The organism is Pseudomonas sp. UBA6315 (assembly GCF_002438125.1).
Classification (GTDB): domain Bacteria; phylum Pseudomonadota; class Gammaproteobacteria; order Pseudomonadales; family Pseudomonadaceae; genus Aquipseudomonas; species Aquipseudomonas faucium.
Genome location: NZ_DJTF01000020.1, coordinates 1 through 41,487, shown reverse-complemented (window position 1 = coordinate 41,487; position 41,487 = coordinate 1). Strand labels below are relative to the sequence as shown.

Below are 41,487 nucleotides of genomic sequence, written 5' to 3'. Positions count from 1 at the left end.
CGCCCATCTCGCTCCACAGCTGTTTCTCGAACGCGTGCGGGTTGTTGGCGATCAATACGTTGGCGCAGCGCAGGATGCGGCTGGTGGAGCGGTAGTTCTGCTCGAGCATGACGATCTTCAGGGAGGGGTAGTCCTCCTTGAGCAGCATGAGGTTTTCCGGGCGGGCGCCACGCCAGGCGTAGATCGACTGGTCGTCGTCGCCCACCACGGTGAACTGGTTGCGCATGCCGATCAGCATCTTCACCAGCAGGTACTGGCTGGCGTTGGTGTCCTGGTATTCGTCCACCAGCAGGTAGCGCACGCGGTTCTGCCAGCGCTCGAGCACCTCGGGGTGCTCCTGGAACAGCTTGACCGGCTGCAGGATCAGGTCGTCGAAGTCCACCGCGTTGAACGCCTTGAGCGTGCGCTGGTAGTGGGTGTAGACGATGGCGGCGGTCTGCTCGCGCGGGTTGCGGGCTTTTTCCAGGGCTTCGGCGGGGAGGATCAGGTCGTTCTTCCAGGCACCGATCATGTTCTTGATCTCGTCGATGCCGTCGTCGCCGGAATATTCCTTCTGCATGATGTCCGACAGCAGCGCCTTGATGTCGGACTCGTCGAAGATCGAGAAGCCCGGCTTGTAGCCCAGCTTGTCGTGCTCCTTGCGGATGATGTTCAGGCCCAGGTTGTGGAAGGTGCACACCGTGAGGCCCCGGCCTTCCCCTGGGCGCAGCAGGGTGCCGACCCGCTCCTTCATCTCGCGCGCGGCCTTGTTGGTGAAGGTCATCGCCACGATGTACTGGGCACGGATGCCGCAGTTCTGGATGAGGTGGGCAATCTTGCGCGTGATCACGCTGGTCTTGCCGGAGCCTGCACCGGCGAGCACCAAAAGAGGGCCGCCGACGTAGTCACGGGCTTCCTGTTGCCTGGGATTGAGTCGGGACATGCTAGAAACCGGGGGTCGCCAGAAAATAGCCGCGCATTCTAACAGGCATGGGGCGGTTGTGGCGCGACCGTCTGACGTCTGAGTCAACGTTTTATCGACGCATAGCATTAGCCAGACTAATGCTATTCATGGAAAAAATCGGATTTGCCGGTTTCGCGACTTTCGCGCAGGATGCACGTCAAAATGCGTCGGTACGCTGTGGGCAGGGATATGTCTAAAAGTGAAAATCATTTTCATTTATGCAGTAGCATAGCCGACCTCCCCCGTGTCACCGTTCAAGCCCTAAGGAGCCCGCTTGTCCACGCCTGTCGAACCTCTGCGTTTGCTGTTGTTGGCTGATGAGCCGGAATGGGCTGCCTTGCTGCGCGAGTGCCTGTTGCCGCTGGGCGACACGGCGGTATTGCTGACCGCACCGAACTGGGCCGCGGTCGATAGCCTGTTCAGCCACGACCGCCAGGCGGTGATCCTGGCGACCCCGGCCCTGCAGCCGGCGCCGGGGCGTTGCGACTTGCCGACCATCCTTTTGCTCGACCATGAGCCAGCGCTGCCGCCGACCGGCGTCAGCGACTGGCTGGTGCTTGGCCAGCTCAACGCCGACGCCCTGCGCCGCTGCCTGCGCCACGTGCGCGAGCGCGGCGTGCTGGTGGCCACCTTGCAGCGCCTGGCCGAGCAGGACCCCCTCACCGGTATCGCCAACCGCCAGGGCTTCCAGGCCTTGCTCACCGCGCGCCTGGCCGAGAACGAAGGCCGTGGCGTTGCCCTTGGCCACCTGGACCTGGACAACTTCCGCCACGTCAATGACGCCCTCGGCCACCAGGGCGGCGACCGCCTGATCCTGCAGGTGGTGTCGCGGCTCAAGCTGCAACTGGAAGCGGGCGACCAGCTGGCGCGCCTGGGCAGTGACGAGTTCGCCTTGCTGATCGATACCCGCCGCGATGCCAACCGCGCCGAGTGGATCGCCGAACGCATCGTCGAGGCCCTGGCCGAGCCGTACTGGATCGATGGCGAAAGCCTGTTGCTCGGCTGCAGCCTGGGCATCGCCCATGCCCGCGCCCAGGGCGGCGCCGACCCGCTGATGTGGCACGCGCACATCGCCATGCGCCAGGCCAAGAGCAGCCAGGGCTGCAACTTCCATGTGTTCAACGAGCGGATCAACCGCAACGCCCGCAGCCTGGCAGACTTGGAAAGCGAACTGCGCCGGGCCTTGCGCCGCGACGAGCTGGAGCTGCACTACCAGCCGCGGCTGAACCTCGCCGATGGGCGCATCGTCGGCCTGGAGGCGCTGGTGCGCTGGCGCCATGCCGAGCGCGGGCTGCTGCCGCCGAGCGAATTCGTGCCGCTGGCCGAACAGAGCGGGCTGATCGTGCCGCTGGGCTACTGGGTCATCTCGCGCGCCCTGCGCGACATGCAGGCCCTGCGCGAAAGCGGGCTGGAGCCCCTGCACATGGCGGTGAACCTGAGCTTCCGCCAGTTCCAGGACAGCCAGCTGCTGGCCACCTTGAGCCGGCTGATCATCGAGCACGGCGTCGATGCCCGCTGGCTGGAGTTCGAGCTGACCGAAACCGCGGTGATGCGCCGCAACGAGCTGGTGCGTCAGACCATGGACGCCTTGGGGCGCCTGGGCGTGCGCTTCTCGCTGGATGACTTTGGCACCGGCTTCTCTTCGTTCGTGCACCTGAACAGCCTGCCGATCACCCTGCTCAAGGTGGACCGCAGCTTCGTCGCCGAAATGGAAATGCGCGAAGAAAACCGCAAGCTGGTACACGCCATGATCAACCTGGCGCACAACCTCAACCTCGAGGTGGTGGCCGAAGGTGTCGAGAGTGAGGAACAGATGGCCTTGCTGCGCGGCTTTGGCTGCGATCAGGTGCAGGGCTTTCTGGTCAGCAAGCCGCTGCCGGTCGGGGAGTTGGTGGAATACCTGCAGCAGGTGGCAGGGCCCAAGCTCGCAAGCGTCCTTTAGGGCCTCTGCTCCCACAGAAAAGGACAACACTGTCCCTGTCTGTGGGAGCGGGCTTGCCCCGCGAAGAGGCCGCCAAGTCAGGCCGAAACAGCCGCCTCATCCGTCACCTTGGCCTTGCCCAGCATCCGCTTCATCCGCCATTCAAAGCCCAGGGTCAGCGCCACCGAAGCACACGCCAGCCCCAGTGCCAGCCCCCACCAGACCCCCACAGCACCGCCGCCCAGGGTAAAGGTGAACAGCCAGGCACTCGGCGCCCCGACCAACCAATAGCAGCACAGGCCGATCAGGAAGGTGGTCTTGGCATCCTTCAGCCCACGGATCGAGCCCATGGCAATGGTCTGCACGCCATCGAACAGCTCGAACCACGCCGCCACCATCAGCAGCTGCACCGCCAGCTGGAAGATCGCCGCGAACGCCGGGTCGTGGCGGTCGATGAACAGCCCCACCAGCGCCTCCGGCAGCAGCCAGAACAGCGCAGCAAAGCCGAACATGATGCTCGCGCCAAAGCCGATCCCGACCCGCCCGGCACTGCGCGCCGCCAGCAAGTTGCCGGCACCGAAGTACAGGCCCACGCGCATGGTCACCGCATACGAAAGGCCGGTCGGCACCATGAACGCGGTGGAGACGATCTGCAGGGCGATTTGGTGGGCGCCCAGTTCGGTGCTGCCGAGCACCCCCATGCACAGGGCGGCGAAGGCGAACAGGCCGACTTCCACCATGTAGGTGCCGCCAATCGGCAGGCCCAGGCGCCACAGCTCGCGCAACGCCGGCAGGGAAGGGCGCGACAGGCCCTTGCGCAGCGGGTAGGCGTCGTAGGCCGGGTGCCAGCGGATGTACAGCGCCAGGGCGATGGCCATGCCCATCGACACCACCGCAGTGACCATGCCGATGCCCATCAGCCCGAGCTTGGGCAGGCCGAACATGCCCTCGATCAGCGCGTGGTTGAACAGGTAGTTGAGCACCGTGCCGACCAGGCTGATGACCATCACCGGGGTCGAGCGGCCCAGGGCGCTGGTGAAGCCGCGCAGGGCCATGAACGTCAGGTAGCCGGGCAGCGCCAGCGGCAGCAACGTGAGGAACTGGGCAGCGGATTCGACGTTTTCCGGCTGCTGGCCGAACAGCAGCAACAGCGGTTTGAGGTTCCACAGCACCAGCGCGGCCAGCACCGCCAGGCCCCAGGCCAGCCACAGGCCGTTCTGTGCCAGGCGGGTGGCGCCCTCGATGTCGTTGGCGCCCTTGCGGATGGCCACCAGCGTGCCGACCGCGGCGATCACCCCGAGGCAGAAGATCGACACGAACGAATAGCCCGCCGCGCCCAGGCCGCCGCCGGCCAGGGCCTGCGGGCTGATGCGGGCCATCATCAGGGTGTCGGTGAGCACCATCAGCATGTGCGCCAACTGCGAGGCGATCAGCGGCCCGGCCAGGCGCAGCAAAGCCTTGAGTTCTGTGGTGGGCGCGACGTGCATGGGGGTGTCCTTGTGACTGACTCGGTGAGCGAGGGTGGATTCTGAAGCTTTGGTCAGCTTTGTACAAAAGGATAATAGCGATGGTTGGCATGAGTTGGACTCATGCATATATGATTCCGGCTTTTCCCATCTTGCCCCCGAATACCAGGTACCCCATGTCCCGTCAGCTCCCTCCGCTGTATGCGCTGCGCGCATTCGAAGCGGCCGCCCGGCTGAGCTCGTTCACCCGTGCCGGTGAAGCGTTGTCGATTACCCAGAGCGCGGTCAGCCGGCACATCCGCACCCTCGAGGACCACTTCGCCTGCCGCCTGTTCGTGCGCAGCGGCCGCAGCCTGCAGCTGACCGAGGCCGCCCGGGTGCTGCTGCCCGGTGTGCGCGAAGGCTTCGCAGCGCTGGAGCGCGCCTGCGATACCTTGCGCGGTGAAGATGACATCCTGCGCATGAAGGCCCCCTCGACCTTGACCATGCGCTGGCTGCTGGCGCGGTTGAGCCATTTCCGCCACTTGCAGCCGGGCAACGAGGTGCAACTGACCAGCGCCTGGATGGACGTCGACCACGTCGACTTCAACCAGGAGCCGTTCGACTGTGCGGTGCTGCTCAGCGATGGCGTATTTCCGCCGGAGTGGGAGGTGCGCCCGCTGTTTGCCGAGCTGCTGATCCCGGTGGGCGCCCCGGACCTGCTCGAGGACGGCCCGCTGGACGTGCGCCGGCTGGCCGGCATCGAGCTGCTGCACCCCACGCCCGACAAGCGCGACTGGCGGGAATGGCTGGAGCGCATGGGCCTGGCCGACAAGGTGTCGCTCAAGGGCGGGCAGGTGTTCGACACCCTGGAGCTGGGCATGATCGCTGCGGCCCGTGGCTACGGGATCTCCATGGGCGACCTGCTGATGGTGGCCGAGGATGTGGCGCAAGGGCGCCTGAGCCTGCCTTGGCCGACCGCGGTGCCCAGCGGCATGGACTATTACCTGGTGTGGCCGCGCACAAGGCCGGGGGGCGAGCGCTTGCGGCGCTTGAGTGCGTTCTTGCAGGAAGAGGCGGCGGCGATGAACCTGCCGGATGTGCAGATCCTGCCGGCCCTTTGATTGCCTGAACGGGCCCTATCGCCGGCAAGCCGGCTCCCACAGGTGCGGCGAAAAAATCAAGAACTGTGGTGACCCTGTGGGAGCGGGCTTGCCCGCGAATGGGGCGCAAAGCGCCCCCCGCGATCCTGAGCCTTACACCAACTGCAGGTTCAACGCCTGGGCACAAGCCTGCAGCGACCGCTGCTCGCTCTGCGCATACAGCGCCAGCTCATCCTGCACCTGCAGCCCCAATGCCGCCTCGAACGCCTCGCGGTTGGCATTGCTGCCGTATTCGGCCTGGGCCTCGTCACCCAGGTTGGACTGGAAGATGCCCGCCGCACTCACCGGCAGGAAGTCTTCATACACCAGCGCCTCGAAGTGCACATGGCCTGCCTCGATCAAGCCCGCCAGGGTGGTCGGGCGGCCTTGCTGGTCACGCGCCGCCAGGCCCTTTTCAGTGGCGAAGTAGCGGAAGTAGGCCAGGCCCTGCTCGCGCATCTGCGCCAGGTCATCCGGGAATGGCGCAAAGTGCTGCTGCAGCAGCGCCATGTAGCGCTCGGCATTGGCCTCGGCAGGTACGCCACCCAAGGCTGCGCGGGTGGCATCGAGCAGGCGGTCATACAGCTGGCGCCCTTTGGGCGTGAGTGCCGCGCCACGCTGCTCGATCTCGCCGAAGCGCGCGGTGTGGCTGCCTTCGCTGCCTTGCTGGTCGATGAACGCGACCTTTTCCTGCAGCGCCTTGAAGCTGGTCTGGCGCAACAGGATCGGGTGCCGGCGGGTGGGCGGGCCTTCGACCACGGCCTTGGGCGGGATGCCCTTGGCCGGCATGCCGCGCTGGATCGCATCGATGTCCAGGGTGCGCGGGGTCAGGTGGTTGATGTGCGGGCCTTTGAACGCCACCACGTCGGCAATCAGGCGGTGCTGATCGTGCAGTTGCTGGTACTGCTCGGCAGTGACGGTGGCGTCCTGGTGCCAGCGGAAGGTGTGCAGCGCCTCTTGTACGAAAGCCGCGGCATCCGTGGCGTTCAAGCCGCCGTCACGCTCGTGCTGGGCAATCAGGTCGAGGGCGCGCGGGGTGAAGATCTTGCGCTTGGCCAGGATGCTCTGCGCCAGTTCGCGCAGTTGCGGGTTGTCGATCAGTTCCAGGCGCAGCAGCGAGGTGAACACGCGGAACGGGCTGACATGCAGCGACTGCTCATGCACCGCGCGAAAAGCGGTGGAATGCACCGGTACGCCGGCGGAGCTCAAGTCGTAATAGCCGACCGGCTGCATGCCCATGACCGCGAACAGCCGGGCGATGGTGGCCAGCTCTGCGGCGGTGCCGACGCGGATGGCGCCGTGGCGCTCCTGGTCCAGGCGCTCGATTTCGCCGGTCCAGCGCAGGGCCTCGGCCACGGCGGGCTGCTGGGCCATGACCTGCTGGTTGATTTCGCTCACCAGCTCCAGCAGCGTGCCGTACAGCGGCACTTCCTGTTTGTACATGAGCGACATGGCGGCAGAGAACTGCGCGCGGATGCTGTCGGGGCTGACGAAATCGTGGGCGGGCATCGCTAGCTTCCTGGTTGGGTTCGGACGTTTACATGAAAGCTGGGAATGCACTATGGCCACAAGCGAAAAAAAGTGGCTGTGTCATTCCTTTTTTGATCGACCTTCAGGGCCTCTTCGCGGGACAAGCCCGCTCCCACAGTTAAAGCAGAGGAGCACTTGTGGGAGCGGGCTGGCCCCGCGAAGAGGCCATCACGCCTGAAGCTGTTCCCGAATCCACCCCACCAGCGCCCGCACCTTGGGCACTTCAGCCGCATGCTCGGCATACGCCAGGTAATGCGCCCCGGCACTGTTCATCGCATGGTTCCAGGGAACGACCAGGCTCCCCTCGCTCAACTCCTTGGCCACCAGGTACCGCGGCACCAGCGCTACCCCGCATCCTGCCTGCGCCGCACTCAGCGCCATGTAGAACGTATCGAAGCGCGGCCCGTGGTAGGCGCTGACACTGTGCAACCCCAGCTCCAGGAACCACTCGTGCCAGGCCTCGGGCCGCGATGTGCTCTGCAGCAGCACCAGCTCGGCGAGCTCCCCGGCATCCTGCAGTTCACGCCCGCCCAGCAACTCCGGCGCGCACACCGGCACCACTTGCTCGCGGAACAGCTCGATGCAGGTAGCCCCCGGCCAGGTGCCCTGCCCATAGAAGAACACCACGTCCGCCGAGCCTTGCAGCAAGGCGAACGGCTCCATCTCGTTGCGGATGTCCAGGTGGATGTTCGAGTGGCGCTTGCCAAAACCCTTGAGGTGCGGGATCAGCCAGCGCACGCCAAAACTCGGTTGAGTGGCTACCTTCAATATCTCGGTCTGCTCGCCGTAGGTCAGTACGTAGCGGCTGGACATGTCCACCTGGGTGAGGATCTTGTTGACCTCGGCCAGGTACAGGCTGCCCGCCGGGGTCAGCTGCAGGCGCCGGCGGATACGCAGGAACAGGTGGTGGCGCAGCATGTCTTCGAGCTGCGCCACCTGCTTGCTGACGGCGCTCTGGGTCAGGTGCAGCTCTTCGGCGGCACGGGTAAAACTCAGGTGACGGGCCGCAGCTTCGAAGCACTGCAGGGCGGTCATGGAGGGCACCAGGCGTTTGGACATAGCGGTCTCAGTGGCTCAAATCATTACCTGACGGAATGATATGCGGAATAAAGGTCGTTTGTTGCACCGGTGCGATCGGATTAATACTGATCCACATCATTTTTCCACCCCATCACCCGATGTAGGAGAAGCACAAATGGTTGCTGGATTGCTCGAGCGCCTTGGCGTTGCCGCCGCGGAATACACCCAGGGCGACTACCCTGTTCACACGCCGATCGACGGCAGCCAGATCGCCTCGGTGAAACTGCTCGGCAAAGCCGAGACCACCGCCCGCATCGATCAGGCCCACAGCGCCTTCGAAGCCTGGCGCAGCGTGCCGGCCCCGCGCCGTGGCGAGCTGGTGCGCCTGTTCGGCGAAGTGCTGCGCGCACACAAGGCCGAGCTCGGCGAGCTGGTGTCGATCGAAGCCGGCAAGATCACCCAGGAAGGCCTGGGCGAAGTGCAGGAAATGATCGACATCTGCGACTTCGCCGTCGGCCTGTCGCGCCAGCTGTACGGTCTGACCATCGCCTCCGAGCGCCCTGGCCACCACATGCGTGAAAGCTGGCACCCGCTGGGCGTGGTCGGCGTGATCAGCGCCTTCAACTTCCCGGTGGCAGTGTGGGCCTGGAACACCACCCTGGCGCTGGTGGCCGGTAACGCCGTGGTCTGGAAACCGTCGGAAAAGACCCCGCTGACCGCCCTGGCCTGCCAGGCGCTGTTCGAAAAAGCCCTGAAAGCCTTCGGCGACGCCCCGGCTGGCCTGGCGCAACTGGTGATCGGCGGGCGTGAAGCCGGCGAAGCCCTGGTCGACGACCCGCGTGTGCCGCTGGTCAGCGCCACCGGCAGCACCCGCATGGGCCGTGAAGTCGGCCCACGCGTGGCCGCCCGCTTCGGCCGCAGCATCCTCGAACTGGGCGGCAACAACGCCATGATCCTGGCCCCGAGCGCCGACCTGGACCTGGCCGTGCGCGGCATCCTGTTCTCCGCCGTGGGCACCGCAGGCCAGCGTTGCACCACCCTGCGCCGGCTGATCGTGCACCGTTCGATCAAGGACGAAGTGGTTGCCCGGGTCAAAGCCGCCTACGCCAAGGTGCGCATCGGTGACCCACGCAAGGACAACCTGGTCGGCCCGCTGATCGACAAGCAGTCGTTCGACGCCATGCAAGGTGCCCTGGCCAAGGCCCGCGACGAGGGCGGCCAGGTATTCGGTGGCGAGCGCCAGCTGGCCGACCAGTACCCCAATGCCTACTACGTGTCGCCGGCGATTGCCGAGATGCCGGGGCAAAGCGACGTGGTGCGCCATGAAACCTTCGCACCGATCCTCTACGTGCTGGCCTACGACGACTTCGAAGAAGCGCTGCGCCTGAACAACGAAGTGCCGCAAGGCCTGTCGTCGTGCATCTTCACCACCGACCTGCGTGAGGCGGAGCGCTTCCAGAGCGCCTCGGGCAGCGACTGCGGCATTGCCAACGTCAACATCGGCACCAGCGGTGCCGAGATCGGCGGGGCGTTTGGTGGCGAGAAGGAAACCGGCGGTGGTCGCGAGTCGGGTTCCGATGCCTGGAAGGGCTACATGCGTCGCCAGACCAACACCGTGAACTACTCGCGCGAGCTGCCGCTGGCGCAGGGTATCGTGTTCGACTGATGCTGCATGGCCGGGGGCGCTGCCCCCGGTTCGCCGGCAAGCCGGCTCCCACAGTGATCGCGCCGAGCATGCGATCCTTGTGGGAGCCGGCTTGCCGGCGATGGGCTGCACGCCAGCCCCAACAAGAACAATATGCTGGAGCCGGCCATGTCCGAATTGCGTCAACAATGCTTGTGGGAACACGTCAGCCAACCGACCGTCGCCGCCCAGGCCCTGGCCGGTGAGCACAAGGCCGATGTGTGCGTGATCGGTGGCGGCATCACCGGCCTGTCGGCGGCCATCCACCTGCTCGAACAGGGCAAGTCGGTGATCCTGCTGGAGGCCTGGAAGATCGGCCACGGCGGCTCCGGACGCAACGTCGGCCTGGTCAATGCCGGCACCTGGATCCGCCCCGACGACGTCGAGGCGACCCTGGGCCAGAAGCAGGGCAGCCGCCTGAACAAGGTGCTGGGCGACGCCCCGGGCGAGGTGTTCGCCATGATCGAGCGCCTGGGCATCGACTGCCAGGCCCAGCACAAAGGCACCCTGCACATGGCGCACAACGCCACCGGCATCGCCGACCTCGAAGCCCGCCACGAACAATGGCGCCGCCGTGGGGCTGATGTGGAGCTGCTGACCGGCGCCCAGTGCCAGGAATACTGCGGCACCGACAAGATTTCTGCCGCGCTGCTCGACCGCCGCGCCGGCACCATCAACCCCATGGGCTACACCCAGGGCCTGGCGGCGGCCGTGGCGCGCCTGGGCGGCAAGCTGTTCCAGCAGTCGTCGGTCGAAGGCCTGGAGCGTGAGGGCGACGCCTGGCGGGTGAAGACCGCACGCGGCTCGGTACGCGCTGACAAGGTGGTGATCTCCACCGGCGCCTACACCGAAGGCGACTGGAGCAACCTGCAGAAGCAGTTCTTCCGTGGCTACTACTACCAGGTGGCGTCCAAGCCCCTGCACGGCGCAGCCGCCGACAAGGTGCTGCCGCACGGCCAGGGCTCGTGGGACACCCGCACGGTGCTCAGCAGCATCCGTCGCGATGACCAGGGCCGCCTGCTGCTCGGCAGCCTCGGCCGGGTCGACAACAAGCCGGCGTGGTTCGTGCGCAGCTGGGCCGATCGCATCCAGAGCCATTACTACCCGCAGCTGGGCAAGGTCGAGTGGGAGATGCACTGGACCGGTTGCATCGATTTCACCCCCGACCACCTGATGCGCCTGTTCGAACCGGCGCCGGGGCTGGTGGCGGTGACCGGCTACAACGGCCGCGGCAATACCACCGGCACGGTGATTGGCCGGGCCTTTGCCGAGTTCCTGCTCAAGGGGGAGGCGGGCAGCCTGCCGATTCCGTTCTCGCCGATGACCGGGGTCAGTGCGCCTTCGTTGCGCACGGCGTTCTATGAGTCCGGGTTCTCGCTGTATCACGCCGGGCAATGCTTGAGAGTTGTGTTGTAGGCGCAGGCCCCATCGCCGGCAAGCCGGCTGCCACAGGGATGGGTGGTGAACCATTGTGGGAGCCGGCTTGCCGGCGATGGGGCCAGTGCTATTTGTGCAACCAGCTCAGGAAGCCACCTTTCTTGATGACCGCCGGCTTCTGCTCCAGCAGTGACTGGCTCGATTGCTGCCGGGTTCGCTGCAGCCTGGTCAACGCCGTCTTCACCTCCTGGCGCTCCTCCAGGCAACTGCGCACCTGCTCCTTGTCGATGCGAAACAGCAGGCAACTGGTCAGGCTGCGAAACTCGGCATTGGACTGCTCAGCATCGAGCAAACCCTCGACGCCCAGCACCTCGCCGGGGCCCATGCGCCCGGCCTCGATCAGTTTGTCGCCGTCGCGGATGGCCGCCGAAACCACGCCGGTGCCGATCACCAGCAGGTAGTCCGACGTGTCGCCCACGCCCAGGATCACCTGGTCTGCCAGGTACTCCACCGAGGTCATGCGCTGGCTCAGGCTGTCCTTCTCGTCGCTGCTCAACGCTCGGAAGATCCGCACATCCTCGAGCAGCGCGCGTTGCCGGTTCCAGGCGCGTGCCGGCTGGGTGTCGGCATTCCAGATCACGCCGCTGGCCTCCAGGTGGCGGTGGGCGAGGTCGAACATGTGGTTACGCACTTCGAGCTTCTGGCCCATGCTGGCCACGAAACCGCTGGCCTCGTACTCCACCGACTCAAGGCTGGCGCTTTTGATCGCCACCTTGGGCGGCGGGTTGCTCAACAGCGCGCGGGTGCCCTGCAGGGTCTTTTCCAGGGCATCGATGACGCGCCGTGGCCGCACGCTGGCGGGCACCACCATGCTGATCGATACCCCGTGCACATCATTGGGCTGGCTGAAATTGAGCAGCTTGGCCTTGGCCGCCACCGAGTTGGGGATCACCGCCAGGCTGCCATTGCCGGTGAGCAGGCGGGTCGCGCGCCAGTCGATGTCGATGACCTTGCCCTCGGTGCCATCGATGCTGATCGAGTCGCCGATCTGATAGGGGCGGGTGGTGTTCAGCACGATGCCCGAGAATACATCGCTGAGGGTGCTCTGCAATGCCAGGCCAATGACGATCGCCATCACCCCGGAGGTGGCCAGCAGGCCTTTGACCGGCAGGTTGAGCACGTAGGCGGCGGCCGCCACGATGGCGACCAGGAAGGTCACCGCCCCCAACACATCCTGCAGCAGCCGGCCGGTGTGGCTGCTGCGGGCCACCAGCAGCACGCCGGTGACCACCGTCACCACGCGCGCGGCGAACAGCCACCAGGCGATGCCCAGCACCGTGGCCAGCAGGTTGCGCGCCACATCCTCTGCCCAGGGCGCCGGTTGCAATGGGCTGACGCCGGCACTGATCAGCACCCCGGTGAACAGCAGGAACAGGCCCACCCGCAGGCCGATGCGCAGCGCCCGCCGGCCAGCCGCGATCAGGTGCCAGAGCAGCATGTCGAGCGCGATCAGCACGAAGCCGATCAGCAAGGGGTAGTGCTGGATGAGTGCGAGCATGCGGGTCTCGTCGCAGAGGGCTGTTGCTAGTAAAGAGCAGGTTGGCTGCAATTACTACTGGCCAGGCGCGCGACGCGCAGCGGTTGCACGGGGAGGGTGCGGCTCGCTGCACGCGCAGGAGCCGCAGGGGCATCAGAACATGAAGTAGACGCTGGCGCTGGTCTGGTCCAGGTCGATGTCGCCGACCTTCAGCACTTCCTGTTCCAGGCGCACGCCCAGGTTGCGCAGCACGTCCACCTCGACACCCAGGCCGTAGGTCATGTCCAGGTCGTTGCTGTCGCCGGCGATGTCGTGGTCGGCGTCCCAGGCATGCACGCCGAGGCTGCCGAACAGGCGCACCCGCTGCCCGATCGGCATGCCCAGGTGAGCAGTGGCCTGCACCGAGTGGCCATCGAAGTTGCCGTGGTCGCCATCGAAATGCCCCAGGTCGACCCAGGCACCTTCGAACGCCAGGTAAGGGTTCACGCGGTAGCCGACGAAGGCCTTGTAGGCGGTGTCGTCGTCGCTGATCTGGTGCTCGTCGATTTCAACGCGGGTCAGGCCACCGCCGACATAAAGGCCGCGGTCATCGGCCAAGGCGTTGAAGGTGCTGAGCATGAACAGGGCAGCAGCAAGCGGTTTTGCGAATTTCATCAGTCATCCAAGGGCTTGAGTAGGGAGGAGGATGGCCAGGTCAGGCCGGTTTGCTCGGCTGGAACTCCCGGTCCAGGCGTTCCCGAATCTGCTGGGCGGCGCTATCCAGGGCGGGATAGAAGTCCTCGACCACCGGGGTCTTGGACTGGCCGATGTTCTTGCCGCTCACGCGGTCCAGGGCGCGGGCGAGCATTTCGCCGGTCTGGCTGTCGCTGACTTCACTTTTCAGGAACAGGTACAGGGTTTCATCGCGGACCCCGGTGGCATGCAGGGAAAGGCCGACCAGCATGCCGATGGGGATGTATTCGGTGACATTGGGGTCACGCGGGGCACGTTCGATATCGGCAATCGAAACGTTGAGCGACAGGGACTTTGCCGTGGGCTTGTCGACCAGGCGGTAGCCTGCGTCGGTCAGCTGTTTTTCCAGCTGGCCTCGGAAGCGCTGGCGCAGCTTTTCGGCGTCGCCGTCGAACTTGGCAACGCGCGGGTCGCGGCTGTCGAGCGAGAAGGTTTTTGGCAGGTTGATGAACACGACCTTCTCATGCTGGGCAGAGAGCGGCGCAGCAGAGCGCTTCCAGGCCAGTGTCTTGTCATCGTGCTCGATGACCTGCAGATCCGTGTTGGCTTGTTCCTTGGGCGTGACTTCGGTGTCGATGCTGGGCGCCATCGAACAACCGAACAAGGTGAGCGTGCATAGAAAAATCGAAAGTTGCTTGAGCGGCATAGTGACTCCTGTTGACCTCACATCGAGGCGGCAAACCTCGGCGCAATCTGCGCGTTGGCTGAGGAAAACAGGAATCAAAAATCGTCATTTGTACCCACCGCTTGCCACAGGTCATCAGTCGTTCATGCAGCGCAGCCGGTCCAGTTCGAGGATGTAGTAGCACAGCGCGTTGCCGCGGCTGGGCAGCACTGCCAGGTTGAGCATCGAGCCCAGGCGGAAGTACTGGCGGGAGAACAGCAGTTCGGAATGGCGGCTGACGTTGAACAACTGCTGCTCGCTGCTGGCCTGGATGTCTTCGACCTTGAGCTTGATTCGCCAGCGCGAGGTTTGCACCACGGACGCGCCCACGGCGATATGCCGTTCCTTGTCCCCCAGGCGCTCGAGCAGGCTGATCACCGCACTGGGTTCGCTGATGGTCAGGCGCTCCTTGAAGTCCAGTGTGTCGTCGCCCATGAAGTGATGGCCTTCAGAGCGATAGGGCTGGCTGTTTTCGTAGGGCACGGACCAGGCGAAGCACAGCGCAGCCAGGCAGGCCGCGAAAACCGCCGCGATGATCAGTGCATGCCGCCATGGCGCAGCGTCGTTATTCATCTTTAACCCCCAGGCACTGGTTGATCATGCTGATGAGCCGCTCCTCGCGATAGGAAAATTCCAGGTTGTAGGCGTCCCCGGATTTTTGAATGCAGGAAAGATTGGTGCGCGAGCCGGTACGGCTGATAAACAGTTCGCCTAATAGCGGCTGGGTAGTAATACCCGAACTCAAGATATCGGCCTTGAGTGCGTCGACATCCTGTTTGCTTTTGCCGACGGCGGTGATTGAGAGTTCACCTTCGGTCAGAATGGTTATCACATGCAGATCATGGGTGGGCTTGTAACCGCTATACAGTTGCCACAGGGTAAACAGCGCAAACAGTGCCACTGCCAGATAACCCAGGCGCAGCGGCTTGCTCAGGCGCTGCCTTCGAGCCGGTGGGGGTGTGCTCGCAGGGCCCTGGGCAGGCGCTGGCTCGCAGGCCGGCTCGGCGGCAGCGTCGTCTGGGCACAGCAGATGATCGCTGTTGAAGCGATAGCCACGGCGCGGCACGGTGACCAGCAGGTCGTGGTCCTTGCTGTCGCCAAGGATGTTGCGCAGGGTGAAGATGGACTGGTTGAGGCTGCCGGCCGAGACCACCCGATCATCCCAGGCGAAGGCCATGATGGCCTCGCGCGAGCAGATTTCCCCGGGCTCGAGCAGCAGCAGTTCGAGTATTCGAGCGTCTGCGCGGGCCAGGGTTATTTCTTCTGGCGGGGTGTGTAGAGGTTTTATCGATAGCGTGTATTGATCAGGATCAAACTCCACAAGGGCGCTATTTTTTAATCGAAAATAGTGGCTCATGTATCACATCGCGCGTTGTGAAAATTGCCGGCCATTATAGGGGCGATAATTAACGGTGCAAGTCGACAGGGTGCACTTGTGACGGAAGGTTTAGGTGAATAAGCTATAGATGGTTAATTATTTCAATGTGGAAACAAAGTTGCGGAAGTTAAATATTTAACTTCCCTTGATGGTGTTGGGGCCCAGGCGGCTGTCTTTGAAAAGGGGTGCGAGGCATCGTTCACAAAATAGAACGCTAAGGCCAATTTTCGCAGTCTACCGCTGCAAAGGTGATGATTTTAATGTGTGTCCATCAACGCGAAACACCCAACACACACACTGAATCACCACCTCAAGGAGCACCGCCATGACCTCGTTCAAATACAACCGCCTGAACAAAGATGACGCCGCCGTGCTGCTGGTCGACCACCAGGCCGGCCTGCTGTCGCTGGTTCGCGACATCGAGCCGGACGCGTTCAAGAACAACGTGCTGGCCCTGGCCGACCTGGCCAAATTCTTCAACCTGCCGACCATCCTTACCACCAGCTTCGAGCAAGGCCCCAACGGCCCGCTGATGCCCGAGCTCAAAGCGCTGTTCCCGGATGCCCCGTACATCGCTCGCCCAGGCCAGATCAATGCCTGGGACAACGAAGACTTCGTCAAGGCCGTGAAGGCCACCGGCAAGAAGCAGCTGATCATCGCCGGTGTCGTGACCGAGGTGTGCGTGGCGTTCCCGGCGCTGGCCGCGCTGGAAGAAGCGTTCGAAGTGTTCGTGGTCGCCGATGCCTCCGGCACCTTCAACGCCATGACCCGCGATGCGGCCCACAACCGCATGACCCAGGCCGGTGCGCAGATGATGACCTGGTTCGGCGTCGCCTGTGAGCTGCACCGCGACTGGCGCAACGACATCGAAGGCCTGGCCGCGCTGTGCTCCAACCACATCCCGGACTACCGCAACCTGATCACCAGCTACAACGCCTTCAACGCCGGCAAGTAAGCGGCCCTGCCGGGCACCCGCAACGGTGCCCGGCACGCGCGGTAGATCCCGCCAACCCCTCGCTCATCCCAAGGAACGCCGATGAACACTTCAGGCCAAGACAACCGCAACGTGGTGACGCTGGTGATCCAGCACAAAGTCCGCGCCCCGGCGCTGGCGAGCTATGAAGCCTGGCTCAAGCGCACCGTCAGCACCGCGCGGCAACAGCCGGGGCACCTGGACGTCAACGTGATCCGCCCGGATGGCGATGGGCTGCACTTCACCACCGTGGTGCGCTTCGCCGATGCCAGCCTGCTGCAGGCCTGGCTCAACTCGGCCGAGCGCCAGGCGCTGGTCAGCGAAGTGCTGCCGCTGCTCGAAGGCGGCGACAACCCCCAGGTGCATGAAGACCCGGAGTTCTGGTTCACCCCGCCGAGCACCCGGGCCCCGCAGCCACCGCGCTGGAAGCAGGCGCTGCTGACCTACCTGGTGATCTGCCCGATGACCCTGATCGTGCCGCAACTGCTGGCGCCGCTGTTCGCGCGCTTCCCGCAGCTGGGCTGGGGGATCCTCGGCAACCTGATCGTCAACCTGTTCATCATTCTGCCCGTGGTGTTCTACATCATGCCCTGGGTCACCCGCCGCTGCGCCAACTGGCTGCGCGGCTGAGCCAGCCAGCACCAGCGCTGGCGGTTGCTAGGCTTGAACAACCCCAACCATCCTGCATCGCTCCAAGGAGGTTCCATGATTGCCGACCTGATCCTGTTCAATGGCAAACTGCACACGGTGGACCGTGAGCAGCCCACCGCCAGCGCTGTCGCCATCAAGGATGGCCGCTTCATTGCCGTGGGCGCCGACGCCGTGGCCATGGCCCACAAGGGCGCTGGCACGCAGGTCATCGACCTCAAGCAGCGCACGGTGATCCCGGGCCTGAACGACTCGCACCTGCACCTGATCCGCGGCGGCCTGAACTACAACCTGGAGCTGCGCTGGGAAGGCGTGCCCTCGGTGGCCGATGCCATGCGCATGCTCAAGGACCAGGCGGCGCGCACGCCCTCCCCGCAATGGGTGCGTGTGGTGGGTGGCTGGAACGAATTCCAGTTCGCCGAAAAACGCATGCCGACCCTGGAAGAAATCAACCAGGCCGCCCCCGATACCCCGGTGTTCCTGCTGCACCTGTACGACCGCGCGCTGCTCAACCGCGCCGCGCTCAAGGCGGTGGGCTACGACAAGGCCACGCCCAACCCGCCGGGCGGGGAAATCCAGCGTGACAAGTTCGGCAACCCGACCGGCATGCTCATCGCCCGGCCCAACGCGGCGATTCTCTACGCCACGCTGGCCAAGGGGCCGAAGCTGCCGCTGGAGTACCAGGTCAACTCCACCCGCCAGTTCATGCGCGAGCTCAACCGCCTGGGCCTGACCAGCGCCATCGATGCCGGCGGCGGTTACCAGAACTTCCCCGATGACTACCAGGTGATCCAGGAATTGGCCGACAACGGCCAGCTGACCGTGCGCATCGCCTACAACCTGTTCACGCAAAAACCCAAGGAAGAGCTGGACGATTTCCGCAAGTGGACCTCCAGCGTCAAGCTGCACAGCGGCACCGACTTCCTGCGCCACAACGGCGCCGGTGAAATGCTGGTGTTCTCCGCCGCCGACTTCGAGGACTTCCTCGAACCGCGCCCGGACCTGCCGCAAACCATGGAAGAAGAACTGGAACCGGTGGTCCGCCACCTGGTCGAGCAGCGCTGGCCGTTCCGCCTGCACGCCACCTACAACGAATCGATCTCGCGCATGCTCGACGTGTTCGAGAAGGTCAACCGCGACATCCCGTTCAATGGCCTGCCGTGGTTCTTCGACCACGCCGAAACCATCACCCCGCAGAACATCGAACGTGTGCGGGCGCTGGGCGGCGGCATCGCCATCCAGGACCGCATGGCATTCCAGGGTGAGTACTTCGTCGATCGCTATGGCGCCAAGGCCGCCGAGCACACCCCGCCGATCAAGCGCATGCTCGAGATGGGCGTGCCGGTTGGCGCCGGTACCGACGCCACGCGGGTTTCCAGCTACAACCCATGGACGTCGCTGTACTGGATGGTCAGCGGCAAGACCGTCGGTGGCATGGAGCTGTATCCGGAGGGCCTGGGCCGTGACACCGCGCTGCAGCTGTTCACCCAGGGCAGTGCGTGGTTCTCCAGCGAGCAGGGCAAGAAAGGCCAGCTCAAGGTTGGCCAGCTGGCGGACCTGGCGGCGCTGTCGCTGGACTTCTTCAGTGTCGAGGAAGAGGCGATCAAGGGCATCGAGTCGGTGCTGACCATCGTCGATGGCAAGGTGGTGTATGGCGCCGCCGAATTCGACAAGCTTGGCCCGGCGCCGATGCCGGTGCTGCCGGAGTGGTCGCCGGTGGCCAAGGTGCCGGGGCACTGGCGTGCGGGTGCGCCGTCACTGGCGGCGGCCGTGCACCAGTGCAGCGGGCCTTGCGGGGTGCATGCGCACAGCCATGACAAGGCGCGGCAGTCGAGTGTGCCGGTGAATGACTTCCAGGGGTTCTGGGGGGCGCTGGGGTGTTCGTGCTTCGCGTTTTGAAGTGAGTTGATCCTGCTGGCCCCATCGCTGGCAAGCCAGCTCCCACAGGTAATGCACTGTCCCTGAGTGCAGCGCTGTACCTGTGGGAGCTGGCTTGCCAGCGATGGGGCCATGGTGCATTCACGCCATGTCGCTGACAGCGAACTCCTCGGCCAGGTGATCGATCAGTGCGCGCACCGACGGCAGCAACCCGCGCCGCGATGGGAAGATCGCATGCACGATGCCGCAGCGCGGATGCCACTGCGGCAACAACTCCACCAGCCTGCCTTCTGCCAGGTCCTCGCGCACCGCCACGCGCGGCAAGTGCGCAATGCCAACCCCGGCCACCACGAAATGGCGCAGCGCGAACAGGTCATCGGTGACCATGCGCGGTGTATGCGGGATGACGATGCTGCTGCCGCTTCCCTCGCCCTGGAACAACTCCCACTGGTATTCACGCTGGGCGCTGCCCCAATGCACGCTGGGCAAGGTGCCGAGCAGTTGCGGGTCGAAGCCTGCCGGCAGCTGCTCGAGGTACTGCGGGTGGCCCACCAGGCACTGGGTGCTGTTGCTCAGCACCTTCATCACCATGTCGGTGTTCTCCAGCGGCGGGAAGCGCACCCGCAGCGCCAGGTCGAAGCCCTCGTGCAGCAGGTCGACCCGGCGGTTGGTGCTCTCGATGAACAGTTCCACCTGCGGGTACTTGAGCATGTAGCGGGTCAGCATCGGCCCGACCCAGGCATTGAGCAGGGTGGTGGGGCAACTGATGCGCACCAGGCCGCGGGGTTCGCTGCGGTTGCGCTCGATGATCTCCGCCGCGCCCTCGGCTTCCACGCGCATGGCCAGGCAGCGGTTGTAGTAGGCCTGACCGATCTCGGTCAGCGAGCAGTGCCGGCTGGTGCGGTGCAGCAGGCGCACGCCGAGGCGCTCCTCGAGGTCGGCGATGCGCCGGCTGAGCTTGGACTTCGGCATGTCCAGCGCCCGCCCGGCGGGGGCGAAGCCGCCATGTTCGACGACTTGGGTGAAATAGTAGAGGGAGTTCAAATCTTCCACTGATCGTTCTCCGGACGGAACGCGAAAGGCAATTTTCGCAGTCTACCGCAGCAAAGGTGGTGATTTTAGTCTTTGCTCGAGGTAGCCAATCCACGGATTCGGCGTGGCCCTTGAACTACGCCCACAATCCTTGTGGGAGCCGGCTTGCCGGCGATTGGGCCGTAGCAGACACCCACAGTTCCGACGCTGTAGAGCAATCCCATTCGGTTAGACCACGGCTGGTGTTTGCCTGACACTCAATCCGCATCCGAATCGAACAACCGCTCCAACTCCAACCGCGCTTCCTTTGCCGTCTGCATCACCTTGGCCCGGTCATTGCGCACCTGCCCCTGGGCTACCAGTACTTCCTCGTCATGCTGGGTAAAGCGCTCGATCCGGTCTGCCGCCTGCTCGCGGCTCAATCCCAAGCCCACCAGTGCCCGGCGGGTCATCTCCAGGCTCGAATAGAACGTCTCGCGGATCGGCTCGGCGCCCACGTCCACCAGCTTGTGCACATGCTGGCGGTTGCGGGCGCGGGCCAGCACTTTCAGGTGCGGGTACAGGCGCTTGACCCGCTCCGCCGTGCGCGTGGTGACTTCCGGGTCGTCGGTGGTGATCACGAAATACTCCGCCTCGCCGACCTTGGCCGCATGCAGCACTTCGGCGCGCAGCGGGTCGCCGTAGAACACCGGCGCCTGTTCGAACATGCGGGTCATCTCGATGGCATCCACCGAGGTTTCCAGGGCAATGAACGGGATCTTCTGCGCCCGCAGGATGCGCGACACGATCTGCCCCATGCGGCCCATGCCGACGATCACCACGCGCGGGGTGCCGGCGTCGATGGCCTTGTACTGCTCGGGCACTTCACGCGGCGGTTGCGGGCGCTTGAGGGCGCGGGCGCAGCCGAGCATCAGCAGCGGGGTGATGGCCATCGACAGGGTGATGGTCATCAACAGCAGGTCGTAGGTCTGGGTGTCGAACAAGCCCTGGTCCTTGCCCAGCTTGAACACCACGAAGGCAAATTCGCCACCGGCCGCCAGCACCATGCCCAGGCGCAGCGCACTGGCGCTGTTCAGCCCGCCGGCCAGGCGCCCGATACCGATCAGCAGCACCAGCTTGACCGCCACCAGCAGCAGGGTCAGGCCCAGCAATACCAGGGGCATTTCCAGCAACAGGCGCAGGTTGGCGCCCATGCCGACGCTGATGAAGAACAGCCCCAGCAGCAGGCCCTTGAACGGTTCGATCTGCGACTCCAGCTCATGCCGGTATTCCGAGTCGGCCAGCAACAGGCCGGCGAGAAACGCCCCCAGCGCCATCGAGACCCCGGCCTCTTCCATCAGCCATGCAGTACCGATCACCACCAGCAGCGCGGTGGCGGTGGACACTTCGGGCAAGCCAGTGCGGGCGACGATACGGAACACCGGGCGCAGCAGGTAGCGGCCGCCGACGATGACCACGGCAATGCTGGCGAACACCTTCAGGCCGTGCTGCAGGCTGTCGCCGTGGCTGGTGTCCGGGCCGTTCGCCGCCAGCAAAGGCACCAGGGCGATCAGCGGGATCGCGGCGATGTCCTGGAACAGCAGGATGGCGAAGGCCAGGCGGCCGTGGGGCGCGTTCAGCTGCTTGCTCTCGGCCAGGCTCTGCAGGCCCAGGGCGGTGGACGACAACGCCAGGCCCAGGCCCAGCACCACGGCGGCCGGCAGTGACTGGCCGAAGCCGAACCAAGCGATGGCGCCGATCACCGCGCCGGTCAGCAGCACCTGCGCAGTGCCGACGCCGAACACCGATCTGCGCATCAGCCACAGGCGCTTGGGCGAGAGCTCCAGGCCGATGATGAACAGCAACAGGACCACGCCCAGTTCGGAGATGTGCGCCACGCTTTCGGTGTCGCGGATCAGGCCCAGGGCCTGGGGGCCGATGGCCACGCCGGCGAGCAGGTAGCCGATCACGGCACCCAGTTGCAGGCGTTTGGCCAGGGGCACGGCGAGGACAGCGGCGAGCAGGAAGATCACCGCGGTTTGCAGAAGGCTGCCTTCGTGTGGCATTGGCTCGTACTCCATGAGCTGCCGGGGCAGCGTTAGAACAGTGTGGAGCACAATTCTGGGGAATGCGGCCGGCCCAGACAATCTGCCAGCCGGGAGACACATCGTCCTGTCACGGGTGACAGTTCAGGGGCTTGCAGGGCGGTATTGCAGCGCTTCGGCCAGGTGCGGCCTGGCAATCGCTGGCGCCCCCTCGAGATCCGCAAGTGTGCGCGCCACCTTCAACAGCCGGTGCGCTGCGCGCAAGGACAGGCTCAAGCGCTCGCAGGCATTTTCCAGCCAGGCCTGGTCGGCGGTTTGCAGGGGGCAGTGACAGCGCAGCCCTTCAAGGTCGAGAAACGCGTTGGCACAGCCTTGGCGGCGTTGCTGCACTTCGCGCGCCGTGGCCACGCGGGCCGCCACAGCGGCGCTGGTTTCGCCGCTGGGCTGATGGTTGAGCGTGGTGCTTTCACGGGCCACGGTCAGGTGCAGGTCGATGCGGTCGAGCAAGGGTCCGGACAGCTTGTTGCGGTAGCGCTGGATCTGCTCGGTGCTGCAGCGGCAACGCCCGGTAGGGTCGCCGAGGTAACCGCACGGGCAGGGGTTCATCGCCGCCACCAGCTGGAAGCGGGCGGGGAAGCGCACCTTGTCCCGCGCCCGGGCGATCACGATCTCGCCGGACTCCAGCGGTTCGCGCAGCACTTCCAGTACGCGCCGTTCGAACTCCGGCAATTCGTCCAGAAACAGCACGCCATGGTGCGCCAGGGTGATTTCACCGGGTTGCGGCCTGCTGCTGCCGCCCACCAGGGCGGGGCCCGACGCCGAGTGGTGCGGGTGGCGAAAGGGCCGCTGCGGCCAGCTGTTGAGCGGTGCCCGCCCACTGACCGACTGGATGGCCGCCACCTCCAGCGCTTCATGCTCATCCAGCGGCGGCAGCAGGCCCGGCAGACGGCTGGCGAGCAGGGTCTTGCCGGTGCCCGGAGGGCCGGTAAACAGCAGGTTGTGTGCGCCGGCCGCAGCCAGAAGCAAGGCGCGCTTGGCGGCGATCTGCCCTTGTACTTCGCTCAGGTCCGGGTAGGGCTGGCTTTGCAGTATCAAGCCATTGGCGGCAAAGGGCGGCAGTGGTACCTGCCCGTTCAGGTGCGCCACCAGCTCCAGCAGGTGCCCGACCGCATACACCACCAGCCCGCCGGCCAGGCTTGCCTCCTCGGCATTCTCCCGGGGCACCACCAGCGCCCGGCCCGCTTCGCGTGCTGCCAACGCGGCGGGCAGCACACCTTGTACCGGGCGCAGCTTGCCGGACAGCGCCAGTTCGCCGAGGCATTCGAGGTCGACCAGTGCCGCCACCGGCACCTGTGCGTCGGCGGCAAGGATGCCCAGGGCGATGGCAAGGTCGTAGCGCCCGCCATCCTTGGGCAGGTCGGCGGGGGCGAGGTTCTGCGTTATGCGCCGTTGCGGGTAGTTCAGCCCGGAGTTGACGATGGCGCTGCGCACCCGGTCCTTGCTTTCCTTGACGGTGGTTTCCGGCAAACCGACCAGGGTGAGGTGGGGCAGGCCGTTGGCCAGGTGGGTTTCGACGCTGACCGCCGGCGCCTGCACGCCCACCTGGGCGCGGCTGTGAACGAGGGCAAGGGACATGGACGCTCCGTTGTCGCGGATGAGGGCGCCGCTTCCTGCGGCCCTGGCAAGCATAGTGAGGCGCAGGGGCGGCAACGCAACAAGAATGCGTCGGGGTTTTTCAGGTCAGGGATTTTCCCTGCGCATTCATACAATCTGACAAATAATGGATCCAATATCTTTGCGCAGCGCCGAACTATGGCTTAGTGTTCAAAGGTTATTGCCGTTGCCACCGGACGACAACGCGATCCAGAAAATGGACTTAAGGTACTGCCCGTGCAAACCCTCAATCACACCCGCCAGCAGATTCGCGAACGGGTGCAAGCCAATGAATTCGCTGAGCTCAGCCGCTTCTTCGATAGCCTTCAGGTGCATTGGCAGCAGGCGCCGCCCGGTGCCTGCCCGGCCTACATGGAAGCCGTGCAGGGGCATATGCTGCTCGACTGGGACAGCCACGGCAGCAAGGCGCTGACCCAGCTGCTCAGGGCGTGGATCGACGCCTGCCCCAAGGCTTATCACCCGCAAGTCGCGATGGGTTTCCATTGCCTCAACCGCGCCTGCCACATCCGTGGCAGCGCTGGCGCCAATGCCATTTCCCAAGCGCGCAGGCTGGCGGCCGAGCAGGCCTGCGAGATGGCTGCGGCGCACTTCCTGCGGGCCATGGAGCGCAACTCGCAACCGGTGGCTGCGGCCATCGGGATGCTGCAGATCAGCGGGCATTTCCATGAGCCGGGCTGGCTGGTCGAACTGTTTCTGGGCCAGGTGGCACGCTTTCGACCCAGCGCCCACGCCGATGTGGAAGTGCAGGAGGCGGCAGCGCCGCTGCTGGTCAAACATGGCCTGGCACCGCTGGTGGAGCTGCCGCAGTCATTGCCTGGCTGCCTTGAGGCGCGCCTGCCTGAAGGGGAGGGTGCCAAGGATTACTGGCTGCGCCATGCGCTGGCCTGGCAGCCCGGTTGCTTCGAGGCGATAGAGGCGTTTGCACGCTACCTGACGCCGCAATGGGGCGGCAGCTACCAAGCCATCGATGATCTTGCCAACGGCCCACTGTGCCAGCGCTGGGATGAGCGGCTGCGCAATGGCATCCGCTGGTTGGCCGTGGAAGACGCGTTCTGGCTTCCGGGCGCGGAGCAGTCGCCACACATCGAGGCCTGGCAGCACACTTTCGAAGCGTGGGCGAAGCGGGATCTCAGGGCCAAGGAGCGCGCGACTTTGCTGGCCTTGCGCGGGGCCCTGCGCTACGCATCGCTGCAGGATTACCCGGGTGCGCAGCAGGACTTCATCGACAGCGTCGAGCTTTACCCAGACCAGGGTTTCGTATCGACCATCGGCCAGCCGTTCTACAGCTTCGTCTGCCTGGTGTTGTTCCAGGGAAAGCCAGAAATCATCCCCGCTTTTCGTACCGCCATCGAGCGCCTCTGTGAAAGCCGCAGGCAGGCTGCAGCCTGCGCACTGCGGGCAGTGGGGCATCAGTTCGGCCTGTGGGGGTTTCAGCCATGCAGCGAGCAGGCAAGCGCCTGGTTGCAGGCTGCGGTCAGTCGCCAGTGCGGGCGCGAGGGCCTGGGTTTCGATGTGCTGGAAGTGCCTCGCCTGCTCTGGGCCGCCAGGCAGCACGAGGCGGCGTATTTCCTTTTCCAGCAGTGCGCCGAGCGCAAGCTGCCAGACGCCGCCGCCGCGCTGTATGCGTTGCACTGTGGGCACATGTCCGACACGCCCGAGCACTACCAGAATGCGGCGTCAGCGCAGCATTGGCTGGTGTGCGCGGCGCAGTCAGGCAGCCAGTTGGCCAAGTACGACCTGGCCTGCCAGCGCATGCGCGACAGCCAGGCGCTGCGCGAGCGTGGTGCGATGCTGGCGGTCAGGCGCTTGCTGCTCGACTGCCTGGGCAACGAGCAGCTCGATGCCCGGGCGCGCCTGCAACTGGGCGTGCTGCAACGATCATTCGGCGATGAGCGCGAGCATGCGGAAGGGGTCGCCTACCTGCTGGGGCTGGTCGAGTTTCCCGATGCGGCAGTCGCCGGGCGTGCCTGCGCGGAACTGGCGCTGGCGTGGATGCATGGCCAGGGCACCCGCAAGCAGAGCCGCTTTGCCGCCATCGAGTGGGCCAACCGGGCGCTGGCGCTGCAACCTGAAGATGTGGCGATCGAGCAGATACACGCGCAGATACTCAATTCGCACAGTGTGGTGAAGACGCTGATCACGGTATGCGGCGCCACCTTGTTTCGCGGCGATCTGCATGCCCGGGAGCTGCCGCCGAAAGCCGGCGGCCCTGCAACGGACCGCCAGCGGGCGTCTGCTTGAGGCGCCGCCGCCTTACGGCTTGGCGCCAAGAATGATGTGCGACGCCTTGATCAGCGCGGTGGCCTTGACGCCAGGCGCCAGGCCCAGTTCCTGCACGGCATCGCGGGTGACGATGGCGAACACTTCGGTGCCACCGGCCAGTTTCAGCACCACTTCGGCGTTGACCGCGCCGTCGCCCACGCGCACCACTTCACCTTCCAGGGCGTTGCGGGCGGAGAGCCGGTAGCCGGCGGCATCGGTCATCAGCACCACCCATGGCGCCTTGACCAGCGCCACCGCCTGCTTGCCGACGTTGATGTTGAGGTTGTGCAGGCTGGCCATGGTCACCACGGCCACCAGCTTCTCACCGCCGCCCAGGGTCAGTTCGACCTCGGCGTTGACCGCGCCGGGCTGAACGGCGCTGACGGTCCCTTCAAAGACATTGCGGGCACTGACTTTCATGGTGAGGCACTCCTTTAGCGGGTTTTATTCCTGCGGGGCTGGCGCCAGCCGGGCTTCCAGCTCGGCAACCTGCTTTTCCAGGGCTTCCAGGCGTGCGCGGGTGCGCGCCAGGACCACCATCTGGCTGTCGAATTCGTCGCGGCTGACCAGGTCCAGCTTGCTGAAGGCACCTTGCATCAGCACTTTGAACTGGCTTTCGAGTTCGGCGCGGGGCTGGGCGGTGTCGCTGCTGAAAAGGCGCGAGGCCTGGTCGCTCAGGGCGTCGAGAAGGGCTTTGGGCGCGAGCATGTGCGGCTGTCCACTGAATCTGAGAAATGGCCCGCAGTGTAGCACGGTGCAAATGCCCTTCTGATTGCACGTTTTTCGAGCAGCCTGCCGCGCCTGCGCGCACCGAAGTTGTGCATCTTTTTCGTACTGGCGACTGGCCAATGCCCGCTGCTACATGCAAGGCACTGTTTTCCCGCGCATTAACGGAACTGGCAAGGATTCTGCAAAGACCTGAGTGAGCCATGCACTGATGCAGTTCCTTGTGACCAGGCAGTGCGCACGCGGAGCCGGATGCCGACGACGCGTTACAAAGCCAAGCGCTGCGCTTAGACTTGAGACGGGTTTGTTTTCCTGGGGCAAGTCCACCAAATCGGGAGAGAGTTTCATGAAGCTAGTCACAGCCATCATCAAGCCGTTCAAGTTGGACGACGTGCGCGAGTCGCTGTCGGAAATCGGCGTGCAGGGCATTACCGTCACCGAAGTCAAAGGCTTCGGCCGGCAGAAGGGCCACACCGAGCTGTATCGCGGTGCGGAGTACGTGGTCGATTTCCTGCCCAAGGTGAAGATCGACGTGGCCATCGACGACAAGGACCTCGATCGCGTGATCGAAGCCATCACCAAGGCAGCCAACACCGGCAAGATCGGTGACGGCAAGATCTTCGTGGTGAATCTGGAGCAGGCGATCCGCATCCGTACCGGCGAAACCGATACCGACGCGATCTAAGCGCCGAACAACGCCTCACCAAACCCAACGCCCCAGGAGAAAACAACATGACTCTGCGTAAGATCGCAGGGCTAGGAGCCCTATTGTCCCTCGTAATGCCGGGCCTTGCCCTGGCAGAGGATGCTGCCCCGGTGCTGAACTCCGGCGACACCGCCTGGATGCTCACCTCCACGGCGCTGGTGCTGTTCATGACCATCCCGGGCCTGGCCCTGTTCTATGGCGGCATGGTGCGTTCCAAGAACGTGCTGTCGGTGATGATGCAGTGCTTCGCCATCACGGGCCTGATCAGCATTCTCTGGGTCGTGTACGGCTACAGCATGGCCTTCGATACCACCGGTATGGAAAAGGGCGTGCTCAACTTCAATTCCTTCGTCGGCGGCTTCTCCAAGGCGTTTCTCAGCGGCGTCACGCCGTCTGGGCTAACCTCCGCCACCGCGCTGTTCCCCGAAGCCGTCTTCATCACCTTCCAGATGACCTTCGCCATCATCACCCCGGCGCTGATCGTCGGTGCCTTCGCCGAACGCATGAAGTTCTCGGCGATGCTGGTGTTCATGGGCATCTGGTTCACCCTGGTCTACGCACCGATCGCGCACATGGTCTGGAGCGGTGACGGCGCGCTGCTGTGGGACTGGGGCGTGCTCGACTTCGCCGGCGGCACCGTGGTGCACATCAACGCCGGTATCGCCGGCCTGGTCTGCTGCCTGGTGCTGGGCAAGCGCAAAGGCTACCCGACCACGCCGATGGCCCCGCACAACCTGGGCTACACCCTGATGGGCGCAGCCATGCTGTGGATCGGCTGGTTCGGCTTCAACGCAGGCTCCGCCGCCGCGGCCAACGGCACCGCCGGCATGGCCATGCTGGTGACCCAGATCGCCACTGCTGCTGCGGCATTGGGCTGGATGTTCGCCGAGTGGATCTTCCACGGCAAACCCAGCGCCCTGGGCATCGCCTCCGGCGTGGTGGCCGGCCTGGTGGCCATCACCCCGGCAGCGGGCACCGTGGGCCCGATGGGCGCCCTGGTGATCGGCCTGGCCTCTGGTGTGATCTGCTACTTCTGCGCCACCAGCCTCAAGCGCAAGCTGGGCTATGACGACTCGCTCGACGCCTTTGGCGTGCACGGCATCGGCGGCATCGTAGGGGCCATCCTCACCGGTGTGTTCGCGGCACCGGCCCTGGGCGGCTTCGGCGCGGTCACCGATATCGGGGCTCAGGTCTGGGTTCAGGCCAAGGGCGTGATCTTCACCGTGGCCTACACCGCCATCGTCACCTACGTGATCCTCAAGGTGCTGGATGTGGTGATGGGCCTGCGGGTCAACGAAGAAGAAGAGTCGGTCGGCCTCGACCTGGCTCAACACAACGAACGCGGCTACAACCTGTAACTGCGACGTTGGAAAACTTGCCCGGCTTGCCGGGCATTTTTTTGCCTGTTTTTTGCCATTTCCCGCAGGGCAAACGGTTTATCACTCACGTTCGCGACGTAGGGCGAAAACTTACAACGGGCAGGGCGTTTATGGAGCTTTGCTTTTTCCACGGGCGCGCTAGAATGCGCGCCGAGGGGTGTAAGACGAGATGTCCGCGCACCCGCTCAGCCTTTGCTAGGCTTGCCAATAGCGTGTGGCCAGCAGGGGCTCAAGGTTTTGTCAGGCCCTGCCAGGAGCAGGGTCTGCTGGGTGCCGACTCCCATCAGGAGCGCCGACCCAAGGGCAGTGGCCTAACCCACGGCCAGTTGAATTTTCACTGGTGGCTGCCGGTCTACGGCTGCACTGGTCTATAACTAACCTGCTTTTCGCAAGTCATGAGGTAGAACATGAGCGACGACGATCTGGAAAATGATGACCTCGAAGTAGGCGACGAAGACGAGGCGGATGACGGCCTCGAAGCGGCGGCCGACGATGGCGCAGAAGATGCTGGCGATGACGACAGCAGCCCGGCACCCACTGCCAAGGGCAAGTCCAAGGCGGCTGTCTCGGTAGACGAGATGCCGAGCATGGAAGCCAAGCAGAAGGAGCGTGATGCCCTGGCCAAGGCGATGGAAGAGTTCCTTTCTCGCGGTGGCAAGGTGCAGGAAGTCGAGGCCAACGTGGTCGCCGACCCGCCCAAGAAGCCGGACAACAAGTACGGCAGCCGCCCTATCTGAGTGGCTGAACACAAAAAAGCCCGCCGTCGCTGCGGGCTTTTTTGTGCCTGGTGGTTTCCCCACAAAGGTCGCTAATGCCCTCTGTGGGAGCCGGCTTGCCGGCGATGGGCTGCAAAGCAGCCCCCGTCAGCGCCAGCGCGCAATCACCTCAGGCAGCTGGGATAACCGCTGAATTTCTGCATCAGGCGCTTTATCGCCACTCCAGGCCTTGCCCTGCGGGTTGAACCACACCGCCCGCAGCCCGGCCCGCTGCGCCCCGCCAATGTCATCGCCAGGGTGGTCGCCCACATGCACTGCGGCGCCAGCCTCGACATCACCACGCTTGAGCGCCTCCATGAACGGCGCCGGGTCCGGCTTGCCGATCCCCAGGTCTTCGGCACACAGGGCGAACGCGAAGTAATCCGAAAGCCCCAGCCGGCGCACATCGGCATTGCCGTTGGTGACCACGCCCAGGGTGTAGTGATGGCTCAGGATTTCCAGCACCGGCTGCACCTCGGGGAACACCTCGACCTGGTGCCGGGCATGCAAAAACACCTCGAACCCTTCGTTGGCCAACGCCTGTGCCTGCTTTTCGCTGTAACCGACCTCTTCCAGCGCGTGGCACAGCACGCGCCGGCGCAGGGCGCTGATGCGGTGCTTGAGGCCCGGCTCGGCCTGCACCAGGCGTTCACGGATGGCGAACAGGTGCTCCACCGGCACGCCGCCGAGCACCGGGGCGTTGGCCTGCAGCCAGTCGCGCAGCACGACTTCTGCGCTGGCGATCACGGGCGCGGTGTCCCACAGGGTGTCGTCGAGGTCGAAGGTGATCAGCTTGATGCTCATGAGTCTGTGCCTTTGCTGCGTTTGGCCCGAGGGTGGGCGCTGTCGTACACCGCGGCCAGGTGCTGGAAGTCCAGGTGGGTGTAGATCTGCGTGGTGCTGATGTCGGCGTGGCCGAGCATTTCCTGCACCGCGCGCAGGTCCTGGGACGATTCCAGCACATGGCTGGCGAAGGAATGGCGAAGCATGTGCGGGTGCAGGTGCTGGCCCAGTTCGCGCTCGCCGGCCGCCTTGACCCGCATCTGGATGGCCCGTGGGCTGAGCCGGTTGCCCTGGCGGGTGATGAACACGGCGCTGTCGCGTGGGCCGCCGATGCCGCGCAGCCTGAACCAGGCCTGCAACGCCTCACGGGCCTTGCGCCCCACCGGCAGCACGCGCGCCTTGCCACCCTTGCCGAGCACCTGGACCAGCCCGGCGCTGAGGTCGAGGTGTTCGAGGTCGAGCTGGGTCAGTTCGGACAGGCGCAGGCCAGAGGAGTAGAACAGCTCGAGAATGGCCTGGTCGCGGCGGGCGATGAAGTCGTCGTCGACGCCGCCATCGAGCAGCTGCAGGGCGCGGTCGGTGTCCAGCACCTTGGGCAGCCGGCGCTCGCCCTTGGGCGCGCTCAGGCCGCTGGCCGGGTCGTGATTGCACAGCCCTTCGCGGTTGAGGTAGCGATACAGGCCGCGCACGGCCGACAACAACCGCGCCAGGCTGCGCGAGGACTGGCCCTGGTGATGCTGACGGGCGATGAGCTGGCGCAGTTGCTGGATCTGCAGGGCGCCCCAGCCGGCGATGCCCTGGGTGTTGCAGTATTCGATGACCTTGTCGAGGTCGCGCCGGTAGGCCAGCAGGGTATGGTCCGACACCTGGCGCTCGTTGCGCAGGTGTGCGCAATAAGCCTCCAGCTGGCGTTCCATCAGCGCACCGGACGCAGGGTCTGGGTCACGCGGGGCACCACACGGCCGAGTACTTCGGCGATGTAACCGAGGAACAGCGTGCCGACGCTGCTCTTGTAGTGCTGCGGGTCACGGCTGCCGATCGCCAGCACGCCATGCAGCCCTTGGTATTCCAGTGCGGCGACGGCGCTGGAGCCCACTTCCAGGCGCTGCTCCTCGCCGAACAGGAAGGCCAGCTCCTTCTCGCGCAGGTTGCCGCTGACCGTCTTGCCGCCACCGAGCAGCCCGCCGATAGCCTGCTGGGCCTCGGTGTTGCTGACCCAGCGCCCGACGGGCGCGGCGTTGTCGCCGAACAGGATCAGGCTGACGAAGGGCACCTGGAATTCCTGGCGCAAGCTGTCTTCGACGGCCATCACCACTTCTTCCAGGCTGCCGGCGTCGAGCAGGTCGAGGATCAGCCGGCGGGTCTTGTCGAACAGCCGGTCGTTGTCCCGGGCCACGTCCATCAATTGCGACAGGCGATGGCGCATTTCGATGTTGCGATCGCGCAGCAGCGTGAGCTGGCGCTCCACCAGCGACACGCTGTCGCCGCGCTGGTGGGGGATTCGCTGTTCGACCAGCAGCTCGTCGTGCTCGGCGAAGAAGGTTGGGTGGGCGCGCAGGTAGGCGACCACCGCTTCGGCATCGAGCTCGTTGGACTGCTGGGGTACAACCTTGGGCTGATCGGTCATGGCGGTTACTCGCTTAGAGACGAACCTGTCCTTCGTAGACGCGCACGGCCGGGCCGGTCATCAGCACGGGCTTGCCGGGGCCGGCCCATTCGATGTGCAGGCGGCCACCGGGCAGGTCGAGGGATACCGGGGAGTCCATCCAGCCTTGGCTGATGGCGGCCACCGCAGCGGCGCAGGCGCCGGTGCCGCAGGCCTGGGTTTCACCCGCGCCGCGTTCCCAGACGCGCAGGTTGGCGCGATGGCGGTCGATGACCTGGATGAAACCGGCATTCACCCGCTGCGGGAAGCGTGGGTGGTGTTCGATTTTCGGGCCCAGGGTGTGTACCGGTGCGCTGCGCACGTCATCGACGCGCAGCACGGCATGCGGGTTGCCCATGGACACGGCGGCAATCGAATGGACCTGGCCGTCGACTTCCAGCGGGTAGCTCAGCGCCTGCTCGTCGGCCACGAACGGGATCTCGGCCGGCACGAAGCGCGGCGGGCCCATGTCGACACTGACCTGGCCATCGTTCTGCACGTCCAGCACGATGATGCCGCTCTTGGTTTCCACGCGGATGCGCTTCTTCGCGGTCAGGCGCTTGTCCAGCACGAAACGGGCGAAGCAGCGCGCGCCGTTGCCGCACTGCTCGACCTCGGAGCCGTCGGCGTTGAAGATGCGGTAGCGAAAGTCCACTTCCGGGTTGCTCGGCGCCTCGACGATCAGCAGCTGGTCGAAGCCGATGCCGGTGTGGCGGTCACCCCATTGCTTGGCGTGCTTGGGCTGGATGTGAGCGTGCTGGCTGACCAGGTCGAGGACCATGAAGTCGTTGCCCAGCCCATGCATCTTGGTAAAGCGCAGCAGCATGGGGTCACTCCGGCAGCAGGCTTTCGCCAGCGTACAGTTCGGCGATGGTCTCGCGACGGCGTACTTCGAAAGCCTGGTCGCCGTCGACCAGGATTTCCGCGCAACGGCCACGGGTGTTGTAGTTGGAGCTCATGACAAAACCATAGGCGCCTGCCGACTGCACGGCCAGCAGGTCACCTTCGGCCAGGTTCAGCTGGCGGTCCTTGGCCAGGAAGTCGCCGGTTTCGCAGATCGGCCCGACCAGGTCGTAGGCACGGCCTTCGCCTTCGCGTGGGGTGACCGCGCTGACGCCCATCCAGGCCTGGTACAGGGCCGGGCGGATCAGGTCGTTCATCGCCGCATCGATGATGGCGAAGTCCTTGTGTTCGGTGTGCTTGAGGTATTCCACGCGGGTCAGCAGGACGCCGGCGTTGGCCACGATGTAGCGGCCCGGTTCGAACACCAGGGCCAGGTCACGGTCGCCGACGCGCTCGCGGATGGCCTTGATGTAGTCGGCCACCAGCGGTGGCTGCTCGTCGCGATAACGCACGCCGACACCGCCACCGAGGTCCAGGTGGCGCAGGTGGATGCCGCATTCGGCGAGGCGGTCGACCAGCACCAGCAGGCGGTCGAGGGCATCGAGGAACGGGTCGACGGTTGTCAGCTGCGAGCCGATGTGGCAGTCGACACCGACCACTTCCAGGTTCGGCAGCTGCGCGGCACGCACGTAGATGGCCTCGGCGTCGGCGATGGCGACGCCGAACTTGTTCTCTTTGAGGCCGGTGGAGATGTACGGGTGGGTACCGGCGTCGACGTCCGGGTTGACCCGCAGCGAGATCGGCGCAACCTTGCCCATCTCGGCCGCCACGACCTGCAGGCGCTCGAGCTCGTCGGTGGACTCGACGTTGAAGCAGTGCACGCCGACTTCCAGGGCGCGGCGCATGTCTTCGCGGGTCTTGCCGACGCCGGAGAACACCACGCGATCGGCACGCCCGCCAGCGGCCAGCACACGCTCCAGCTCACCGCCGGAAACGATGTCGAAACCTGCACCCATGCGCGCCAAAATGTTCAGCACGCCGAGGTTGGAGTTGGCCTTGACCGCGAAGCAGACCAGGTGCTCGACGCCTTGCAGGGCATCGGTATAGCTGCGGTACTGGGCTTCGATGTGGGCGCGCGAGTAGACGTAGGTCGGGGTGCCGAAACGTTCGGCGATGGCCTGCAGGGCCACGCCTTCCGCGAACAGTTCACCGTCGCGGTAGTTGAAAGCGTTCATGAGATTTCCTTACTGCGCAGGCGACTGCTCGGGCTCGATGGGCTGCTCGTCCTGCGGCTGTACCGCTGGTGCGTGCTTGTGCTGATGCGACTTCTGGCTGCCTTTGCCATCCTTGCCGTCTTCGGGCAGGTACAGGGGGCCTTTCTGACCGCAGGCCGAAACGAGGCAGGCAACCGCGACCAGCGCCGCAAGTGAGGAAATCAGGCGCTTCATGGGTGAAATCCTTTGAAATATGCAGTATTGCGCCCGAGTATACCGAGCGACCGGCGGATTGCCTATGCAAGAGCCGGTCCGTCGGGCGGGCTATGCTTGTGGGCCAGCGGCTAACCTTTGCATTCGGCGCCAAGCGCCCGTATCTTGCCCGGCTTGCCTGTAATGCAGCCAATTTCGAGGTTCCTGCAATGAGTTTGAGCGAAGCGCGTTTCCATGATCTGGTCGACGCCACCCAACAGGCCCTGGAAGACCTGTTCGACGAGAGCGGCCTGGACCTGGACATGGAGAATTCCGCCGGCGTCCTCACCATCAAGTTCGACAACGGCAGCCAGCTGATCTTCAGCCGCCAGGAGCCGCTGCGCCAGCTGTGGCTGGCCGACCGCTCCGGTGGCTTCCACTTCGACTACGACCAAGAGAGCGGCAAGTGGGTGTGCGAGAAGAGCGAAGAGCTGCTTGGCGAAATGCTCGAGCGCATTGTCTGGGAGCGGGCCGGCGAGAAGCTGGACTTCGACGAGATCTGACATGACTGCCCAGGCGCGGCCAGCCAAGCCGCTGTACAGCAACGTCAGCCCCGCAGTGCCTTCGCCGTGCATCAGCGTGTGCCGGCTGGATGAGCACAAGGTGTGTACCGGTTGCCATCGCCACGTCGAGCATATTCGCGAATGGCGTGCGGCCGACGATGAACGGCGCCGGCAGATCTGCCGCGAAGCCGAGGCCCTGCGCGCACGGGCTTGAGTATTTGCCCGGCTGTGGTAGTGTCGAGGCATGCGTCGCTGACGCCGGAGCATTCACAAACCCCGCCCTTGGGCGGGGTTTTGCTTTATCTGCCCATCGAAAACCGCCCGTTCAAAGGAGCCTGACTGGATCATGAGCACCAAGCCTTCCCTCATCCTCACCCGCTTGGACGTACAGCGTCTGGAGCGCCTGCTCGACAGCCTCGACGAAAGTACCCCGGGTGTGCTCGCCTTGCAGGACGAGCTGGACCGTGCCGACCAGGTGGTCAGCCATGAGGACGTGCCCGCCGGCGTGGTGACCATGAACTCGCGCGTGCACTGCCGCGAAGAGGCCAGTGGCAAGGACTATCACCTGACCCTGGTGTACCCGAAGGACGCAGGCCCCGAGGGCAACGTCTCGATCCTGGCACCTATCGGCTGCGCCTTGCTGGGCTTGTCGGTCGGCGACCAGATCGACTGGCCCGCCCCCGGCGGCAAGACCCTGAAGCTCAAGCTGCTGGCGGTCGAGTACCAGCCGGAAGCGGCGGGCGATTTCGACCTCTGAGCCTCAGGGCTCCAGGGTCGCCTGAAGCTGCGCCAGGCCATCGTTGAGCGCCTGCTCAAGCTCGCGCTTGTAGCGCAGGTACAGCAGGGTCGAACCCTGCTCATCCTCGAGCAGCTCCGACAAGTCCAGGTCAGTGATGTAGCAACGGTAGTGCCCGGCACTGCGGCGCTGGCCGAGGATTTGCCGGGCAACCACGGCATACAGCTCGTCGCCATGCTCCAGCTCGGAGAACTCCTGCTGGTCGCAGTACAACGTCACATGCACCTCATCCCCCGCGCCCGCCTGCACGATGGCCTGCACCTCGTAATACGGCAGGCCGTCGCCATCGACTGGCGCCGGGCGCGGCTCGCTGCTGCGCGCCTTGCCCGGCCCTGAGGGCAGCAGCTGCGCGTAGTGGATCTGCAGCGAGGCCTGTTGCACATAGTCCAATGGCAGGCGCGCATCGCGGCGCATCACCACCGAGCGCAGAAAACGCTGCAGCGGCAGCAGCAGGTGGCTTTCGTCGTGCAGCGGCAGGCGCTGCTGCCACAGGGCGTTGTATTCATCCAGCACATACAGGTCGGCCCAGCCGTCGAACAGGCGGTAGAACACCTGGATGCAGTCGGCGCGGCCTTGCTCCAGCACCAGCGGCAGGTCGTGGTCCTGCAGGGCGTTGCCATCCAGGTGCAGGGGGCTGTAGACGCTGCGCTCTTCGGCCAGGTAGTCGAGCACGGCGGCATGCCCGCTCAGCGTCGCCAGGCTGACCTGGCCAGGCAACAGCTCAAGCACATGGGTGTATTGCGCCACTTGCAGCAGGTAGCGGTGGTTGCGGCCCTGGTCGAGCAGCAGTTGCACGGTATCGAAAATGTCCTCGACCCGCTGGCTGATGGCTTGCGCGCGGTTGTGGCAGAAGCAGCGCACCCGCACGCGCGGCCGGTGGCTGCGCTGGCCGAGGCTGTTGAGAAAATCGCGCAGGCAGCGCAGCAGGGCGTGTTCGCCGTCGTAGCGCTGCACCAGCACTTCGTTCCAGCTGTTGAGGGTGACCTGGTCGAAGGTCAGCACCAGGTTTTCGCGCACCCCGGCGTAGCTCAGCGAGTCGGTGCGCTCGGTGGTCATCAGGATGTTCAGGTCGCGGTGCTGGCGCAGCGGGTCGATGCCGACGTTGACCAGCAACAGGATCTCGTCGGCCACGCTGGGTTGCAGCAGGCGCACTTCGCTGACCGGCTCCAGCGGCAGGGGGATGCTCTGCTGCAGGCTGCCGAGCAGGTTGAACAGCTCGAACTCACTGAGATCGCTTACCCCGGGATGCAGCGCCAGGCGCGTGCTGCTGTCGATCACGCCGTTGCGATGGGCCCAGGTCAGCAGCTCGAGCAGCTCGCGGCAGCGCTTGATCGGGCTGAAATGCTCCCACTCATGCACGCCCAGGTTGCCGTTGTACAGGCCCCAGTGGTGGCTGCCGGGCTCCTTGCGGTTGGGCGAGTGGACCAGGGTCAGGGTGTCTTCGGCAAGGTCGGGGGCGATGCCGGGGTTGATCACTTCGATCTTGCCGGCGCGGCGCTCGAACGCCGCGTACAGGCGCCGGCCGAGCACATTCATGTCGCGCTGGTCGGCGCGGTTGCTGGCGTTCTGGTTCTGCGCGAACTGGCCGAGAAAGCGGTAGCTGTGGTTGAGCTCGGCCACCAGTTCGCGACGCTCCAGCGCAACCTGGCGCACCTTCCACTGGCTGCGGCTGTCGAGCAGGGCCAGCTGGCGCTCATCCCAGCCCCATTCGTCCGCCAGGCGCTGCAGCAACTGGCGCTGCCAGCCATTGCTGCGGCTGCGCTCCAGGCCGCTGAGTTTCTTGTTGACCTTCAGGTACAGGCTGCGGCGCACCAGTTCAAGGCGCGTGGTCTCGCCGCGCTGCTGCAGGTAGCGCTCGATGCGGCGGTAAACCATCACGTAGGGGTCCAGCTCATCGAGGTTCAGGCGGTTGGCGAACACCGCCTCCTTGTAATCCAGGCTCAGGCAGCGCACGGCGGGATATTCGCTGGCGTAGACCTCGGTCAGCAGCAGCTTGAGCAGCGACTTGTAGGGTGAGTCGATGCCCTTGAACAGCTGCCACAGGCCGGCGCCGACGAACTCGCCGGCCGGGATGTGGGCCAGATGGCCGAGGTCGAGCGCGTCGGTGCTGCGGATGAAGCGCTTGCTCAGCAAGGTTTCGCTATAGCGCTGGTAGTGCTGCTCTTCATACACCGGCACCAGCCACCACAGCGGCGTGCGCCCGGCCAGCCAGATGGCGGTGCGGTAGAACTCGTCGAGCAGCAGGTAGTGCTGGGTGGTGCCGCAATCGTCGGAACTGAGCTGGCCGTCACGCAGGCCTTGGGCAAAGCCCTGCGGGTCGATGAGGAAAAAGTGCGCCTCGGCGCCCAGGCTGGCGGCCCAGGTCTCGAGCAACTGGCACTTGCGCTGCAGCTCTTCGCGCTGGCTGTCGTCCAGGCCGGGGGCGTGGCACACCCACAGGTCCATGTCGCTCTGTTCGGCCTGGGCCAGGGAGCCGAGGCTGCCCATCAGGAACAACCCGTGGATCGGGCGGTGAGGGTTGCCCAGGCGCGTCTTGTAGGTGAACGAGCGGGCCAGCCGCTGGCCTTCGGCGACCAGCCCGGCAGCCGGCTCGAAGCCCGATATGCCGGCCGGGGTGCTGCCGGAGACATAGCCTGGCAGCAGCGGATGGTTGACGTGGAACAGCAGCGGCAGCAGGGTCAGCACTTGCTGCTGGCGGGTTGAAAGCCCTTCCATGGCACGCTCGAGGCGGCCCTGGTTGAGCTGCAGAAAGCGCGCACGCAGTTTCGCCAGCACCTTGCGGTCGATGCCGTCGTCCAGGTCCGGGCGGATTTCGTGGGGGTGGTTCATTGCGCACTCAGGGGCAGGCCGGGGAAGCTTTGGCGAGTTTAGCCTGAGTGGAGCACTCGGATAAGCTGCGATTGGGTTTTTGACGCCATTTTTCTAGCGCCCGTTTGGCCCTTGTCGCCGGCACGCCGGCGACAAGGCCGGTACAGGTTCAGGCAGGCTGCGGGGCCTTGAGGATGTTCAGCAGCAGTTGCACGCTTTCGGCCGCGTCGTGGCCAAGGCTGGTGAGGTACCCGCCATCAGGCTCATCGGTCAATTGCTTTTCGTGCAGGCGTTTGGCCGCAGCGACCAGGGCGGGGGAGGCGTTCGCGTGAATCTTGATGCCTTCCTGGCTGCTGTCCAGGTTGAACAGCGCGAGCACTTCCAGTTCGGCGATCAAATCGGGGGTGAAGGACATGGCGACTCCTGACTTCCAGACGAGGATGGCGGCACCGCCAGCGGTGCCTGACCCTGGAGTGTAGCCGGGTTATTCGTCCTCGCCTTGATCTGCCTCAGGTGGCAGCTCGGGCAGGGCGCGCAGGGCGTTTTCGTACCACTGGGCGTCGAACGGGCGATCTTCGGCGAGCATGTTGTCGATCTCGATGGCCAGCACATGGGCCATGAGGTTGAGGATGTCTTCGCGCTCGTAGCCGACCAGGGTCAGCTTGTTGAAGGTGGCCTTGGCAGCCGCTGGCTCGCCGCTTTCGATCTGGTTCTCGATGGCCTGGGTCAGCGTTGCCTCGGCGAAGGCTTCGTCGTCGTTGTCGATGTCGGTGGGCTCGCTCATGGCGCTACTCCTGATAGGGGGCGTACAGTTTGCCACGCCCGCGCTGGTCATGGCTTGCCGATCGGTCTATAAAAGCCGGGCCATCCCCACACGGCCTGGAGGCTGTTACCCATGCTCAAGCTTCACGGATTCGCGGTCAGCAACTACTACAACATGGTCAAGCTGGCGCTGCTGGAAAAAGGCCTGCCGTTCGAGGAGGTCACCTTCTATGGCGGCCAGGCGCCCCAGGCCCTGGCGGTCAGCCCGCGGGGCAAGGTGCCGGTGCTGGAGACCGAACATGGCTTTCTCAGCGAGACCAGCGTGATCCTCGACTACATCGAGCAGACCCGGGGTGGCAAGGCGCTGCTGCCGGCCGACCCGTTCGAGCAGGCCAAGGTGCGCGAGCTGCTCAAGGAGATCGAGCTGTACATCGAGTTGCCGGCGCGGACTTGCTATGCCGAGGCATTCTTCGGCACGGCGGTGGAGCCGGTGGTCAAGGAGCGTGCACGTGCCGAGCTGCTGGCGGGGTTCGCCACGCTCAAGCGCAATGGCTGCTTTGCACCTTATGTGGCGGGTGAGGAGCTGACCGTGGCCGACCTGATGTTCTGCTTCTCGGTCGACCTTGCATATGCGGTGGGCAAGAAGGTGCTGAACATCGACTTCCTGGCGGACTTCCCGCAGGCGGCGGCGTTGCTCGAGAAAATGCGCGAGAACCCGCACATGGCGCGGATCGTTGCAGACAAGGACGCGGCGATGCCGGCGTTCCAGGAGATGATTCGCAGCGGCAAGCGCTGATCGCTGGGGGCTGCCTTGCAGCCCAATCGCCGGCAAGCCGGCTCCCACATGGGCCCCGTGGGAGCCGGCTTGCCGGCGATCGAGGGCAGCGCCCTCGCAAGTGGCTATCAGCGCGAAGCCAGCAACGCCTTGCCACGCACAACGGCAGTACGCACCTGAGCCGGTGCAGTGCCGCCAATGTGGTCACGCGCATTCACCGAGCCTTCCAGGGTCAGCACGGCGAACACGTCCTGCTCGATCTGGTCGCTGAATTGGCGCAGTTCGTCCAGGCTCATTTCGGCCAGGTCCTTGCCGGTATCGACGCCATATTTCACCGCATGGCCAACGATTTCGTGGCAATCGCGGAACGGCAGGCCACGGCGTACCAGGTAGTCGGCCAGGTCAGTGGCGGTGGAGAAGCCGCGCAGGGCCGCCTCGCGCATGATGGCATGGCGTGGCTTGATCGCCGGGATCATGTCGGCAAAGGCACGCAGCGAATCACGCAGGGTGTCGGCGGCGTCGAACAGCGGTTCCTTGTCTTCCTGGTTGTCCTTGTTGTAGGCCAGCGGCTGGCCCTTCATCAAGGTCAGCAGGCCGGTCAGGGCGCCGAACACGCGGCCGCTCTTGCCACGCACCAGCTCCGGCACGTCAGGGTTCTTCTTCTGCGGCATGATCGAGCTGCCGGTGCAGAAGCGATCGGGCAGGTCGACGAACTGGAACTGCGCGCTGGTCCACAGCACCAGCTCTTCGGAGAAGCGCGACAGGTGCATCATCGCCACGCTGGCCGCGGCGCAGAATTCGATGGCGAAGTCACGGTCCGAAACGCCGTCCAGCGAGTTGCCGGCCACGGCTTCGAAGCCCAGCAGCTGACAGGTCAGCTCGCGGTCGATCGGGTAGGTGGTGCCAGCCAGCGCGGCGCTGCCCAGGGGCATGCGGTTGGTGCGCTTGCGGCAGTCGACCAGGCGCTCGTAGTCGCGGCTGAGCATTTCGAACCAGGCCAGCAGGTGGTGGCCGAAGGTGACGGGCTGGGCGGTCTGCAGGTGGGTGAAGCCCGGCATGATGGTGTCGGCTTCACGCTCGGCCTGCTCCAGCAGGCCTTCCTGCAGGCGGGTGATTTCGGCCAGGATCAGGTCGATCTCGTCACGCAGCCACAGGCGGATGTCGGTGGCTACCTGGTCGTTGCGGCTACGGCCGGTGTGCAGCTTCTTGCCGGTGATGCCGATGCGGTCGGTCAGGCGCGCCTCGATGTTCATGTGCACATCTTCGAGGTCCACGCGCCAGTCGAAGTTGCCGGCCTCGATCTCGCCCTGGATGGTCTTCAGGCCGTCGATGATGGTGTCGCGCTCGGCATCGCTGAGCACGCCGACCTGCGCCAGCATGGTGGCGTGGGCGATCGAACCCATGATGTCGTGGCGGTACAGGCGCTTGTCGAAGTCGACCGAAGCGGTGAAGCGGGCGACGAAGGCGTCGACGGGTTCACTGAAGCGGCCGCCCCAGGACTGATTGGTCTTGTCGGTGCTCATGGATTCACTCGTTGAAGGCGTGAACGAAAAAGTGGCGCCGATAATAGCAGGGTTGGGCGCGCCGCCGAAGGACACCGGTCGACAGAAATCTGCGGCAAACCGTAGCAATGGCGGGGGATGAGGATATTCACCGATTGAACGGCAGTGTTCCAC

Annotated in this window: 39 protein-coding genes; 15 read left to right on the top strand and 24 right to left on the bottom strand. The window is 65.0% G+C overall.

Annotated elements, in window-relative coordinates; all coding sequences use genetic code 11:
- Positions 1–922, bottom strand: a 922-nt coding sequence (locus B3E94_RS01835) for a UvrD-helicase domain-containing protein (RefSeq protein ID WP_286912111.1), incomplete at its 3' end; no start/stop codon positions are given.
- Between the two features lie 295 nt (positions 923–1,217).
- Here B3E94_RS01835 and B3E94_RS01830 point away from each other — a divergent pair.
- Positions 1,218–2,885 (top strand): putative bifunctional diguanylate cyclase/phosphodiesterase, encoded by a 1,668-nt coding sequence (locus B3E94_RS01830; protein ID WP_286912109.1) that lies wholly within the window; start codon positions 1,218–1,220, stop codon positions 2,883–2,885.
- A 77-nt stretch (positions 2,886–2,962) separates the two neighbouring features.
- Here B3E94_RS01830 and B3E94_RS01825 read toward each other — a convergent pair whose 3' ends face one another.
- Positions 2,963–4,351, bottom strand: a complete 1,389-nt coding sequence (locus B3E94_RS01825) for a NorM family multidrug efflux MATE transporter (RefSeq protein ID WP_286912108.1) — start codon at positions 4,349–4,351, stop codon at positions 2,963–2,965.
- A gap of 155 nt (positions 4,352–4,506) precedes the next feature.
- Between B3E94_RS01825 and B3E94_RS01820 the strand changes: the two genes are divergently transcribed.
- Positions 4,507–5,433, top strand: a complete 927-nt coding sequence (locus B3E94_RS01820; protein WP_176511353.1) for a LysR substrate-binding domain-containing protein — start codon at positions 4,507–4,509, stop codon at positions 5,431–5,433.
- Positions 5,434–5,565: 132 nt separating this feature from the next.
- On the opposite strand, the gene hglS is transcribed toward B3E94_RS01820, so the two are convergent.
- Entirely contained in the window at positions 5,566–6,960 is a 1,395-nt protein-coding gene (gene hglS, locus B3E94_RS01815; RefSeq protein WP_286912107.1) for a 2-oxoadipate dioxygenase/decarboxylase HglS, read from the bottom strand.
- A gap of 189 nt (positions 6,961–7,149) precedes the next feature.
- Positions 7,150–8,040, bottom strand: a complete 891-nt coding sequence (locus B3E94_RS01810; protein WP_286912106.1) for a LysR family transcriptional regulator — start codon at positions 8,038–8,040, stop codon at positions 7,150–7,152.
- Positions 8,041–8,176: 136 nt separating this feature from the next.
- Between B3E94_RS01810 and B3E94_RS01805 the strand changes: the two genes are divergently transcribed.
- Both B3E94_RS01805 and B3E94_RS01800 read left to right on the top strand, forming a co-directional pair.
- Positions 8,177–9,667 carry an aldehyde dehydrogenase family protein gene (locus tag B3E94_RS01805; RefSeq protein ID WP_176511356.1) on the top strand — a complete coding sequence of 497 codons (1,491 nt, stop codon included), beginning with the start codon at positions 8,177–8,179 and terminating at the stop codon, positions 9,665–9,667.
- Between the two features lie 147 nt (positions 9,668–9,814).
- The gene (locus tag B3E94_RS01800; protein WP_286912104.1) at positions 9,815–11,101 is read left to right on the top strand and encodes an NAD(P)/FAD-dependent oxidoreductase; all 1,287 of its coding nucleotides are present in this window, start codon (positions 9,815–9,817) and stop codon (positions 11,099–11,101) included.
- An 88-nt stretch (positions 11,102–11,189) separates the two neighbouring features.
- On the opposite strand, the gene B3E94_RS01795 is transcribed toward B3E94_RS01800, so the two are convergent.
- The 5 genes from B3E94_RS01795 to B3E94_RS01775 form a co-directional block, all read right to left on the bottom strand.
- Positions 11,190–12,620, bottom strand: a complete 1,431-nt coding sequence (locus B3E94_RS01795; RefSeq protein ID WP_286912103.1) for a mechanosensitive ion channel family protein — start codon at positions 12,618–12,620, stop codon at positions 11,190–11,192.
- 132 nt (positions 12,621–12,752) lie between these two features.
- A complete protein-coding gene (locus B3E94_RS01790) occupies positions 12,753–13,253 on the bottom strand; it encodes an outer membrane beta-barrel protein (protein ID WP_236236889.1) in 501 nt (166 codons plus the stop codon).
- A gap of 40 nt (positions 13,254–13,293) precedes the next feature.
- Positions 13,294–13,977, bottom strand: a complete 684-nt coding sequence (locus B3E94_RS01785; protein WP_176511360.1) for a DUF3313 domain-containing protein — start codon at positions 13,975–13,977, stop codon at positions 13,294–13,296.
- Between the two features lie 114 nt (positions 13,978–14,091).
- Entirely contained in the window at positions 14,092–14,568 is a 477-nt protein-coding gene (locus tag B3E94_RS01780; RefSeq protein WP_236236891.1) for a hypothetical protein, read from the bottom strand.
- Positions 14,561–15,352, bottom strand: a complete 792-nt coding sequence (locus tag B3E94_RS01775) for a winged helix-turn-helix domain-containing protein (protein ID WP_286912102.1) — start codon at positions 15,350–15,352, stop codon at positions 14,561–14,563. Before B3E94_RS01775 ends, B3E94_RS01780 begins: the two co-directional genes overlap by 8 nt.
- A gap of 346 nt (positions 15,353–15,698) precedes the next feature.
- Between B3E94_RS01775 and ycaC the strand changes: the two genes are divergently transcribed.
- From ycaC to B3E94_RS01760, 3 genes are all read left to right on the top strand, one after another.
- On the top strand, positions 15,699–16,328 hold the full coding sequence (gene ycaC / locus B3E94_RS01770) for an isochorismate family cysteine hydrolase YcaC (protein ID WP_286912100.1): 630 nt from the start codon (positions 15,699–15,701) through the stop codon (positions 16,326–16,328).
- A gap of 81 nt (positions 16,329–16,409) precedes the next feature.
- Positions 16,410–16,976: an antibiotic biosynthesis monooxygenase gene (locus B3E94_RS01765; protein WP_176511363.1), complete on the top strand. Its 567-nt coding sequence runs from the start codon at positions 16,410–16,412 to the stop codon at positions 16,974–16,976.
- 75 nt (positions 16,977–17,051) lie between these two features.
- Positions 17,052–18,893, top strand: coding sequence for an amidohydrolase (locus tag B3E94_RS01760; protein WP_286912099.1), 1,842 nt, complete (start codon positions 17,052–17,054; stop codon positions 18,891–18,893).
- Positions 18,894–19,013: 120 nt separating this feature from the next.
- Here the strand turns inward: B3E94_RS01760 and B3E94_RS01755 are convergent, their stop codons facing one another.
- The 3 genes from B3E94_RS01755 to B3E94_RS01745 all read right to left on the bottom strand — a co-directional run bounded on the left by B3E94_RS01755 (position 19,014) and on the right by B3E94_RS01745 (position 23,563).
- On the bottom strand, positions 19,014–19,925 hold the full coding sequence (locus B3E94_RS01755; RefSeq protein WP_176511365.1) for a LysR substrate-binding domain-containing protein: 912 nt from the start codon (positions 19,923–19,925) through the stop codon (positions 19,014–19,016).
- A gap of 236 nt (positions 19,926–20,161) precedes the next feature.
- On the bottom strand, positions 20,162–21,949 hold the full coding sequence (locus tag B3E94_RS01750; RefSeq protein ID WP_286912098.1) for a monovalent cation:proton antiporter-2 (CPA2) family protein: 1,788 nt from the start codon (positions 21,947–21,949) through the stop codon (positions 20,162–20,164).
- Between the two features lie 123 nt (positions 21,950–22,072).
- On the bottom strand, positions 22,073–23,563 hold the full coding sequence (locus B3E94_RS01745; protein WP_286912097.1) for a YifB family Mg chelatase-like AAA ATPase: 1,491 nt from the start codon (positions 23,561–23,563) through the stop codon (positions 22,073–22,075).
- A 255-nt stretch (positions 23,564–23,818) separates the two neighbouring features.
- Here B3E94_RS01745 and B3E94_RS01740 point away from each other — a divergent pair, with 255 nt between their 5' ends.
- Positions 23,819–25,843 carry a DUF4034 domain-containing protein gene (locus B3E94_RS01740; protein ID WP_286912096.1) on the top strand — a complete coding sequence of 675 codons (2,025 nt, stop codon included), beginning with the start codon at positions 23,819–23,821 and terminating at the stop codon, positions 25,841–25,843.
- Between the two features lie 12 nt (positions 25,844–25,855).
- Here the strand turns inward: B3E94_RS01740 and B3E94_RS01735 are convergent, their stop codons facing one another.
- Together B3E94_RS01735 and B3E94_RS01730 are read right to left on the bottom strand one after the other, a co-directional pair.
- Positions 25,856–26,284, bottom strand: coding sequence for a TOBE domain-containing protein (locus tag B3E94_RS01735; protein WP_286912095.1), 429 nt, complete (start codon positions 26,282–26,284; stop codon positions 25,856–25,858).
- Between the two features lie 24 nt (positions 26,285–26,308).
- On the bottom strand, positions 26,309–26,572 hold the full coding sequence (locus B3E94_RS01730; protein ID WP_176511393.1) for an accessory factor UbiK family protein: 264 nt from the start codon (positions 26,570–26,572) through the stop codon (positions 26,309–26,311).
- A 364-nt stretch (positions 26,573–26,936) separates the two neighbouring features.
- Here B3E94_RS01730 and glnK point away from each other — a divergent pair, with 364 nt between their 5' ends.
- The 3 genes from glnK to sutA all read left to right on the top strand — a co-directional run bounded on the left by glnK (position 26,937) and on the right by sutA (position 29,412).
- A complete protein-coding gene (gene glnK, locus B3E94_RS01725) occupies positions 26,937–27,275 on the top strand; it encodes a P-II family nitrogen regulator (RefSeq protein ID WP_002555808.1) in 339 nt (112 codons plus the stop codon).
- A gap of 47 nt (positions 27,276–27,322) precedes the next feature.
- Positions 27,323–28,654 (top strand): ammonium transporter, encoded by a 1,332-nt coding sequence (locus B3E94_RS01720; RefSeq protein ID WP_286912094.1) that lies wholly within the window; start codon positions 27,323–27,325, stop codon positions 28,652–28,654.
- Positions 28,655–29,082: 428 nt separating this feature from the next.
- Positions 29,083–29,412: a transcriptional regulator SutA gene (gene sutA / locus B3E94_RS01715; RefSeq protein ID WP_286912093.1), complete on the top strand. Its 330-nt coding sequence runs from the start codon at positions 29,083–29,085 to the stop codon at positions 29,410–29,412.
- Positions 29,413–29,538: 126 nt separating this feature from the next.
- Here the strand turns inward: sutA and B3E94_RS01710 are convergent, their stop codons facing one another.
- Genes B3E94_RS01710 through lptM form a run of 6 tightly spaced genes read right to left on the bottom strand, consistent with a single transcriptional unit; the run spans position 29,539 to position 34,149 of the window.
- The gene (locus B3E94_RS01710; RefSeq protein ID WP_286912092.1) at positions 29,539–30,234 is read right to left on the bottom strand and encodes an HAD family hydrolase; all 696 of its coding nucleotides are present in this window, start codon (positions 30,232–30,234) and stop codon (positions 29,539–29,541) included.
- The gene (gene xerC / locus B3E94_RS01705; protein WP_286912091.1) at positions 30,231–31,130 is read right to left on the bottom strand and encodes a tyrosine recombinase XerC; all 900 of its coding nucleotides are present in this window, start codon (positions 31,128–31,130) and stop codon (positions 30,231–30,233) included. Before xerC ends, B3E94_RS01710 begins: the two co-directional genes overlap by 4 nt.
- Positions 31,130–31,840, bottom strand: a complete 711-nt coding sequence (locus tag B3E94_RS01700; protein ID WP_176511398.1) for a DUF484 family protein — start codon at positions 31,838–31,840, stop codon at positions 31,130–31,132. The genes xerC and B3E94_RS01700 overlap by 1 nt, the downstream gene beginning before the upstream one ends.
- Positions 31,841–31,853: 13 nt before the next feature.
- A complete protein-coding gene (dapF, locus tag B3E94_RS01695; RefSeq protein WP_236236900.1) occupies positions 31,854–32,684 on the bottom strand; it encodes a diaminopimelate epimerase in 831 nt (276 codons plus the stop codon).
- Between the two features lie 4 nt (positions 32,685–32,688).
- Entirely contained in the window at positions 32,689–33,936 is a 1,248-nt protein-coding gene (gene lysA, locus B3E94_RS01690) for a diaminopimelate decarboxylase (RefSeq protein ID WP_286912090.1), read from the bottom strand.
- A gap of 9 nt (positions 33,937–33,945) precedes the next feature.
- Positions 33,946–34,149, bottom strand: coding sequence for an LPS translocon maturation chaperone LptM (gene lptM, locus B3E94_RS01685; RefSeq protein ID WP_176511401.1), 204 nt, complete (start codon positions 34,147–34,149; stop codon positions 33,946–33,948).
- Positions 34,150–34,337: 188 nt separating this feature from the next.
- On the opposite strand from lptM, the gene cyaY reads away from it, so the two are divergent.
- The 3 genes from cyaY (at position 34,338) to rnk (ending at position 35,427) form a co-directional block, all read left to right on the top strand.
- On the top strand, positions 34,338–34,670 hold the full coding sequence (cyaY, locus tag B3E94_RS01680; protein WP_286912087.1) for an iron donor protein CyaY: 333 nt from the start codon (positions 34,338–34,340) through the stop codon (positions 34,668–34,670).
- Position 34,671: 1 nt separating this feature from the next.
- Positions 34,672–34,884: a DUF1289 domain-containing protein gene (locus B3E94_RS01675; RefSeq protein ID WP_176511402.1), complete on the top strand. Its 213-nt coding sequence runs from the start codon at positions 34,672–34,674 to the stop codon at positions 34,882–34,884.
- Positions 34,885–35,016: 132 nt separating this feature from the next.
- Positions 35,017–35,427, top strand: a complete 411-nt coding sequence (gene rnk, locus B3E94_RS01670) for a nucleoside diphosphate kinase regulator (RefSeq protein ID WP_286912086.1) — start codon at positions 35,017–35,019, stop codon at positions 35,425–35,427.
- Between the two features lie 3 nt (positions 35,428–35,430).
- Here the strand turns inward: rnk and B3E94_RS01665 are convergent, their stop codons facing one another.
- The 3 genes from B3E94_RS01665 to B3E94_RS01655 all read right to left on the bottom strand — a co-directional run bounded on the left by B3E94_RS01665 (position 35,431) and on the right by B3E94_RS01655 (position 39,058).
- Positions 35,431–38,295, bottom strand: a complete 2,865-nt coding sequence (locus tag B3E94_RS01665; protein WP_286912085.1) for a class I adenylate cyclase — start codon at positions 38,293–38,295, stop codon at positions 35,431–35,433.
- A gap of 148 nt (positions 38,296–38,443) precedes the next feature.
- The gene (locus B3E94_RS01660; RefSeq protein WP_176511405.1) at positions 38,444–38,689 is read right to left on the bottom strand and encodes a TIGR02647 family protein; all 246 of its coding nucleotides are present in this window, start codon (positions 38,687–38,689) and stop codon (positions 38,444–38,446) included.
- 69 nt (positions 38,690–38,758) lie between these two features.
- Positions 38,759–39,058, bottom strand: a complete 300-nt coding sequence (locus B3E94_RS01655; protein WP_176511406.1) for a hypothetical protein — start codon at positions 39,056–39,058, stop codon at positions 38,759–38,761.
- 111 nt (positions 39,059–39,169) lie between these two features.
- Between B3E94_RS01655 and B3E94_RS01650 the strand changes: the two genes are divergently transcribed.
- Positions 39,170–39,832: a glutathione S-transferase gene (locus tag B3E94_RS01650; protein WP_286912084.1), complete on the top strand. Its 663-nt coding sequence runs from the start codon at positions 39,170–39,172 to the stop codon at positions 39,830–39,832.
- Positions 39,833–39,939: 107 nt separating this feature from the next.
- On the opposite strand, the gene argH is transcribed toward B3E94_RS01650, so the two are convergent.
- Positions 39,940–41,334, bottom strand: coding sequence for an argininosuccinate lyase (gene argH, locus B3E94_RS01645; protein ID WP_236236905.1), 1,395 nt, complete (start codon positions 41,332–41,334; stop codon positions 39,940–39,942).
- Between the last annotated feature and the right edge of the window lie 153 nt (positions 41,335–41,487).

Bases quoted from the DNA above. Each gene is read 5' to 3' on its own strand.
- B3E94_RS01795 (WP_286912103.1), bottom strand. From the start codon at position 12,620: ATGCTCGCACTCATCCAGCACTACCCCTTGCTGATCGGCTTCGTGCTG.
- B3E94_RS01760 (WP_286912099.1), top strand. From the start codon at position 17,052: ATGATTGCCGACCTGATCCTGTTCAATGGCAAACTGCACACGGTGGAC.
- B3E94_RS01765 (WP_176511363.1), top strand. From the start codon at position 16,410: ATGAACACTTCAGGCCAAGACAACCGCAACGTGGTGACGCTGGTGATC.
- B3E94_RS01800 (WP_286912104.1), top strand. From the start codon at position 9,815: ATGTCCGAATTGCGTCAACAATGCTTGTGGGAACACGTCAGCCAACCG.
- B3E94_RS01780 (WP_236236891.1), bottom strand. From the start codon at position 14,568: ATGAATAACGACGCTGCGCCATGGCGGCATGCACTGATCATCGCGGCG.
- lysA (WP_286912090.1), bottom strand. From the start codon at position 33,936: ATGAACGCTTTCAACTACCGCGACGGTGAACTGTTCGCGGAAGGCGTG.
- B3E94_RS01805 (WP_176511356.1), top strand. From the start codon at position 8,177: ATGGTTGCTGGATTGCTCGAGCGCCTTGGCGTTGCCGCCGCGGAATAC.
- xerC (WP_286912091.1), bottom strand. From the start codon at position 31,130: ATGGAACGCCAGCTGGAGGCTTATTGCGCACACCTGCGCAACGAGCGC.
- sutA (WP_286912093.1), top strand. From the start codon at position 29,083: ATGAGCGACGACGATCTGGAAAATGATGACCTCGAAGTAGGCGACGAA.
- B3E94_RS01700 (WP_176511398.1), bottom strand. From the start codon at position 31,840: ATGACCGATCAGCCCAAGGTTGTACCCCAGCAGTCCAACGAGCTCGAT.
- B3E94_RS01735 (WP_286912095.1), bottom strand. From the start codon at position 26,284: ATGAAAGTCAGTGCCCGCAATGTCTTTGAAGGGACCGTCAGCGCCGTT.
- B3E94_RS01675 (WP_176511402.1), top strand. From the start codon at position 34,672: ATGACTGCCCAGGCGCGGCCAGCCAAGCCGCTGTACAGCAACGTCAGC.
- B3E94_RS01655 (WP_176511406.1), bottom strand. From the start codon at position 39,058: ATGAGCGAGCCCACCGACATCGACAACGACGACGAAGCCTTCGCCGAG.
- B3E94_RS01665 (WP_286912085.1), bottom strand. From the start codon at position 38,295: ATGAACCACCCCCACGAAATCCGCCCGGACCTGGACGACGGCATCGAC.
- ycaC (WP_286912100.1), top strand. From the start codon at position 15,699: ATGACCTCGTTCAAATACAACCGCCTGAACAAAGATGACGCCGCCGTG.
- hglS (WP_286912107.1), bottom strand. From the start codon at position 6,960: ATGCCCGCCCACGATTTCGTCAGCCCCGACAGCATCCGCGCGCAGTTC.
- cyaY (WP_286912087.1), top strand. From the start codon at position 34,338: ATGAGTTTGAGCGAAGCGCGTTTCCATGATCTGGTCGACGCCACCCAA.
- argH (WP_236236905.1), bottom strand. From the start codon at position 41,334: ATGAGCACCGACAAGACCAATCAGTCCTGGGGCGGCCGCTTCAGTGAA.
- B3E94_RS01730 (WP_176511393.1), bottom strand. From the start codon at position 26,572: ATGCTCGCGCCCAAAGCCCTTCTCGACGCCCTGAGCGACCAGGCCTCG.
- rnk (WP_286912086.1), top strand. From the start codon at position 35,017: ATGAGCACCAAGCCTTCCCTCATCCTCACCCGCTTGGACGTACAGCGT.
- B3E94_RS01650 (WP_286912084.1), top strand. From the start codon at position 39,170: ATGCTCAAGCTTCACGGATTCGCGGTCAGCAACTACTACAACATGGTC.
- B3E94_RS01825 (WP_286912108.1), bottom strand. From the start codon at position 4,351: ATGCACGTCGCGCCCACCACAGAACTCAAGGCTTTGCTGCGCCTGGCC.
- B3E94_RS01775 (WP_286912102.1), bottom strand. From the start codon at position 15,352: ATGAGCCACTATTTTCGATTAAAAAATAGCGCCCTTGTGGAGTTTGAT.
- B3E94_RS01720 (WP_286912094.1), top strand. From the start codon at position 27,323: ATGACTCTGCGTAAGATCGCAGGGCTAGGAGCCCTATTGTCCCTCGTA.
- B3E94_RS01660 (WP_176511405.1), bottom strand. From the start codon at position 38,689: ATGTCCTTCACCCCCGATTTGATCGCCGAACTGGAAGTGCTCGCGCTG.
- B3E94_RS01710 (WP_286912092.1), bottom strand. From the start codon at position 30,234: ATGAGCATCAAGCTGATCACCTTCGACCTCGACGACACCCTGTGGGAC.
- B3E94_RS01810 (WP_286912106.1), bottom strand. From the start codon at position 8,040: ATGTCCAAACGCCTGGTGCCCTCCATGACCGCCCTGCAGTGCTTCGAA.
- B3E94_RS01785 (WP_176511360.1), bottom strand. From the start codon at position 13,977: ATGCCGCTCAAGCAACTTTCGATTTTTCTATGCACGCTCACCTTGTTC.
- dapF (WP_236236900.1), bottom strand. From the start codon at position 32,684: ATGCTGCTGCGCTTTACCAAGATGCATGGGCTGGGCAACGACTTCATG.
- B3E94_RS01745 (WP_286912097.1), bottom strand. From the start codon at position 23,563: ATGTCCCTTGCCCTCGTTCACAGCCGCGCCCAGGTGGGCGTGCAGGCG.
- glnK (WP_002555808.1), top strand. From the start codon at position 26,937: ATGAAGCTAGTCACAGCCATCATCAAGCCGTTCAAGTTGGACGACGTG.
- B3E94_RS01790 (WP_236236889.1), bottom strand. From the start codon at position 13,253: ATGAAATTCGCAAAACCGCTTGCTGCTGCCCTGTTCATGCTCAGCACC.
- B3E94_RS01820 (WP_176511353.1), top strand. From the start codon at position 4,507: ATGTCCCGTCAGCTCCCTCCGCTGTATGCGCTGCGCGCATTCGAAGCG.
- B3E94_RS01750 (WP_286912098.1), bottom strand. From the start codon at position 21,949: ATGCCACACGAAGGCAGCCTTCTGCAAACCGCGGTGATCTTCCTGCTC.
- lptM (WP_176511401.1), bottom strand. From the start codon at position 34,149: ATGAAGCGCCTGATTTCCTCACTTGCGGCGCTGGTCGCGGTTGCCTGC.